Below are 57,671 nucleotides of genomic sequence, written 5' to 3' on the forward strand. Positions count from 1 at the left end.
TTTGTTTTTGATCTGGATCTGCTTGGACTGTACCTAGCAGATAGATACACTTCTTTGCATCATTTTCAATCAGAAAAATCGTTTGATCATTATGACTATACAGATACAGTGGATAATCAAGCTGTTCACGTTTCTCATTAAACCCAGCAATCGTTCGCAAATCATATAGAAACGAGTCGGGATAAGCATTAAACTCTCCGAAAACACGCTTCAATTTAAAGGAAGCATCATATTCACGAACCGGATAAGAAAGTACTTTCGATAGATAGTCCATCAACAGATCTAGTTCCATTGTCTTGCTTCCCCTTTGCTTAATCGATTACTAAAGAATGCTTCTCACTTTTTAAATGTCTAATCAAAAACAGACAAGCCATCACCACATAGATCACTCCACCAATTGTAAAAGAAAACGACGTTTGGTCATTTCCAAATAGTTCTCCCAACCATTGTAACACGTATGGAGAAATGAATGAGCCAAGATTACAAGCTACCATTGCTAAAGAGACAGCAAGATTGGTTGAATGCTCAGGTGCACCTGGTAGTAAGATGTCGTACATGTAAGGAACAAATAATCCAACAACTAGAAACGTAAAAATCAAAACGATCGTTAGGATCAACATATTCTGAGCATAAGGAATAAAGAAATACGTCCCTGCAACAAACAATAATGCTACGATGGGAGTATATGCTTTTAGCATGTTTCTGACTTGACTATATGCAAATCCCGTCAATGCTCCTACTAAACTCGCAATTGTTAGTGCTGTACCTAAAAAACCTTGATTGGCATAATTTTGTTCAACGATCAATGTACTCGTCTTTGTATAGATAGTCATAATCAAAATAAAAAAGACAAACATCATGGAGCAACAAAAAAAAACTAATTTATTAATCCTTTGCGTAATCACTTGAGAGGCTGCCTCATTTTGATTCAATAACGTATGCCGTGACCGATCTTGTGGAAGAAAGAAAAAAACAAATAGTAAAATCGGCAGAACTAAGAAATAGACACTATAAGCATAATGCCATGAAATATTGACCAAGATTCCTGCTAAAAAGGTGGCAAACTGGATCCCAAGGTTGAAAACGCTGTCTGGTAACCCAACATTTTTTGCTGTTCTTCTCCCGAAAAATATTCTCCAATAAGCCCAATAGCAAGAGAGTTGTAGATCCCTGTTCCAGCACCTAATACAAAACGAGAAAGATATATGATCGTAAAATTAGAAACAAATACGGGGATGATTCCTCCGACAAAAGCCAAAAGCAGCCCTAACAAGACGGTGTTCTTCTTTCCAATCGCTTTGATGATAAAAGTACTTAGTAAAATGAATACCATCATAGTAAACGAAGGAATTGTTACTAAAGATTCCACTGTGGCCGATTGAATATCCGGAAATTGATTTTTTATCATTGGTAAAGTAACTGCAATCGCACTGGCGGCACTAATCATCAAAGAGATACTGAGAATGGTTAATTTTAATAATCCACTTTTAGACTGCTTCATCTTTGTCACACCTTTCTTTCCTTTACTTTGAATTGATAAACAGAAATTGATGCTGCCTTACTAGTTACACTGATTTGATCGTCCTGACAATAGACATCTTGGATCTTTTTGGTCGTCACTGTTTCGGGCTTCCCAAACTCGTTGAAAGCGCACATCGTTTCTCCGGTGAGCTCTTCACCAGTAACGAACTCCACTGGCAAATCAAAAAATATCGTGACTGCTTCTTCTTCGTTATCAGAAGTATTAATAATGTTTAATGTAAGCAGATTTTCTTTGATCGAGGCAAAACTATATATTTTTTTCAATGTCGGTTCATCTGAACGGGTAAAGGTCGGAGCATCGTCTGAAAGTGCAACTACATTGCCGTTTTGATGATTTTGATAAAGTTTAAATACATAATAATTAGGTGTAAGAACAGTTTCTTCTCCTTTCGTAAGAAATAATGAGTTAAGAACATTTACTGATTGTGCGACACACGCCATTTTTACCTTATCCGCATTTCGATGGAAAATATCCAATGTTAATGCGGTTGTAATGGCATCTCTCATGGTACTTTGCTGCCATAAAATAGAAGGAGCATTAAAGTCAATATTGTGCCAGTTCCCCCATTCTCCCACAATTAAATCGACATTTATATCCGTTGCAAACGCCCCTTCTTCTTGAGGAATCTGCTTGATGCCGTCTTGAATCAATGCATACTGCTCTTTAATGACATCTTCTAATTCAAGTGCCCCATTAATGACTCGATACCATGCATCAATGCTAAAATCCGTGATAAGATCTTTCGAATCTTCTAAATTCCAATTATAAAAGTGCAAATCGTATCCATTGATTCTCGGTTTGCGGTATTTTCCAAGTTCATTAAAAAAGTCTTTTGTCCATTCAACACGTTCTTTCGGCTTATTTCCATCTGGACCCACGGCAATCATTTTCATTTCTTTACTTGTTTTCACCCACGGCAAACCGACACCAAAGCTAGGAATAGCACTGGTATGCTTGCGGTATTCATCCGCATAGGCTTGCGCAGTATAATTGCCTCCGCCAGCCCAACTTTCATTCCCAATCCCCCAATATTCGACATTATATGGTTCACTACGCCCATTAGCTGCACGTTCATTTGCCAAAGAGGTACCAGTTTCTCTATTTACATACTCAACCCACTCCCTTGTTTCTCGGGTCGATCCCGTCAACATATTGATATTAAACCATGGCTTCGCCCCCACTAACTCGCATAATTTCATAAATTCATGAGTCCCGAATTCGTTATTTTCCCTCGTCATTGTCCCAAAATTCTCATTAAAGTATGTTGGTCGTTCCTTCCTGGGCCCTATCCCATCTCGCCAATGATAGACATCCGCGAAACAGCCACCCGGCCACCTTAAAACAGGCGGCTTGATTACTTTAAGTGCATCAACAACATCTTTTCTTAAGCCATGATAATTGGGAATAGAAGAGTCTTCCCCTACCCAAATCCCGTCATAGATACCGCTCCCAAGAAACTCAATAAATTGTCCATGAAGCTCCGGCTGAACGACAGCACCTCGTTTTTGTGACTCAATAATTATTTTTACCAATAGAATCGCTCCTCTCTTGATAAGAAAAGCATAATTTTTTTGGTAACGCTTTTATATCAGAATATTTTCCTTCCTATCATAAAATTTAAAAAAGAAAAATGCTCTTCAAGCGATGCTTGAAAAGCATTTTTTTATTCCCCTTTTTCTACTGCCCATCGCAGGACGGTTTTGGCTTTATCTGGTGAAACTTTTCGCGGATCAGACAAATAGATTTCTCGATGCTGGAACGTGTCCATCGTTGGACGGATCACTAACTGTTCTTGTTTTAACAGCTCCTTCATTTTCGCAAAGGTTTCCGCTTCAGTGTCAAAAGAGCCTGTATGCATCGCTTGCAGGCACAATCCTTCTTCATAGCGCTCAAAGATGAGCTTTTCTAGATTTGGATTGTCTTTCTTCTCTTTGACGGCCAAGAGCTGTTCTTGAAACAGTGTTTCCGTGACTGGTTCTGGTTGGCGAATCATGATTTTGTAGATCAATTCTTCTTTGTTGACGGCACCGGCTGGCTTTGTCAGAGAGGTCCACACACCTTCTAAAGGAAAGACCGTGTATTCAAAGGGTTCATTGCCAAAAGCCCCTTTTTTTAACCCCATCCTGAGTGAATAAGAAATCGTATATAAAGCGGCGATCTCTTCGCTGAATTCAGGTCGATTCGGATTGCCGCTGCCGCTTAAACTGATAAATTGATACGTTGGCACCTCGATCACTGTTGGTTTTTTGGGAAGATAGAGCTCTTTTTCTAGTTTGCGCCATTCATACTTCATAAGGACCCTCCTCGATTTGCTTTTCTTTATTTTACCATGAAAAAGAAGGACCATTGTAAAAACAGTTATCCCTTCAACTGCAAAGGGACAACTGTTTTTTTCTTATAGGGATAATGTAGCTACTTGCTGTTTTCCCAACTGCTCGTCTTATGCGGCTTCTTGTTCTTCTTTCAGCAATTTTGTGTCATAAAACTTCGCAAATGGAAAATAGATCAAGAAAGAAACAACTGCACAAACAATGGCAACGACGCCTGCACGCCAGTCTCCACCGGTGCCAATAAAGCCACCAAGTCCAACGGGTGTTGGGAAAGGAATATTGGCGATCATGGGACGAATCAATTCCATCCTTGTGGCAAAATACGCGATCGTGGCGGATGCCATCGGTGCTAACAAGAAAGGAATTGCTAAATAAGGATTATAGATGATCGGCACGCCAAAAATGATCGGTTCATTGATATTGAAAATCGACGGGACGATGGCAGCTCTCCCTAATACTTTCATCTGTTTCGATTTAGCAATGTAGATCATAAATAAGGTAAAACCAAGGGTTGCTCCCGAACCACCTAATGTCACGTACCCGTTGGTAAATTGGCCTGCTAATGGGAAACTCGCCCCTTCAACATTGGCAGCTAAATTAGCTAACATGATCGGGGTGATCAGTGGACTAATGATATTGAATCCATGAATCCCTACCAACCACAAGGCATGCGCGAGGAAATAAATCACCATGATTCCCAACCAGCTATCCGTAAGGTGGGTAACAAACCCGAACGGAATTGCTACTAGTTGAAAAATATCCGTCCCTAAAACAACTAAAACACCATTGATGGTAAGAACCACGACTGCCACCACAAAGGCTGGTATCAGTGCCGTAAAACTACGAGCCACACCTTCAGGCACTTCTTCCGGCATTTTGATGACCCAGTTGTTTTTTACACAGAGACGATACAACTGAACAGCAACGACCGCCATCACGATCCCAGTGAAAATACCAACAGTTCCTAAACGTGCGACCCCATCGGCACCAATCAACCAACCATTGATCAGCCCTTCTTCCACATCATTCATCCGTGTCATTTTTCCGCCGTCAAAAACAAGCTGAGGAATCGACATCAATGTAGCAAAAACACCTAACAACGCCCCATTGATCGGCGTCAGGTCGAGATTCTCCTCGACTTGAATGATCTTGGAATACTCATAGCCCAGAACGATACAAAAATATAATGCCAATAACCCCATGGTCGTACTATTTGCTAACATATACAAATCACTGAAATTCAAAAAAGTCGCTTCAAAAAAGTTAGCTAAAAACGGAAACGTGATCGGTAAAATGTTGAATACTAAAAACATTGAGCCTACGATCGTAAAAGGAATCGACGCCATCCCTGCCGCCATGATGCTACGAACGATTTTGTATTGGGAAATCTTTCCCATCGGACCCATTACTGCTTTTTCCAAAAGTTGAAATAGTTTATTGTTCGATTCTGTCAAATCAATCACCCTTTCTTTCTATCTCTTCAAATTCGCGTATCCATTGCCAATGTCGGTCTTCATTGCGAAAAATTTTCTTCAGTTTTCTGATACCACTCCATGCAAAGACGCCACTTATCCAGAGAACTATGCGAACATACTCGGTACTTTGCGAGGTGAAATAGGGGAAAATAACTTCTGTCACTCCAAAAAAAGTCAATAAAAAAAGAATGGCCATTGTCCCCATTTGAAGGCGTAAATACCAAGTTGTAAAAAAGAGTTGCTTGGGAACGATAATTGCGTGGTGTCCATATAAGCGGATAAACTCACTGATCGCTCCCATTGAAAACAGCAACAGGCTCAGTGGAACCACACGCAGCCATTGCCCTGCCAAAGAAGCAGCCAACAGCCAATATAGGTTAAAAAAGAAAAAGAATGCGACTAAATACCGCAATAGCAACAGCCGTTGAAAATAGAGATTTTTCTTCGTCAGTTTTTGCGACGCATCTCTTTGAGCAACTTTTGCTTGCTTACTCGCCATCTGCATTCCTGCATTGGATCGCTTCTTCAAGGCTACTCATTTTTTGATAAATCCCTAGCATTTCTAGTGCTACTTCTCTGAGGGTCATGGTTGTCATCAAATGATCTTGTGCATGGATCAACAAGATATCGCAGGTAAATGAAGTCCCTGAAGCATATTCTTGCAGCATTTTTGACTGGATGCGGTGGGCTTTGACTAATGAATCACTGGCTGTGTCCAACAACTCTTGCGCTTCTTGACAACTGCTGATTCGCATCTGTTCAAAGGCTTGATGAATCATCGTGCGGGCATCACCGCTTGCTAAAATAAGTTCAAAGGATATTTCTTGAATTTTTTCACTATCCATAGCCTACCTCCATTTATTTCGCACTTTTCTCTAATGCAACACTTTCTTTGACTAGCTGTGCTAATTTCTCGATCCCGATCGGTATCGGAATATATGCTTGCGGGGGAATATTCACGATTGGTTTGCCGTATTTATCGGCGCTTTTCTTTAAATTGGCAAAATGCATTTTCGTTTGCGGGCTAACTAAATATAAATCATACTCATCCTTAGCGATCGTAGCGATCCCCTCTGAAGCAGAGATGGCATCGATCCTCACTGACCAGCCTTCTGTGGTTAAAAAGCTTGTTCCTTTTTTAGCGATCAACGATGAAGACATGCCTGCTGCACAAATTATCAATACTTTTTTCATTTCACTTCCTCCTTTTATGAAACGCTTCCATTTTGGTGTATCTATTCCTTTCTTCTACCCTCCTTCATGCTATAAAAAAATCCTTGAGAACGATTCACTATCTGCTGATTCTTACAGGTAGTAATCCTTCTTCACATAAATAGTATTACATATCGAGTACTTTGTAAATGTAATAAAACTCTATTAGTGATATAAAACATTAATTTCTTTCTGCTTCTATCGTGTCATAGTAGAATAATTTTGTGGAGGGGATTTCATGTTTAAAGATCGTTTAAGACAGTTGCGGAAAACGCGATCTGGTTTAACACAAGCAAAAATGGCAAAATATTTAGGAATCGCCAAAACAACCTATGCTTCGTATGAGCAAGGCAATCGGATGCCCGATATTGAGATCCAAAAAGAACTTGCTGATTACTTCAATGTCAGTCTCGATTATTTGCATGGACGTCCGAATGATTTGGAAGCCCTCTCTATGAAACAGATTCGTGTGGCTTCAAGAATCAATGAGGACTTTACTGAATATCAACTATCTGAAATCATTACCTTTATCGAATTCATAAAAAACCGCCCAGAGTAAACGGTACTATTCTGCCTTTTTTCTCTGGCTAACTTGTGGTGCTGCTTCATTACCTAAAAAAACTGCTGTCAATGTCTCATAAGGAAACATTGACAGCAGCTGAAGAGCCTCGGCTCTTTTTTTATTGTCTTACAGCCTCATTAGCGGCAAAGCGTTTTGAAAAATGTTGTTCTAATCGCTTTTGCCCGGCTTCAATCAAAATACACAACAGCCAATAGATGATGGCAACTAGCACATACATGGACATGTAATCAAAGGTTCGTCCGCCAACGATCTTAGCTTTTTGAAAAATATCAGGAATCGTGATCATTGCTGCCAAGGAGGTTCCTTTCAGCAAATCCATTGCCACATTACTCAATGCCGGTACAGAAATACGAAAGGCTTGTGGCAAAATAATCAGACGCATCGTTTTCGTAAAGGATAACCCTAACGCATAGGCAGCATCAAATTGCCCACGATCCACACCAGCAATTGATCCTCGGTAGATTTCCCCGATAAATGCGCTGCTGGTCAATGTAAAACAGATGATCGCAGCACTAAGCGCCGACAATTGATAAGGCAAGCCAAAATACAGTAGGAACAACAAGACCAACGCTGGGACGCCTCTTAAAAATGAGAGGTAGCCCCGCACGAACCCTCTAATGATGGGGTTTTCCAGCATCCCTAAGAAGGTGAGCATGATCCCTAATACGTTGCCTCCTAGAAACGAAACGACAGCAATGCCGACCGTATAGGACAAGCCCGACAGCAAATAGGGCAATGACTCCCACATCAACGGCAAATCAAGGGTTGGAATATACATTAGTCTGTTTCAACCGTTTGGATCGCTTGATCAGATTTTACTGAAATATCGGTTTGAAAATACGTTTCCGCAAGTTCTTTTAAACGGCCGTCTTCTTTCATTTCTGCTAAAACAGCATCCACTTTTTCCTGCAATGCCTGATGATCTTTCACAAATAAGAAGCCCGTTTCATTCGGATTAAAGTAGACATCTTCTAAAATTTTAACAGGGATATCTGGCAAAGCAGCGACTGCCATTTTTTGCAAATAGTAATCATTCAAGATCACATCCGTTCGACCATTCGCAACATCTGTCAAATACTGATCATTCGTTGCGTTATCGTAAGTCACTAATTCTGCCCCATAGGATTCGGCTAAGCGCATGTAACTGGTATTCGGTTCACCAGCAGCTTTTTTGCCATCCAAATCTTCTAAAGAAGCAATCCCAGAGTCATCACTTTTTCGCACGATCATACTATCGAACGAGTATTTGATAGGCGTTGAGAGACTGAATTTTTCCGCCCGTTCATCTGTCAAACCAAAATCGTTGGCAGCAAAATCGGCTTCTCCACGTGTTAAAGAAGAAACTTGTCCATCGACATTGTACTCTTTAAATGTGATCTCTACGCCTAATCGTTTGGCGACTTCTTTTGCCACATCGACATCATAGCCCACTAATTCATTTTCATCGTTATAGTAAGACGATGGATACAAGGTTCCCGAAGTAGCAACAACCAATGTTTTGGCTTCTTCCACCTTACTTAGACTCGTGTCTTCTTCCGTTGGTTTGCTGCAGGCACTTAACAAGACTCCCGCAAATAAACCTAAAAAGCCAACCATTGCAACGATTTTCCCTTTTCTAACTTGTTTCATAATATCCTCCTCTTAGTCTCCTTGTTTTGGCAACAGAAATCGTTGCTGTGTTTCAAATAAATAGCCGACTTGGAAAAGTAGATCTTCTCTGCCTTTAGACGCCATAAATTGGATCCCTAGCGGCAACCCTTCCTCACTGAGAGCAGTTGGCAAGCTGATGGCTGGCTGCCCCGTTAAATTGGCTAATTGAGTGTAAGGTGTCAGAGCATAGCTCTTGGCAAACATTTCTTCGATCAACTCACCCGCAGCACTTTTTCCAAGCGTCTCGATCTCATGCAGTCTTTGGCGTATGCTATCGCTTTGTAAGTCTTCCTCGATCAAAGGGGCTGGAAAAGCTGTCGTCGGTGTTAAAAAGAGATCATAGGTCGAAAAGACTTCTTCCATTTTTTCTGCCAGCTGATCCCACCACTGCAAGGCAAGAACGTAATCGGCGACCGGCAGTTTTTTGCCATATTGGTAAAGTGCCCAGGTCATCAATTCCATCTCTTCCCGTCTGACCGGTTCCTGACGAGCAGCATCGATCTCAGCAAACATCGCAGCTGTTTCGCCGCCATTCATGGCGTAATAAGTGGTCATCATTTGCTGACCATCCACTGGATAGCCCACTTCAATGACTTCGTGCCCCTGCTTTTCTAAAAATGCGGCTGCACTTCGGACTGCTTGGATGGCAGTTTCAGACACTTGTCCACCGGTCGGCGATGCGGTAGTAAAAGCAACCTTCAACCGCGGTTTTTGACTCGCTTGCTGATGATGCCATTCTACTTGCGGTGCCTGATAAGGGGCTGCCGGCTGTGACGTCCGCAACGCATAAAACAACTGTTCCGTATCACGCATAGAAAGCGTCAACGCAAAGTTGATGGAAGCGCCTTGCCAGCTGCGCCATTCACTAGGACCCACTGGCATCGTGCCACGGGTTGGCTTCAAACCGATCAATCCGCTAAAGGAAGCTGGAATGCGGATCGATCCGCCGCCATCACTGGCACCTGCAATCGGAAACATCCCCGAAGCCACTGCCGCTGCCGCACCACCACTGGAACCACCAGCTGAATAGGCAGGATTCCACGGATTACGTGTAGGTCCATACAATGTTGGATCAGTGATATTTTTGAATCCAAATTCTGGTGCATTGGTTTGCCCTAACGGCACAAAGCCCGCCTCTTCTAAACGAGAGACAAAATGAGCCGTGCGGCTGGCTCGTGCTTTTGCAAACAGTTTGGCTCCTGACGTTGCTGGCCACCCTGCTTTGGTTTGGCCGAGTATTTTTAACGGCATGGGTTGTCCACCAAAAACCGTTTTTTGAAGATGCTGCTCGTAATGCTGGATCGCTGCTTGCGGATCAAATGTTACAAGCGCATTCAAAAGCGAATTTTGTTGATTGACTTTTTCTTCGATCATCGCCACCCGCTCGGCAAAGCTGATTTGTCCTTGCCGCAATTGTTCCGCCCAATAGGTCGCATCTTGCATGCTTGTCCCTCCTTTTTCTCAATAACCTCAAACAATTATCTAAACTGTAACACATGGGAAATTCTTCTTTATATAGACTACAATATACCAAACACTAGGAAATCTTTCAACAAAAATAGAACAGTTTTTAAACCTGTATCATATCGTTATCAAACGTTCCCATCTTTTTACTACCAGTTGTCGACCAACGCTTCTTCTTAGCTGTCCCCATCATTACCTAACAAAAACGGCACATCGCCAAACGATGTGCCGTTTTGATTTACTTGTATTTTTCTTCCAGCTTGCTCATCCAAAGACCTAACCAAGCCCCCAAGACAAACAAGATAATTCCGATGACAGCCGTTACCCAAGTAAAGCCGCTATAGTTTGCCACCGGAGGAATCACGATCAATATCGTTGAGGCAATAACGATCCCTAAAATGAAGTGATAGACTTTTGAATGATAATGGGTCAATAGCCACTCCATCAATTTCGAAAACAGCAGCATCACTGCCAAGCCGCCAATGGCGATCGGTAGAAAGACCCCCATGATGTCAAAGCTCTTAAAGCCTTTCAACATCGGATCATAAAGTCCCAAAACGAGCAAAAGGTTTGAAGGACTCAAGCCAGGAACCAAAACACCTAACGCGATCAGACCGCCGGCGATCACAAAACCTATGAAATTGGCAGGGATCGTTCCTAAGATATCGCCCATAAAATAGAGGAACAAGAAGCCGATGACCATACTGCCGAAGAACCAAAGCAGGTCGCCGGTTGTCCGTTTGCTTTTCAAGGTCGATTCTTTAGCAAGTGCCGGTAACGTCCCAATAATTGCCCCCGCAAAGCCCCACAAAACGATGATTTGATAGTTTTGCAGCAGCCACTCTAATGGCTTTGATAAAAGCCCGATCCCTACGATTCCCCCGATCCCTACTGGCAGGAAAAAGAGGAGATTCTCTTTAAAATTCTTCGTCAGATGTGCCATAAAGCGCAGCATCCGCTCATAAATGCCTAAGATGGCTGCCAATACGCCACCTGAAACACCAGGCAAGATAAAGCCCAAGGCAATCACCACGCCTTTAAGAAAACGTGACAAAATACTTTCGTTTCTCTGTTTTTCCATTTACAATTGCTCTCCTTAGCGATGGTTTTCACCAATCGTTCTTTTTTCATCAATCCCTTTAACTATACTTGATTGCCAAAAAAATGGAAAGTAATTTCTAATTCCTCATACAAAGGCAGATTTCAAAGTTCTTTCAGCATCAAGAAATCCGTCTGCTCATCATCCCCCATAAAAAAGGAGTGACTGCCAACTCTTTCAAAGCCCATCGTATGATAAAAAGCCAACGCATTGTCGTTAAATTCCCAAACGCCTAACCAGATCGACTTTTTCTGCAGCTCTTTGGCGGTCTCTTGAGCAAACAGCAGCAGTGTTTTGCCATAGCCTCTGCGCTTATGTTCTTTTTTGATATAGATTCGTTCAATTTCCAACCCCTCTGGGGCAATCGCTTCCGTTTGCGCCTCACCCCAGTTAAGTTTGATATATCCTACGGTTTGATCATTTTCTTGTAAAAAATAAAACGCCGACTGCGGATTTTCTAACTCTCGGGTCAGTTTCGGCAGATTGTAGGCTTCTTCTAGATAGATACGAGTATTTTCCTCCGTATTGAAAGGAGCAAATGTATCGTAATAGGTGGATACGCTGATTTCTCCCAATTCTTCTAAATCTGCCAAAGTACATCGTTTGATAGCCATCAAAACGCCTCCTCATTTTTTCAAGCTATTCTATCACATCTCCATCATCCCTTGCAAAAGCAAAAAGGACGGACAGCTTTCCCCACTGTCCGTCCTTTCATAGACTTACTCTTTTACAACCAAGAGCCAGAAAACTGATGGATCACCATCGTACTCGGATCTTCCTCGACCTCACCAGTGATATAGCTTTTTGGTGAAAACGTCATTTGCGGGAAGATTTCTACACCCTTAACGGTTTGTCGTTGATTATTCAATTCTAATCCGTGGTTTTGCAACAGTTCCGTCACTCGGATCACATTGGTGACGACATCTTCCGTTTTTTCTGCCCGGACAAATTTTCGGTCATCGTAATCGTGGTACCATTCTTCCATAAAGGGATGATGCGGCACCGCTCCAATGATCCCCGTAGAAATCTTGGTTTCGATCTCAAAGCCCATAAATGCCTCCAGTGTCAAGAGCTCATCTAAAGGTTTGACCACCTCGATATCGGTATCCATATAAATACCGCCTTCTGTCACTAATGCATACAGACGAACCACATCTGACACAAAGGCCCATTCTTCTTGGTCATAAGCCTCTTTTAGATAAGGACCGAATTTTGAAAGGTCGATCGTCGATTCATCCCAACGTTTGATCTCATAATCCGGACAATATTTTTTCCAGGTATCCATGTATTTCTTTTCTTGTTCACCTAATGGATTGCCGCCAAACCAGCAATAATGAATAATTTTTGGAATCATCAATCTCTCTCCTTTAGTTTATTGGTCTCTTTTAAGTGTAGCTGATTTTGCAATTGTTTCAAAATCATATACACTTTTTTCAGCGAAAGCAGTTGCTCCTGCTCCTGGGCATGATCAGAAAAATCCATTAAAAAAAGCACCAGAATCAGCGATTCTAGCGCCTTTTTGAGGGATTACTTATAAATAGCGATTGTCCCGTAAAACGGCTTTTTTAATATCTGCCACCGTTTGCGTCCCCGCAAGCTGCATGACCATCTCCAATTCTTTTTTGAAGAAATCAAAGACTTGTTGAACACCGGTAGCACCACCTAGAGCCAACCCATAGATCACTGGGCGGCCGATCGCCACTAGATCTGCTCCGCAAGCAATCGCTTTAAAGACATGCTGTCCTCGCCGTACCCCGCTATCAAAGACGATCGGCGCCCGACCTGCCACTGCTTCAGCCACGATCTGTAAGGAATCAAAGGAAGCTGGACCACCATCCAATTGGCGTCCCCCGTGATTTGAGACCCAAATCCCTTGTGCACCTGCCCCTAAAGCTCGTTCCACATCTTCTTCTGATTGCACCCCTTTGACATAAACTGGTAAATCAGATTCTTTGGCGATAAAAGCGACATCCTGGGGACTTAATTTTTGTTTTGAGGAGCCGTAAACGGCATCCATCGTTTGTCCGATCCCTGATTGATAGGCCTGAACGATCGGCATTGCCAACGGAAAGGTGAAGCCATTGCGGCGATCCGTTTCTCGATTGCCCCCAACAGTTGCATCTGCGGTCAAAACGATCGCTTTGGCGCCATTGCGTTTTGCCATCGCCAAGATGTCTTTATTGATGCCATCGTCTTTACTCATATAGAATTGGAACCACTGCGGCGCTTCTTGGCCACCAGCTGCTCGGATTTCTTCCAACGTACAAGAGGCATACGAACTCGCCGTATAGATCGTGCCAAAACGTGAAACACCTTTGGCTGACGCTTGTTCTGCCGCAACATTTGCTAAGCCGTGGGCGGCAACAGGCGCCATAATGATTGGCGCTGACAACGTATCGCCGCCAAAGGACAACGTTGTGTCCGGTAATTCAATGTCCTTTAAGACATGAGGAATAATCAATTTGTGATTGAAGGCGCGTTCATTTTCTTGATAGGTAAAAATATCTCCCGCACCACTGCTGATATAGCCATACCCACCTTTAGGAATCACTTCCTCTGCCGCGATCTCCAAATCGCGCATATTGATAAAATCGATTGCTCCTTCTGCGGTACTTGCTTGATAAATTTTTTCCATGCCTTTCCCTACTCTCCAATAAGATAACGTTTACATTTTCATCCTACCCCTGATTGCAGGATCACGCAACTCATTCGCTCACTCCTACTCAACACGCTGCTTTTACTTTTCCACTCAAGACAGCCCTCCATTTGAGTGGGCTGAATTATTTTTATGTTCGTGAGAAATATTCTGCCAATAACAACGGCTGAATCGTTGGATATGTCCAGTTGGCAGGCGGCTCTGCCATTACATAGATTGCTTCGATCTCTGAGGTCAATTCATCCTGCAAGTCCGTGATCTGGGCTTCAAACACCAAGCCATAATCGGTCTCCCCGTTTTTTTCTACACCATAGATAAATAACGGTTCTAGGGTAAAGTGCTTGGCGCCTGTTTCTTCTTTTAATTCACGGGCAGCACACTCTGTGATGCTTTCTCCTAGTTCTCGCTTGCCTCCAGGGATCTCCAATGTGTCTCGTTCTTTGTGTTTGACATAGACGAACTTTTCTTGGTACTTGCTGATGATCACGGCAAAAACTAGCTGCTCTTCTGCGATCTTTTCAAGCTCGAATATCGTTACGTTACTCATTTTTCTCATTCCTTTCAAAAAAGCAGACATGCTTCTAAAATAAACAGTCGTTAAATCAAAAAAAGTGCTGATCCCTTATGGAAAGGGTCAGCACTTGCAACTTATTACTCTTCTTCTTCCGCCATGAATGTGTTGAAGACTTCTTCAATCATATCCCATTCTGCTTCTGTTTCGATCTGTTCTAATTCACCTTCAGAACCGTCTTCGTTTTCAATATAAGCGTACGCTTGTAATTCAACGTCTTCTTCTTCTGGTACGCCTGCTGGATAAAGCAAGACGTAGTTGCGGCCGAATTCTTCCGTACCGTCAACCGTTAATAGAATTTCGTATAAGGTTTCATTTCCTTGATCATCGATTAAAGTAATGTGTTCATGTCCTTCATGATCGTGATCGTGGTTATGATCGTGTGTATGTTCTGACATTTATTTTCCTCTTTTCTGTAAATTAAAACAGCTGTTTCCCAGCACCATCTAAATAATTCTGCAAAATCATGACTGCTGCTAATTTATCAATCACTTTTTTTCGTTTGGCACGCGATGTATTCGCCTGTTCTACCAGCATTCGTTCTGCTTGAACGGTCGTCAGACGTTCGTCTTGGTAAACGACCGGCAAACCGAATTGCTGTTCGATCGCTGCGCCGTAAGCCATAGAAGCTTCCGCTCTAGGTCCGATCGTATTATTCATATTTTTAGGTAGTCCTACCACAAAACGTGAGACTTCATATTCTTTCACCAATTCAGCAAGTCGATCATAACCGAAATTGCCTTCATCTTCATTGATGCGAATGATCTCGATCCCTTGTGCTGTCCAGCCCATTGGGTCACTGACCGCCACGCCGACTGTCCGCGAACCAACATCCAATCCCATGATTCTCATTATAGGTTGATCCCGTGATTGCCTAAATAATAACGGATCAGAACTTCCATGATCTCATCCCGTTCGTGACGACGAATCAAATTCCGGGCATCCCGATAACGAGGAATGTAAGCCGGGTCGCCAGAAAGGAGATAACCGACGATTTGATTGATCGGATTGTATCCTTTTTCCTCTAATGCTCGGTAGACGATAGCTAATGTTTCGCTGACTTCTTTTTTACGGCTATCATCAAAATCAAAGCGAACTGTTTCATCTGTAAAACCCATTTCACGACACCTCTCTTTTGTATAGATTTTAGCATATGTTCCTACTATATTGTACTAAACGTTTGATAAAACTACAAACATATGCTTAGATTTTCTCCATTATAACAAAGGTTTATGATGTTTTTATGAACTTTCTTAAAAAAAGCTAGAAAGCGCGATAGACATACTGGTTTTCTGGTGCTTCAATCGTCTTCTCTTGGTCTGCTACCACCATCGGCAAGTCCCGTTTGAAGGGTTGATAGTACTTCGATTGGATCGTCCCTTCCACGTGGAGCCACTGGTTATTTTCTGCCGTTGTTTGTTGCGGTAATTCCACTCGCAAACCAAAAACGCCTGAATCAGCCACACAATGGATAATGCCAAAACGAAACAAAAAGATTTCATTGGCATCATCTTGATCTGCATGGTACACAAATCCATCATAGGTGATTTTCTTGCCAATAAATTCGCTCGGGTACGTATAGATCAACTCCATGACTTCCAAGTAATTTTCTTCCGTTACCGCAATCGTCTCATCTTTGGCGTAACGTGCCAATGCTGCATCCATCTGAGTGTCATAATCTTCTTTGTTAAAATAAAGACTTGTATCGGGTTTCAGATATTGGGTCGTCATTTCTGGATCCCCCACAGATTCTTCACTTAGGGGGAAATTAAACCCTTTTGCTTCAACGATCGTCGTATCCAAGCTAACGGTGGGGAAAAAGAGACCCACGATGATCGGTAAGGCTAATAGAAAATACGCAATCACTCGTTGGTGTTTTTTCTCTAATCCATGCTGGTGCTCATCGTCATGATGATGCTCGGGCTCTTGTTTGACCCAAAAATACAGCTGGACCAAAGCCAATAATAAAGAAATGATCATGGATAAAATAGCGAGATAGCGATAATGAATGTTGATAAACTGATTAAGTTTGCCCGTCACTTGCAAATACATCATCAATTCAAAATAGCCTGATAAGATCAAAAAACGAATCATTCTTTACACCACCCATGCATAAATTGAAACGACGATTGCGACTAAACCAACTAAAGAAGCGATAAAACGCCCCGAAAAGTACCGCTTCATCATCAACAGGTTTTTAATATCTACCATTGGACCAAAAACCAGGAAACCGACGACTGGTCCCGTGCCGAATAAACTCAACAACGAAGAGCCGATAAAGGCATCTGCTTCGGAACATAAGGATAACGTTAATGCCAACAGCAGCATGACAAAGACCGCTAACAGCTTCGTGGAGCCTAATGTCAGCATCAAGCCAGTTGGCAGATAGGTCTGCATCGCTGAGGCGATCAACGCACCAATGATTAAATAACGCCCAGTATCGAAAAACTCATCCAAACTATGCTGCAACAAATGACGAATCTGCCGAAGGAGTGGATGGCTGGTCTTTTCCGTTTGATGGTGGGCGTGAGCATGCCCATGATGGTGTGGGTGAGCTGCCTGCTCATTCCCGCCACTTAATTGATTGGCAAGCCGTGTTTTTAAGACCTCTTGTTTGTTAAAATACGCCAGCCAGATCCCCACGACCATTGCGACCAATAAGCTGCCCAGTACACGCAAAAAGGCGAACTTCGCGGAATTTCCAAAGGCAATGAATGTAGAAAAAATCACGATTGGATTGATGATCGGTGCAGTCAGCATAAAGGCAAACGCCGTATACACTGGCACCTCTTTTTTTACGAACTGATTAACGATCGGTACGATCCCACATTCGCAGGAAGGAAAAAAGACCCCCAGACCACAACCAACTGTGATCGATGCCAATTTGTTTTTTGGTAAGAGTCTTGTGACTCTTTCTGGCGTCAAGAAGACTTGTAAGGCACCTGAGATCAAGCAGCCCAATAGGACAAACGGCAAGGCTTCAATGACGATAGATAAAAAAATAACACTCATTTGCAGGACAGAATTCGGTAATGCCTGAAACATAACTTTAACCTTCTTTATCAATAAATTCGAAACGCTGGAATTACTATACGTTTTTTCCTTTTTTTATACAACGTTTTTTTTAAAGCAGCCTATTTTTTTAATCGTTGCTTTAGATTTCCCTTATCTTTGAATCCTTCTTATTCACCTAAGCGATCAGCTGCTAGCAGATATTTTGACTTTTCCTCAAGAACAGCGTACATTTTCCATGGAGGAATGACTTATGCAAAAAAATCAACCGATCCAAGAGCAGCTCGCCCAACAACCGTTGGCACTACTCTATCTCTCTCAACCGAATTGCAGTATTTGTGTTGCAGACAAACCACGCATCCAAAAACTGGCACAAACCCAGCAACTCCCCCTATTTACCATCAACACGCTGGCAGAGCCAGAAGCAGCCAGTTTATTTTCGGTCTTGACGGTTCCCGTCGTCCTCTTGTTCGCGAATGGGAAAGAAGTGCATCGTGAAGCCCGCATCATCGATTTCACACGTTTGACTCAACAAATCTTGCGATATCAAGAAGCGCTCACAAGCGTTGAAGAGCAAGATTCCTACGAATCACTTTTTGACCAGTTAGACGAGTAAGATCAGTGGTGAAAAAGCAAAAAACAGCTGTCAGATCGTTGTATATACTACGATCTGGCAGCTGTTTTGTTGGTTCCTATTTATGTGATGCGATTATTCGCTTAGTGATGGTTCTTCTACTGGTTCTTCATGGGACAAGACGTTGCCTGAATGCAAGAAATAAATCAATGTTTGCAATTCATTGGTTAAGTCAACGTTTTGAATCAGCACGCCTTTTGGTGCAGTGATCCGTGCAGGTGTAAAGTTCAAGATTCCTTTAATGCCAGCTTTCACAAGCTCGTTCACTAAATCTTGTGAATGTTGTGCGGGAACCGTCAAAATAGCCACATCGATCTGCTGTATCTTCACTTGTTCCTTCATGTCATCCATTGGATAGACCGGCACACCATCTACGATTCGACCAACTAGATCTTCGTTGACATCAAATGCAGCACTGATCCGAATGCTGTTGCTTTGGTGAAATTTGTATTTCAACAAGGCGCTCCCCAAGTTTCCGACACCGACTAAAGCTACATTCGTCATGTGGTCTTCGTTCAATGTCTTCGCAAAGAACTGCATCAAGCTTTCAACGTCATAGCCATAGCCGCGTTTTCCTAATTCACCAAAGTAGGAAAAGTCGCGGCGGATCGTCGCACTATCAACTTGAACAGCTTCACTTAGTTCGGTCGAAGAAACTTTTAATTTGCCAGCTTGGTGCAAAATACGCAAGTAACGATAATATAAAGGCAATCGCTTCGCTGTTGCCTTTGGAATTTGATGATCTTTCAAAGAATACTCCCCCATTGTGAAAAATTCACTTGTGATGAAGCTATCATAACAAATACATTGTTCAAAAATCAATTTGAATGCTCATAATTTGAAATATAAATTTTATAATGGTAAAATCAAACTTTTTCCCAATCGCCGTTTCCCTTAAAATATGATAGACTTGTAGTATTGCAACCTTGATACAGACAAGTTTCTTAAAGATAGGAATGACATACACATGATTTTATTACAAGCCAACCAAATCGCCCGTCTTTTCGGAGCCGAGGTTTTATTTGAAAATATCCAATTAGAGATTGCCAGCAATTCCCGAATCGCGCTTGTTGGGCGCAACGGTGCTGGTAAATCAACGCTACTGAAAATTATTGCTGGACTCGAAAGTCCTGATAAAGGAACGATCGCTAAAAATAAGACCGCTACGATGGGCTACTTAGCTCAAGATACCGGACTTGATAGTCAAGCCACCGTTTGGGAAGAAATGCTAGGAGCTTTTGCAACGGTTCGGCAGATGGAGCAGCGCATGCGTACCTTAGAGATCGCCATCTCCGAAGCAGATCCTGCTGCTGACTCTGGCAATCTCCTGAAAGAATACGACCAATTGCAGCATGAATTTGCAGAAAAAAATGGCTATGGCTATGAAAATGAGATTCGCTCCGTCTTGCACGGTTTTCAGTTTGATCCTTCTTTTTACACGCAAGCAATCAATACCCTTTCTGGTGGTCAAAAAACCCGCTTGGCATTAGCAAAAATGCTGCTGCAAAAACCTGATATCTTGATCCTCGATGAACCGACCAACCATTTAGACATCGAAACGTTATCTTGGTTGGAAAACTATCTACAAGGATATGCCGGTGCATTGCTGATCGTTTCCCATGACCGTTACTTCTTAGACAAAGTCGTCAACGAAGTCTACGAACTGAGTCGCCAAAAAATGCGCCACTACAAAGGCAATTACAGCCGCTATTTGACCCTGAAAGCGGAGCAACTGCAAAGTGAATGGAAAGCCTTTGAAAAGCAGCAAGAAGAAATCAATAAACTGGAAGACTTTGTTGCCCGCAACCTTGTCCGTGCGTCTACCACCAAACGCGCGCAAAGCCGCCGTAAGCAATTAGAGAAAATGGATCGGCTGGATCGCCCGCAAGGAGATGAAAAATCCGCCCACTTCCTTTTTTCCATTGAAAAGCCTTCAGGAAATGTTGTGATGCAAGTAGAAAATGCCGCTATCGGTTATTCTGAAGAAGAAGTCTTATCGGCGCCCATCGACTTAGATGTTCGGCGCAAAGATGCGATCGCTTTAGTGGGACCGAATGGGATCGGCAAATCAACCTTACTGAAATCGCTGATTCATAAAATCCCCTTTATTCAAGGAAAGGTCCATTTTGGCGCCAATGTCTCAATCGGGTACTATGACCAAACTCAATCCGATCTGCATTCAACCAAAACGATCCTCCATGAGCTTTGGGATGACCACAGTACCACACCTGAAGTCGAGATTCGCAATATATTAGGCAGCTTCTTATTTTCGGGAGAAGATGTTGAAAAGCCGATCACGCTGTTAAGCGGTGGCGAAAAAGCCCGTGTCGCTTTGGCAAAATTAGCCATGGACCATGACAATTTCTTGATTTTGGATGAGCCAACCAACCATTTAGACATCGACAGCAAAGAAGTCTTAGAAAATGCGCTGATCGATTATGAAGGCACTTTGTTCTTCGTATCTCACGACCGCTACTTTATCAACAGAATCGCAACCAAGGTCGTGGAACTATCTGAAAACGGCAGCAAGCTCTATCTCGGCGATTACGATTATTATTTAGAAAAGAAACAAGAAGAAGCTGAGATCGCAGCGATGTTGGAAGCAAAAACAACCGAAACCACCCTCTCAGCGGGCAAGCAAAACTTTGTCCAAAGCAAGGAACAGCAAAAAGCCGTTAGAACCTTACAGCGAAAAGTCACCCAAATCGAAGAAGAACTTGCCGCAATAGAAGAAACGATCCAACAACTGGAACAAGACATGACCGCACCAGATGCGTTGAATGATCATGTCAAATTGACCGCGTTGAATCAAGCGTTAGAACAAGCCCGCACTGAACAAGAAGCTCTACTAGAAGCATGGGAAAATACCAGCTTAGAACTAGAAGCATTTGACAGTTGATCAAGGAATCGGTCTGTAGGCCGATGACAAGCGCCCCCTCCTTTGTTTTACTTAAAAGAACAGGATGAATACGTACGATTCGTAAAACAAGGAGGGAAAAATGCAAAAACAGACAGATGTTTATCGAAAGCGTCGGCCAATGGTTGTTTTGGCAGGATTGGTGTTGATTTGGATAGGGTTCAATCGAATCTCTCATCACGTGTTGTACGGAGAGTTGTCCGAACACGTGCACACCGTCGTTGCCTATGATGAGAGTTATGACGACGAATATGTTTATTCTCAGGCTATCTTTAGTGATGACATCAATGCTTATTTATGGGAAATGGACATCACGACACCGATTTTCTTGCAGACGAACGAAGATTGGGCCGATAGATCCTATGGCAATGACGGCAGCCAAACCTTAGCAGAAAACGGCTGTGCGATTGCTTCTCTTGCGATGGTTCAATCCTATCTTGAAGGCTATCCCATTTCGCCACTAGAAGTCCTTGATTGGGCAGGAGATCATTATTACGTTGACGGCCAAGGAACGGACTGGCGGATTTTTTCTGACTTTGCCGATGCAAACGGCTACAACTACTATGATCTTGGCACAGATCTAGCCAGTGTTGAAGCTTACTTGCAACAAAATCATCCCGTCATCGTTTCTGTGACTCCAGGGGAATTTACAGATGGCGGCCATATTATGGTCTTAGGTGGAATGATGGACGATCAAGTGTTTGTCTTAGATCCCAATGATGATCCAGAAAAATCCCATTACGCTATCTATTACACACTAGATGAAATCGCTAATCAAAGCTTACGCTTTTGGACCTTCAGCTGATTGATCAAAAAAAGTCCCCTTTCGGGGCTTTTTTCTTTGTCGTGGCGTAGGCAGCAACTGGATCTTACTTTTTTAATAAAAAAACCATTCTTTCTCCCCTTGGGAATCCGCTTTCTATTATAATGGAAGAAAGAAAGGTGTGAAGTCTATGAAAATCGGTATCCCAAAAGAAATCAAGAACAATGAAAATCGTGTGGCATTGCCGCCCTCGGGAGTCTATGAGTTAGTCCAAGACGGACACGAAGTCTTCGTTGAACAAGGCGCTGGTGCAGGATCAACCTTTTCTGATCAAGCGTATCAGGAAGTCGGTGCTACGATTGCTACCGCTGAAGAGGTTTGGGCCTCTGAATTGGTTATGAAAGTCAAAGAACCTTTACCAGAAGAATACCCCTTTTTGCATGAGGGACTGGTTTTATTCACCTATTTCCACGTAGCCGCCAATCAACAGCTTGCTCAAGCGTTGATCGACAGCAAAGTGATCGCTGTTGCTTATGAAAACGTCCAGCTGGCGAACGGCACCCTGCCTCTGCTATCGCCTATGAGTGAGATCGCTGGAAGAATGTCTGTTCAAATCGGCGCACAATTTCTCGAAAAAATATATGGCGGAAAAGGGATCCTGCTTTCAGGTGTTCCCGGTGTCCGTCAAGGTCGGGTAACGATCATTGGTGGTGGCGTTGCCGGTGAGAATGCCGCGAGAGTCGCTGTAGGTTTAGGCGCACAAGTGACGATTTTAGACGTTTCGATCCCACGCTTACAAGAGCTGGATCGACAGTTTTCTGGTCAAGTTCAAACCTTGTATTCCAATCGCTTGAATATCGAACGAACGATCCAATCCGCAGACTTGGTGGTAGGAGCCGTCTTATTGCCAGGACAAAAAGCTCCGTGCTTAGTGACCCGCGACATGGTGAAACAGATGCCTGAAAAATCCGTGATCGTCGATATTGCCATTGACCAAGGCGGAATTTTTGAGACCGAAGACAAAGTCACCACCCACGACGAGCCAACCTATATCCGGGAAGAAGTTATTCACTATGCAGTGGCGAATATGCCAGGTGCTGTGCCGCAAACGGCAACCATCGCATTGAGCATTGCCACCTTACCGTATGCCCAGCAGCTAGCCAATGATCCTTTAGCAGCGTTGCGAGAAAATCAGGCACTTGCCAAAGGGGTCATCGCCTATGAGGGCGCATTTACTTCAAAAGAAGCCGCTCACGATCTGTCATTGCCTTTTACCGATCTATCGGAATTGATTTGAGCCACTCCCCCACAATAAAAACAGCAGCCGCACAAGTAATTCGCGGCTGCTGTTTTGCTTTCTATGAGAATTTCCTTTTTTGGGTAGCATGGGCTTTGGAAGTATGCTATATTCATACTTAAAAAAATTCGACCTAGACAGGAGGAACACTGTGCTTACTCAACAACAAATCCAAGCATTTCCCAAAGTAGAACTTCACTGCCACCTCGACGGTTCCATTCGTCCAGAAACATTGATCGCCATCGCCAATCAGCAAGAACTACCGATCGAGCAAGACATAGAAGCTGTGAAAGCACAGATGCAAGCCCCCAAAGATTGTCATGACCTGAGGGATTATCTTCGCTGCTTTGATTTCGTTCGGCCGTATTTGCAAACACAAGAAGCGTTAGCAGCTGCCGCCTATGACGTGATGGAACAAGCCGCTCAAGATGGGGTCGCTTATATTGAGATCCGCTTTGCTCCCAGCTTATCGATGGACAAAGGACTCACTTGCAGCCAGACCATCCAAGCCGTGATCGAAGGCATCGCACGAGCAGAAGAACGCTACCCAATCAAAGGCAATGTTTTGGTCATTGGGATGCGTCAAGAAGACCTACCAGCTATTACGGCGATTTTTGATGAAGCGATCGCTCTTACCGATGAAAAAGTCGTCGGCATTGATCTGGCAGGTCCAGAAGAAGACGGGTACGTCCCTGATTTAGCTGCCAGCTATCAAGTGTTCCTCAAGAACCAAAGTGTCCAGCTGACCTTACATGCAGGCGAATGCGGCTGTGTGCAAAACATTTATCAAGCCATCGAAAGCGGTGCGCAGCGGATTGGCCACGGCATCGCCTTAAAAGGAGATCACACTGCCCAAGCGTTTGTTCGAGAACAAAATCGCTGTATCGAAGGCTGTCCTACCAGCAATGTTCATACGCGTGCGATTCCCACATACTCGGCATACCCATTAAGAGAATGGCTGGAGGCCAAGGTCCCTTTTTGTTTGAACACCGATAACCGAACGGTCTCAAACACGACATTGACCAATGAATACCTGCAAATGGCTCATCATTGCGACATGTCCGAATCAGAGATGCGCTTCTTAAACGAAACTGCCGCTCAGCATTCCTTTGCGGAAGCTGCCGACAAAGCGGTACTCTTGAAAAAAATTCAAGAATGGCAATTCTAATAAACATGGACGCTAGTGATCCCCACTGACGTCCATGTTTTATTTCCAAAACGTTCAACTTTCTTTCCTTCACGCAAAGAAGAGCCGATCGATCCGTGTTAACCCCAAGGCATCGATTTCTAAAAGAGCTCTTTCGTAAATTTCTGTATTCGTTAAAGCCGCACTCTCGTGGGCATCGATCCCAATAATACAAGAGCAGCCGACTTCCTTGGCGATCTTCCAAAATTCAGGATGCGGATAGCCACCGTTCGTATAGCCTGCCAAATTATACTCCAACGGCAGCTGATACTCTTTGGCTTTTTCACATAAGCGGTAGGCAACTTCTTCACAATGAGAATCGAAGGTTTTATAGCCCCGCATAAACACATCTGGATGTGCCATATAAGCAAAGATCTCTGATTCGATCCCTTGTAGGGAGACTCGAAGATAATCTTTGATCGCTTTTACCGAATCCCCAGGTGTATGGTCGTAATAGTGATTGCTTTCGATTTCAGGAAAGTGATTGCCAAAAATCAAATAGTCGATCGACAGCCTTTCTTTCTCTGCAACTAGCCAAGGGATCATTGTTTCAAAATATTCACACTCTAATCCTAATTTCACATCGATTTGTCCTTGGTACTTTTCCTGTAAGCTTTTCACCGATGAAACGTAATCTTCCAATTGCGCAACATCCATCCGCATGGGCGAGACATACCCATCCTCAAAGGGCCAGGGACAATGATCAGCGAAGCCGATTTCCTTAAAGCCAGCTTGGATGGCTTTGATCACATAGTCTTCATCAGAATCCTGTGCATGTTTGCATCGAGTTGTGTGGGTATGATAGTTTGCTTTCCACATGGTTAATCACTCCTTCTTATTACATTTAGGTTAATTTGTTTTTGTGATCGCATTTTAGGTACACTCTTCTTGAGGCGTTATCCTTCAAGCCGTTCGCTATTCTACAGAACCTTATGTAAGCGGAACCATTTTTTTCAAAAAATAGTACTAGCTATCAACACCTATCACTTAGCAACTTCCTCATTCTGGATTTATTCCAGTCCATTTCATTATAGAATTGCGGCTATCCCAAGACAATCAAAAGAAAGCTGCAATCGGTTGCTTCTTTTCCCATCACTTCCATTGAGTCGTTTCTCTTGGGACAAATGAATTTTTCAAGAGGACGTGTCTTGGTGCGGTTTTGTCTCCTTGTACCTCTTGAAAAAGTAGCTGGGTCGTCCAATCCACCATCTCCTCTAAAGGTCGTGCGATGGACGAAAGCAAAGGGCTAGTACAAAGACAAACATTGGTGTTTTCATAACCAATCACTTGAATCGCTTCACCAACCTTTTTATCCAGTGAATGAAGGGAACGTAAAGCACAGGCTGCAAAAAAATCGCTTGCCGCAAAAATGCCATCGATAGAAGGCCATTGACGAAAAAGTTGATCAAAGGATGTTTGCGTGACATTTACAAAATCGAGTATGACCTCGTGAACATGGATCTCTGGGTATTGGTCCATCACTTGATAAAAACCAGCTGATTTTTCTTGAACGGAATGTAATGTCTTTGGTCCATTAATGAAGAGGATCTCGCGACAACAATTTTGGCTTAAGATCTGTGCTGCCAACTGTCCACCTGAGGTATTATCCGCAGAAACGGAGGATACTTCATCGCTAAGGACTCTACCCACACTCACTAGAGGTAATTTGAGAACCTTTTGCAACAACGGACCTTGCGTACAAAGGTTGGTACATAAAATTACCCCATCAATATTATTTGCGAGAAACAAGTTCAAAAAATAGGTTTCTCTTTCAGGATTCCCTTGTGTGGTACCAATCATCAAACTATAGCCTTTCTCAATCAGTTGCGACTCGATTCGGGTAATAAATTGATTATAAAAATCATTTTTCAAATCATAAATCAGCAAGCCTATCATCTTTGAGGAATTGTAATAAAAGGACCGTGCTAATTCATTTGGTACATAATCAAGTGCTTGAATTGCTTCTAGCACAATCTGCTTTGTTTCTTCATTGACATATTTTCTGTTATTGATCACTCGTGAGACGGTGGTCACAGATACATTGGCAAGTTTTGCCACGTCTTGCATGTTTGCCATTGGTTCCTCCTTTCTCTCTTTTACATGTCTCGTAAATATTAAATCCTTTTCCATTTGATCCATTATCCGAATGCAACAATCCAAAACACTTCTTTTTATTCTATAATAACAAATTTTACCTCGCATTTTTTATTTTTATGAAAATAAAAAAGTTGTTTAGATGAAATTTCATCATAAACAACTTTTCTATGCTAGATAAAATTTGCATTCAATGCCAGCGTTTTTTAAGAAAACAAGAAAACTACTCCCGTGTTCTCTTACACAATCATCTACACAAACCCCCAACTAATTTTTTAAATCTAAGCCTTCAATCAACGCCACCGCACGTTCGATCCCAGCATCTTTTGTTTCTTCTAGCACCACGTAACAGTATGGCTTGTGTTTGATCAAAAGCTGTAAAATTTCTGGATACCGTATTTGTCCTTCGCCTAATGGGACAGGGATCACTTCTTCTCCCGAGAGTTGAAAATCCTTTAGGTGCAAGCAGACGATTTTCTCTCCGAAAAGAGTAAATGCTTCTTCTACCAATGCGACTTGATCAGCAGCCGTTTTTGCGGTGATCAAATTCGTTGGATCGTAAATGATCCCTAAATAATCAGAAGGAACACGTTCAATCAGCTCGGCGATGCGCTGATTCGAATACAGCGGATGATTCAGTCCGGCTTCGATCCCTACCATGATTTGATATTTTTCTCCCACTCGAACGAGTCGCTGGATCACATGGATCAAGTCTTCAAAAACCTCATCCGAAAAATTCTCTTCGCTATATCCCAGCGCGGCAATGACTGAGCCTGTTTCTGAAGCCACCATGCTGGCACCAAAATAACGGGCATGGAATAAATAGCGCTCAAATTTCTGTAAGATTTTTTCTCGTTCCTCTGGTTCGGGATGAATCAAGTTACTATAACAACTTAACAAAGCGATTTGAACGCCTTGTTCTTGGAATTCATTCTTGAAGAAGGTCCCCATACCTGGATTCATCTTTTCAGGAGCACTTAGATCTGGAAAAGACGCATTCAAGGCAAACTGAACGTTTTTTATTTTCTTTGCACCTACCGCTTGTGCTAACTGCTTTGGTGTATATTCTCCTGAGAGGTCATGCCCTCGGATGGCTAAATGAATCATCTGACTCCTCGCTTTCTACTGTTTTTTCCCATTCAATAATCAAATTTTCATAAGGTTCTAGCCTATGGTTACCCCGCGCCAGCGATTCACCTGATAAGCGTTCGAACCCGGGGAGATGTAAGGTAAAGTCAGCTGTCGTCAGCCCTAAGTTACTGATCCAGAGTTGGACATGGGTCACTGACTCTCGGCGATACTTCATCACACCTTCCGAACATTTGATTAACTGGCGCTCTGATTCATAAGGGAAAAGCTCTTTGCGACAAAACGACTGCCATATCAAACTGTCTGGTAAATTGCTAGGTAGCGCACCTAAATAGATGATCTCTCCTTGAGCCAGTTGTTTCTTAGCTAGTAGCGTTTGGTCATTCCCTCGTCCGATCGTTTCCCAATCTTCTGGGCAGTGAAAAACTGTGACCAAATGATCCAAAGGTTCTTTTAGGCCGTCATAGGCTAGCTGATAAGTCAGTCCTTTCACCGTAAACTGCTGGATTTGGTCAAACCCGAGCCATTCTCCTAAACGATCTAAGCCATTCGTCGCTGGCCACGCCAGCTCTTTGGTCCGATCCCCCGTCATCGGGCCTAAAATCAGCTTGCCTCCTGCTTCAGTAAAGGCGGCAAATTTTTTCAGCAAGGTAGGACTGATCCAACGAACAAATGGGGCAAGAACAACATCATACTCTTCTAACGGACTATTTTCTTGAATGATTTCTACACGAATCCCTTGGCGAATCAGACTGCCGTAAAATTCGGTAAACAGGCTGCGATAATCATAAACACCCCCATGATCGATCGTGTAAAAACGTTTCGAGTAATCCGAGTAGATAATGGCTATTTTTGCAGATACATACTTCGTTTCCGCTAAAAGTGGTGCGATCTGTTGTCTTAGTTCGCCAATCCGAACTACCTCTTCATACCCACGATCTGGCTCTCCCCAAGCAGTTAACACGGCACTATGGGGTTGCTCCACACCATAGCGATGTCCACGAAAATGCCAAAAGCAGAAGGATTTCAAATTACCAGCATAGCCAATGAACGCTTCACTTGTGACAAACCCATGAGGACGAGGTGCCGCATAATTTTCAATATGACCTGCATTGGCAGTACAAGTTTCTAACAATAACATTTCCTTGTTGCACGGTTTGACATTCCGCCAACGATCCAAGTTCATCGTATACGCTGGATAGTTGTCTGCCGGTGCATACGTATCAAAACCAGCAATATCTAAATCAGCAAATAGCTCATCATTTTGCAAGTTAAACCCAAAAGCGGAGTTATGGGTAATGGGTAACGCGGTCTCCATTCGGATAAAATGACAAAGATCATGCGCAAACTCATTCAACGTATCAGTGGTAAAGCGGCGAAAGGCATTCATCAAGGAAGAATTATGCAAAAATGGGGTTGTTAGCGGCAAGACGACATCCTCAAATGCGTCATACCACTCACTCCACACCTTCGTTCCCCAACACTCATTGAGGTTAGTCACGGATTGATAGCGGTCTTTTAAATACGTATGCCAACGCGTTTGACACGTCGTACAGTAACATAGATCGACATGACATTTAAACTCATTGTCCAATTGCAACATAACGACATTTTCATGTTTTTCGGCAATCTCAGCGATTTTTCTCGTCAAACGATAGGCATAACGGCGAAAGTCCTCGTTGTTAGTACAGACATGCTGTCTTGAGCCGTGATGCATCTTCGTTCCATCTTGGTTAGTGACCAATGCTTCTGGGTACTGTTTTGTAAACCAGCGGGGTGGGGTCGGAGTTGGAATACATAAGCAAACATCGATGCCATTTGCTTGGTACTGTTCTAGCGCACGTTCCAACAACGAAAAATCATATTCTCCAGGTTGAGGCTCCAAGTCGCGCCACATGAATTCCCCAATTCTAGCAAAATTCATGCCCAACGTTTTCATCGTGTGACTATCACTTTGCATGATTTCTTCCGACCAGACTTCTGGATACATGCAGGCGCCGTAATAAATATCAGGAAACAGTGGTTGCTCATGGAAAAACGCCTGTAGACGAATCGCTACATAGCGAGCGATCATATGCGCCCCGAGCTTTGAAAAGTGGGTATCATCTGCAAGACCTGAAGGATAATTGGGGTGCTCATTCGGTGCTAACCAAACAAAGAGTGCTTTGGAAGCTTCTAGTCCTAATGTGTCATAATAATGATAGGTATAGCGATTTAAATCAAACAAAACTACTTCTTCCGTTCGACTAAGTTCTCTTAAGACAGGTAAAAATGCTGACAACGTATGCGCCAGTCGTCCCTCTTCTCCTACCCGCCGTTCAACAGGTGTACACAGGATCGGGATTCCTGCTTTTTCTTTGATTTGACGGATCATGTCTGTCAAATGAGCAATGTACGCCTCCATCGTGACATGATTTTTCTCTTTTTGGTCATTATGTCCAAATTGCAGTAGGACGACTGTATTCGGTTCGACTTCTTGTAGGAGTTGCTCAAACAACCCTTCTTCGATAAACGAACGAGTCGTACTGCCGTTTTTTGCAAAATTGTTTACGTTTACTTCTGGGGGTAGATAGCTTGGTAAGGCTTGTCCCCAGCCCATCATTGGCTGTTGATCAAGGGGATAATCCGCCATGGTTGAATCTCCGCCTAGAACGATTTTCATTTCTTTTCTTCCTCCATCTATTTACTATCAGATTTCCAACAGCTTTGACAAGTCTGCTGGTTTTCTTGCTGAACTTAAGCTGTATTAGAAATCGCTTTCTTTTCTATTATACAAAACATTGGCTGACGAAAACATAGAAAAATCAGAGCAAAAGCTGCGAAAATACGAGCTTTTCCGCAGCAACCAACAGTGATCAGCTCTGACCTTTTCGATATTGTCCTGGGGTCATTCCCGTGCACTTTTTAAATAAACGATTGAAGTAGCTGGGATTATACCCAAGGTTTTCCGCGATTTCATTGATTTGGTGATCGGTTTCGAGCAGCTGCCGTTTTGCTTCTACTATGCGAACGTTGGTTAAATAATCAATAAAGTTGACCTGCTTGGCACGCTTGAACTCCTTACTCAAAAAGATTGGGTCTACTTCGAAACGATCCGCAACATATTCTAACGAAATTTGTTCATTGCGAAAATCAGATTGGATGTACTCCGCTACTTTTTGGATCATTTCACTATAAGAATTAGCGACATTTTCTTGCCAGAGGATGGAGACGGGCTTTAAGAAATGATGGTACAAAAAGGCTTGGATCTGATTGATGTCCAAAAGTCGTTCGATTCGTTCTAAAACAACCGTTTTCGATACATAATCCGTTCGTGAGACACCATTTTCATTTAAAAGGTAATCGACTTGATCGTACAGTCGATTGACCACATAGATCACCGCAGCCTGTTGATTGTTTTCTGCCACGACCTGTTCCAAAAACCGCTGGACACTTCGTTGCAATTCTTCATGATAGCCACTTTTCAGCGCTGTTAAAATCAAATTTTCTTGCGAAAGAGAATACTTCGGCAGCGGACGCATTTTCTCTCCTTGAAGCACTTGATTTTCGGGAATCAACCGTTGCAGATGGATTTGCTTTTTGAGACGTTGGGCAACTTCAGGCAACTTGCGAATCTCAGTTTCTTGTTGCGAACTAACGATGGTGACATAACGGCAGACGATCAAATTGATTTGCTTGGTGACCATCGTGAAGTAATCTGTCAGTTGCTGCTCTTGATTGACCACAAAAACCAAAATCCGCCCTTCATTTGACGAAACGATGGTTGATTCTGGGAAAAACATGGCTGTGACATCCGTTATAATGTTTTCTAGCGCAAACAAAATGTGGGTTTCATCTTGTGAATTTGCTTGATTGCTTAATAGATCATTGAGTTGGAAATAAAACAGGCGATACCCTTGGTCACTTAAGCGCCAGTTTTTTTGCTGCAGTAATTGTTGCGATTCTTCCTCTGACAAATAGCCATAATACCCTTCCATCAAATGTTGGATCACTTGCCGCTTCAGCGAATCTTGAAAGCGTTCCGCCTGATTTTGTAGCAATCCTTTTTCCCGACTTAATTGTTGCCAACGGTCCACCAAAAACTCCAGATCGTTTTCTTTTTTCCATTGGGTATTACCAAAGAGCTGATCCATCGTTTTTTCAAAAGGTTGGTATTGTTTTTTTGCCAAAAAGAGACTCATGACTGCCACACAAGCAATAAAAAGAATACTTACGACGATCAGCACTCTAGCCAAATGAGTGACTGGCTCGGTAATCAAAGCTAAGGGAACGACGGTATAAAACGTCCATATTTGGTTGAGTCGCGTACTGTTTACGGCGATCATGCTATAATCATTGCCATTGATCGATTCGACCCAGGTTCCTTGATGCTTCTCACTCAGCGGTTGGATAACATTCGCTAAGTTCTGATCGCCAATAAAACGAAAACTCTCATGATTAAAGGAAATCGCTGCGAGCCCATTTTCAATTTGAGTATCATAAAAATACTTTAACAATGATTGCTCGTCGATCGTTGCAACTAAAAAAATTTTAGGCTGATCTTCGCCTTGGCTATCAATGTTTTGTACAAAAATCAATTCATCCTCTTCTTCAATGATCTTCCACTGATACTGCCTACCATTATCGATCCGATAGCGTTCAAATGCTGTTTTGGTTTGCTCGAGCGTTAATTCATACGTGCCGCCACTTTCAATCCCAAAGGGCGCCTCTCCAAGCGAATAAATACCGATTCGATTGACATAATTGGAGCTATTGGTTAAGTAAAACAATTCTTCCGACAGCTGGATCAACGTCTGATAATTCGTCGTTTCCAATAAATCTTCTTGGTAGCGCCTTTGAAACGATTGCCCCCAAACGCTTAAAGTCACTTCCAGCTGCGAGAACTGTTGGTTGATGTTACTAACGATTCCTTCGACTTGGCGATTGTTTAGTTCTTGATACGATCGTTGTAATGGTCCGATCAAATAGGCATGCAAAAAGATTGCAACGGCTAATAGCGGTACGACGATCCATAGACTGGCTAGCTGCAGTTTTCGATGAAAACCGCCTGTTTTAAAGTACTTCATTCCCAAACACCCTTGTAATAGATTTTATGTAACAAATTGTCATGCGAAAAAACGCATGACAACCTATCCACAACTATTGAAGTGTATCATCCTTTGACGGATCCAATCAGCATTCCTTTGGCAAAATGTTTTTGCAAAAACGGATAGAAGATCAAAATTGGCAAAGTCGCCACAATGATGACTGCAAATTTGATTCCTTGTTCAGGCGGCACATAGTTGGGGTCCATACTTGCTAACGCATTGGCACCACTGGAGGCCATCGTGATCTGTCTTAACAATAACTGAATCGGCCATTTTGCTGAATCGTTGATATAGAGCAATCCACTCATGAAGTCGTTCCAGATACCAACGGCGTAAAAAAGGGTGAAGGTCGCGATCACTGGTTTTGATAAAGGCAAAATGATTTTCCATAAGATCCCTAGTTCCGTACAGCCATCCATCTTGGCGGATTCTTCCAACTCGATCGGCATTTCTTGGAAAAAGTTTTTGATGATCATTAAGTTGAACGGATTGATCGCGATTGGCAAAATCAATGCCCAATAAGAATTGATCAGTCCTAAATTTTTCACCACGATAAACGTTGGGATCATCCCACCTGAAAAGAGCATTGCAAAAATCACGAGATTCAACAAGGTGTTCCGTCCTTTTAGGTGCTTACGTGATAAAGGATAGGCAAAGGTGAAGGTACAGAAAAGCTGCACCAGCGTGCCAACGATGGTAACGCCGACCGTTACAAGCAAACTGCGGATAAAGGTGTTGGTTGAAAAAATAAAGCGATAGGAGTCGAGACTGATCTCATTTGGCCATAAGAAAAACGAACGTGTGGTCAATTCTAACTCCGTAGCAAATGAACCTGCGATCACATAAATAAAAGGAATCACCATGAATAACCCAATCAATGCCAAAAATAGCGCATTAAAAATGTCAAATATTTTCCCTGCCTTCGTATTGTGTAAAGTATCCATCTTTTTCCTCCTTAGTATAAGCCGCTTTCGCCAAAGCGTTTCGCTAATTTATTGGTACAAAGTACGAGGATGATCCCAACGATCGATTTAAATAATCCGACGGCTGTTGAGTAACTGTAAGCGCCATTGGTGATCCCCATCATATACACATACGTATCAAAAACATCTGCTACTGTTCGGTTCAACTGATTGGTCATCAAGAAAATCTGATCAAACCCAGTAGACAAAATCGACCCGATCCGCATGATCAGCATAATGATGATCGTCGAACGAATCGCAGGCAAAGTGATGTGCCACACACGACGGAAACGTCCTGCACCATCCATGATCGCGGCTTCGTATTGTTCCTGATCCACACCTGATAAGGCAGCTAAATAAATAATAGTCCCCCAACCGATCTCTTTCCAAATCGATTGCATTACGATCATGGGGCGGAACCATTGCGGGTCTGAGAGAAAGTCGATTTCAACGCCTGTCAACGAAGCGATAAATTGAGTGATTGCTCCATGATCGATGTTGAATAAGATATGCCAAAGACTAACGACGATCGTCCATGAAAGAAAATGTGGTACATAGACGAAGGTTTGAATGGTCCGCTGAAACAGCTTGTTGCGCAATTCATTCAGTAACAGTGCCAAAAAGATGGGTGCTGGAAACGAAAAGAAGATGTTTAAAAAGGCAATCATCAACGTGTTCCACAAGATCCGAAAGAAATCAGGATTATTGAAGAAATCCATAAAATTTTGTGTTCCAACCCATGGACTATCTGCGATTCCTAAAAAGGGCACATAATCTTTGAAAGCAATGATCAACCCATACATCGGTGCATAACGAAATACTGCAAAATAGATGATCCCGGGAATCGTCAAAATATAGAGCCATTTATTTTGTTTAAAATGGTTGAGAAAACTCCCCCATTGCTCTTTCGTTTTCGGCACTTTTTTTATTGTTGTTTCCATTCATTCTCCTCCTCTAACTCCGCTCCGATCAGTGCTAAACAACAAATCGTATTTAGACCCCACTGTGACAACACATTGGTCGATACCCACGGCATTTCTTTTATTTTTTTCCACGTTGTCGCTGCTTCAATGGTCGCTTCGATCGGCAATGGAACACCCGATTTGTCATTATCAAGCAATAACTGCCAAGCCCTTTGACTGATTGCTTGATCGTTACGCACTCGCCCAGCAAAGGCCATCATCGTCGACGCAAACATTGGCCAGGCAAAATGAGGTTCCGTCAGTACCCCGTTTGATTCTTCTGCTTTTCTCTCAGGACTCAAGCTATAAAACCAGCCAAACTCCCCTAACATCTCTGTCCACTCGGGGTCTTCCAGCACTTGAGCAAGTTCTAACCAAACTTGCGGCGCCCCAAAGGAGATGACCATGTGATAGCCGCCAAAATTCCCAGTTCCCATATAAGATAAGGTTTTGTCTTGTGGATCAAATAACACTGTGGGACCAGACAATAGACGCTGGGGCATGGCTTTGATGCAGGTGATGCCGGTGCGAATTTTTTCAAGGTAAACAGGATCATTCGTCCGTTCCCACTGGGTAAACCAGTTCGAGACTAGCGCAGCCCAATCTGGTCCGATGCGAATCGGTATCCGCTTCGTTTCTCGTTCATAAAACTCGCGCATCGGTGGTAACGCATCAAAAGCATAGGTTTCATTGTCTTTGACTTGTTCCATAATCTCCCCAATGCGTTCATCCGCTGTCAAATAGTAGTAGTAGCGATGGAGACCCGCCATTGAAATTCGAACTTCTTTTGCTTGGCAGCCCCAATGAATGACATTATGCCGTGACCCTAATCCTTTGTATTCACCAGCATGGTACTGATCGACTTCTGAAGTATGTCTCGTCATGCTTTCAGCCAGATAGTAAACGCTTGGATCACCAGTCCGTAAGAAATCTAGCCAAAGCCACATGTTAGGGACCAATTCAGTGTTTTGCCAAGCGTACCCACCAAGATCGTAGCGCCATTGGTGTCGAAACTGATCATAGGTATGCATGACATCACCATAGTTCCAATAGCCATACCAACTTCTTTGTTGGACTTCTGCTAAATAGAATTGACGCATCTCAGCCAATTGTTGCTCCAGCAGCTGTTTCGTTTTCGTTGATTCATCTGGTAAACTGATCCTGCCAAAAACCTTCGTCTCTTGATAACGCTCTGGCAATGAAACGATCTGGGCAGGTTCTTGGTTTTCTTGAGCTAAGCCCAGCAACACTTCTTCTGACGGGGCTTCTTCATATAGATCCAACCAACAACGCGTCGTATTTGCTACGCCAACTGCCGTCGAACGAATCTCTTCCATTCCTTCGTATCCGCTAAGCATATGATCCCGTTTGGAATAGTGCTGAAAATCCATTGGCTTGGCATTCGGTGACCACTGCCACATCGTGATTTGGGTTTCTTTTTGGGTGATGCCTGTCACCTCGATCGCAGATGGTGCTTTTTCCCAAAATTTCTCCATGCTGCAAGCAACGCCGCCGGTTTCTCCCCCAGCGTAAAAGGTACCTGAATAATGCTCGCCATCCCCAATGGGCAACCAACAGTACCCAGCTTCGGTCTGTTTTTCTAATTCAAATGACCGATGATTGATTTGATTGACCCGAAAATTGTCCCAAATAGCATTTTCCACCGCATGAGACAGCATCGGCTCGTCCGCTGAGGTCAATGAAACGAGCTGTCCACTGGCTTGTTGTTGATAGGGAATGTTTTGCTGATAGTGTCGCCGTGAAAGTAACAATTGTGCCGCTTCATGATACACAGCATCTGCAATAAATTTGACTTGTCGATTCCAATTTTCACCTGTCAACGCATAATCAAATGCTATCCCCATGCCTTCATAAGCAAGTGGTTTGATGATAATGACCGTATGAATGATTTCCAATTTGCTGATTTCGCGAAAGATGCGGAACCGTAAAATAAACTCTTGCACCACTTCTTGATTGATCTCAATGACGCCCGATACTTTGATAACGGCTTTTTCTGAACCATTTTCTTCCAACATCAAGTCCGTTACTTTGGACTGCACCTTTTTGTTTTGGTATTGCAGGATTGCGTGAAGATCTTGCAATTTTTTCTGCCCATTGACCGCTACCCAGTCCAATACATTTTTCCCTTCCCCATGTTTCGGGAAGAAGCCTTTGATCGTACCGTTGTCAAAATAAATACCGTTGTAAGCTTCCCTAGCAATCGCCTGTTTCTTCTGGACACGCTGTTTTCTTTGAAAAAGTAACTGCGTCGTTTCTGCCACCAGACCACTGTGTCCTGTCCATTTCACACTGCCATCTGGCCAGTAAGCCAGTACTTTCGTTTGCAGCGGCTCCTCCCCCAGCAAAAACAGTTCCTCACTTAGAACCTCAGGTTGTAAAGCTCCTTTTTCCCATGGATACCCAAAACTCAGCCCACGTTTTCCCTTAGGTTTATTTTTGAGCCATTTCAATGCCATGTTCGATTTCCTCCTCTTCCCTCTCTGCAGGTTGAACTGCATCGTTTTGTTGCTTTAGCTTTTGTTCATTTTCATCAAATAATTTCAAGTAAATCCCCATTGTGCCAATGATCCACATCCCAATACTTAAAAACGGAAGGAGACCGGGGAGAAAAAAGCTGATCGTACTACAAATCCCAAACCAAAGGACGCCTAAAAAGTTGCCAATAGGTTGAAAAAAAAGAAAGCGTAGCGAAGCGCCTAGGTACTTCTTCGTTGGGAGCACATAATATTCGTACATGCTAAGCAATGTATTGATCACAGCGATCGCGACGCATTGGCTAACGATCAATAGGATCAAGCCAGTTTGAGTCAATGCCGCTAAAAATCCTTGCCGGATCACCACCATGGGGCACAAATAAAAGAGAATGATCGGTAAGCCCAAGCGATTCGATCGCCAAAAGTTCCTGCGGTAATACCCAAAGAACGTTTGAAAAAAAGGCGGCGATTCCTGTTTAAGGGTTTTCTTTGCTACGTGGAATCCTGCTTGTACGCTAGGCGCCAGTCCAAAGATGATCCCACCTACTAGTGCACCTATAATAACGGTTACATTTATCAGCAAACAATAAAAGACAAAATCCGCTGCTTGATATGCTTTCTGCCAATTCATCACCGTTCCTCCTCTAAGGAATATACCTTTAAGTCTTTATAGCGGGCCTTCATTGGCGCCATTTGCCGAAATCCGATCGCTCCTTTGGTTAATACGGGACCAAACTGTTCCTCATCAAGGTACCTTAACACCAATAAGTCGTTGATCCAAAAGGAAATCGTTGCACCTACCTTATCGATTCTTAGGTGATAAAACCCTCGGGCATCTGCTACACTCGGAAGTGGATCTGCGCCTTGGGCGACCAGATGAAACCCATGACTTTTGCGCAAATTACACGTTTCAAACGCCCGTTCCTCCTCATACTTTCTTCGAAAATAAGAAAGGTGGTAAGCATTGATCCCTCCAGAATGATACTCAGGATATGCCCCGGTTCGTTTGGGTACTCCAGAATCGAAGATCGAGCCACCCTTGCGATTGGTTGCTGCAAAAAAGAGCATACATAAGCCTGGTTCAGCCAGTGGTTGAAACTGCCAGGTGATTCGTAGGTCCGCTGGAAATTGTTGAGGCAGCCATAAAACAAAATGTGGTTGTTTGTTTGATTCTTCAGAATAGGTATTCGTCAGAATCATCCCGTCTTGGAAAGTAATCTTGGGCTCTCCTTCAGCAATAAAGTGTTGAATATCTGCTGCTTGATTCAGCGGATTTTCATAGATCAATTTCGCTAACATTTCTTCTTCTCCTTTTATGCGTATATGAGCTACTTTTCTCTTTTCATAGTAAACTTGACCTACATTTCTAACAATTGACTTTTTTTGAATTCCTTGATATCAAGCGTTAGATTAGGGTTTCCACTTGTTTTTTTCCATTTTTTCTTTTCTGATTTCTCACTACCTGTCTCGTCTCACCTAAATAGTACTCCATTTTATTAGCTGAATAATTAGCTGAAAAAAATTATTGAAAAAGAAAAAGGTTGAGAGCAAGATCCACTCAACCTTCTTCGACTGTCGTTATTGTGCTTGATGAAGGGCATTCGTTTCTTCCATCAGCTGCGTGCCTCCTTGATTCTTCCAAAGTTCGATCGCAGCTTCCCACCCCGCTTCATCGATTTGTCCTGCAATAAATTGAACCCGCGCATCACTAATGATCTGATCAAGCTGTGCCCCTTTTGTTACATACGTATCTGTATTATAGGAGGCTGCTGGGTTAAAGACAGCGTGCTCTAAATCAGCTTCCATCAATGACAATCGTTTTTCATAGCTTTCAGTAGCCGCTTCTGTATCAGGCTTAGCAATATAGTACAGGGTATCTTCCGTTACATTCATCCCAATTTGCGAGTACCCTTTGACCGCATTGGCTAACGCTTCAGCTTCTGATCCTTCTAGTGCGACGGACATTCCATCCACTACTTCAAAATTGATTCTTTCGATTCCGTTGTTCAGCAACACCTGTGCTTCTTTATCATTTAATTTATCAAGGAACGTCAACACCTCTTTTAGATGTTCCTCTGTCTGGACACTCGACTTAGGAATCGCCAAGAAACCAGAATAGCCATCTGTCGGTAACGCATTCATCGTACCGCTATTATCTTTTAAATTCCCTGTAAAGACGACGAGGTCTTCTTCTCCAGCTTGCAATAATTTATTACTGATTTGTGCTGCTCGTGAATACGTATCAATAATGATCCCACCACGTCCATTGATAAACGGCTCATCCCATTTATCTGCTGCCATGGTTGCAAAATCACGATTGACATAGCCTTGTTCCACCATATCTTTAACAAATTGCATTGATTCTAGGTATTCTGGTTGCATAAAGGATGGCTCTAAAGTGCCGTCTATTTCTTTCCAAGCATTTCCTGCCCCAAACCAAGTAGCTAACACATCGTAAGGGCTATTTGAATTGATCGAGCCAGGCCATTGGGGAATAATCAAACCAAACGTATCATTTTCACCATTCCCATCGGGATCGTTCTCAGTAAATGCTTTGGCAACCTCATAGAGATCATCGATCGTTTCTGGTACATCTAAGTTTAAGTTTTCTAACCAATCTTTTCGGATGATCACCGCCGTCCGCATCGCATCACGTTTCCGATAAATTCCGTACACTTTGCCATTCACAGAAGAATTACGCAAAACATCCTCGTTAGATTGAGAGAGATTAGGATAATCAGCTAAATAGTCGGTCAAATCCCAAAAAGCGCCATTTTCTGCTGACTTGATAAATCCTCCTGATTTTCCTTGAATGACCATCACTTCTGGAATATCATCTGAAGCTAACGTAATATTCATTTTATCCTCGTAGGATGTATTGGGTGCCCAGGTAATATCAATGTTTTTGCCAGTGTACGCTTCTAATTGCTTCAAAATCTCGTTGTCACTTGCAGGTGGTTCAGTTTCAATGTACGGCGATAAAATCGAAATCGTATCATAATCTGTTGTGGAACCTGCTTCCTCCTTCCCACATGCCGACAAAAAGGCGACTGATAGTAACCCCAAACCAAGAATCGTACTTAATTTTTTCACTACTTTTCCTCCTTAGATTTTGTTGTTGAGCCCGATTGAATAAACCGCTTTCAATACCAAAAGCATAACGAAAAGCAGGATTTCCAGCAATTGACATTTTTTGTTAATCGTTGATATATGGCTGGGTAGGGGTTTGTTGACAACGATCTGCTGAGTCTTCCCTTTCCAAAAAAAGTAAGAACATCTGAAGCACTGGCTCTTGGCTTAAAATCTTCGCTCTCTTTTCTCTATCCGTCTCTAATTTCATGCTATGCTTCTAAATAGATGGACAGATCTTTCTTACTCAAGTAGCACATTCTCTTAAGAAGTTACTTGTGACCAAACCAATTAGGCTGTAAATTTTTCAAATTAAAAAAGACCAATTTCTTGGTCCTTTACAAACTGATTTCAATCTTATTTTTACTCTGATAGTGTTTGCCATTGATCAATACCGTAATGCCTACGCCCTTGCCAAAATGTTCTCCTGATCGATCATACCAGACAGAAATAAAATCACCTTTCATCGGCAAATCCTCAAAAGAAAAATACTCAAGCGTCGTATCCTTAATTGGATCGATCGTCAGTAGTCCCTCATCAGAAAGATGAATACCACAATATCCACGAATGAATAAATCACTGTAAGCAGAATGATTGTAATCTTTTCCACGTTCATAGCCACCTTTTCCTATGGGCCAGTTCTGGTCTTTTAAAATTTTTCTGGAAAGCCATTCTCCTGTATCTGGATCAATATTTTCATCAAGCCAATTGACTTTTGTCCCATCTGCTTTGTTTCGATAAAAACTATTCGCATAGGTCAGCAATTCTCGTGAAATGTCTGTTGCTTTAAGTGAACTATTTTTGTTTTGCCGTGAGGCTATCATTGCATCGATCGTTTGGGTTGTGGCAAACGGCCAAGATGGTCCATTCCAAAGGCACTCATGATTTTTCTCACTGGGTAAGTTATAACACAGATGATCTCTGGCTGCTGTAGTCAGACCATACTCACCGTGAAAACACATGGGATCACTCAAATAGCGCCAAGCCCTCGCATGAGTATCTTCGGCAATACCAAAGAGCCAAGGGAGATAGCCAATCAATTCTTTTACATTGTGTTGCTTTGGTATTTGTTTAAAATCAAATGTTGCAATTTGCGCATCTTTATCCTCTAAGGGAATCACTTTAAAAAATTCTTCTTCAGAATCCCATAAATACTTTATTATATTTTGTTTTAAAAGTGACGCTTTATTTCGATAGTCTTTAGCAAGTGAAGAATCACCTGCTTGCTCGGCAAAATAGGCAATTCCTAAGGCATTGGCATACATGTAACTATTTAATGTTGGCCTCAATCCGCTACCACTAATAGAACACTCCATGGCATCCCGGTCATCATTTGACCAAAACAAACCATAACGAGTCAGATGATGCGTTTCGATCTCTTGATAAAAGGTTACCAAATGAGGTAATAACTGAACACCATACTCAGCATCTGACCAAAGAATCGCATAATTTTTGATCGCATCAATGATCCAAGACGAATAGGCATACTGATTTCCACTGCCTTTAAACCAAAAATCAACATATTCGTGAATGAGTTCGCGACCACATTTTAACCAACGAGCTTCGGAAAGATGATGTCCAACAGCACAATTGATGGAATTGTATGGTCCTGACCAACGAACGGGTGGTAAAAACTCAGTGATGATCGTTCCCTCTGGTGCGGCTTTCAGATGCTTCCGAAATACCCACCATCGAAAATAATATGCTTCTTCAAATAATGGTTGATTACATGTAAATACTGGGACGTTTTGCATCATCCAGGTTTCTGCGTCAGCATTTGATATACATTGAGAATAAAGTTCTTCATCATTGTGATTAAATGTATCAATATATTTCTTTATAAGATTTTCCCTCATTGTGCCCCTCTCTTTTCCTACTTAGCGATGTACGTTCTCGTTGTCTCTCTACTACCGCTCATACACATCATTTTGATCCAAGGTCGGCGCTAACGCAGTGACGATCGTTTCCACCATCTTTAAGTTCTCAACTCCTGCAATCTTGCCGAACTCGTCGGCATGGATGGAAAGATTTTTTAATGTTAGATTGCGGATCGGTTCTGCTGGGCTGGCCTCGATGAAAAAAGCACGCACGCTTTGTTGTCCTGTTTTGGTAGCTTGCACGTTTTCAATAGTAATGTCGCAGACCTTTGCTGGACCTACTGGAATAGCTGGTTGTACCATCAATTTGTGCCAATAGTCGGGAATCTCTTCCTCATAATCAGCTGGCAGTTCTGGATAACTATAATCTGGGTACCAATTTGTTTGTAAGAGAAAAGGAAAGCCAACATCCTTCATCGTTAAATCCGAAGCAGTGACCTTGCGTATAAATCCACCTCGATTGTTGGCGGATTTGATCCGAAACCCTGCGCCAGTTTGCTCAAAGACGACTTTTTGGATGTTGATCTCTTCGATCCCACCCGAAGTTTCACTACCAATGGCAATTCCTGAACCATACCCTAACTGACAGTCTTTGATCGTGATTTTCCGACAGCTTCTTTGCTGGGCTAAGGCTTCTGCCCCACGTCCCGCCTTGATCGAGATATTGTCATCGTTGCAGGAAATGTAGGCATTTTGAATCGTGACTTCTTCACAGGAATCAATATCGATGCCATCAGTACTAGGCCCTTTTCCATTGTCTATCGTGATGCCGTCGATCAATATGTGGTGAGAATACGTGATTTGGGTATTCCAAAAACCCGACTGTACCGACGAAATATCTTTGATGATTACTTGCTGACTTTCATAAACAAGGATATTCCGTGGGCGCTTGCAATCATAATCTGCTGCCCAGCGTAAGCCTTTCTTTGCATAATCCGCCATCATCCCGCTGGCTTCATCTGTTCCCCAAAACGTTTGCCACCATGTTTCTCCACGACCATCAAGTTTTCCTTTTCCAGAGATCATGACATTTTCTGCGTGAAAAACATTGATCATCGCTGCAGGCCACTTCATATTGATCCCTGCGACCCGATTATCTACTTCGGGATAATCGGCCAGTTCTTGACTACCATACAGAATCGTATCCTCTGAGACAATCAAGTGCACATTGCTTTTTAAAAACAATGCGCCGATTTGATAGGCGCCGGGTGGTGTAATCACTGTTCCCTGCACAGTTGATGCTTGGTCAATTTCTCGTTGCAATAATTGCGTGATGTCTTCCATTCTTGCTTGCCTCCTACGTTTTTGTTTTAAGCTGTTGATAGGTTTGTCGATACCCATGATTGTAAAAATTGCGCATCGCCAACCTTTTTTCATCTATCATTTCGTTGGATAGAACTGAGTGCTTCTTACTGGCGCTGTCCATCAAGTAAAGCGTTCCTCTTGGCACATCTCGTTGTCTTTTCCCATGTGCTTTCTGGCGTCCTTTTTTCCTACATTCTTTACTATAGTCCCCTTAGCGGCAAAAGAAAGTTCTTTTTGATTTCTGGGGATCGTCTTTTTTTGCATCGTCCTTTCTTGTTAGAAAAATGCGCCTTTTTGTCTACAAAAGCAAAAAGGCGCAACCTGTCAAGGGAGGAAATAAGGTGCTTAACTAACTGTTTCTCATTGGGAGAACCAACGCAGATCATTTTCAAAAGCTTGTTCTACGTGAGTTTCTTTTGTCCCACCATGGATAGTTCGACTGTTTCTTGGCAACTTATTGCGTCACTTATGGCCGCTCGATCAATGATCGCTGCCTCTTTAAAGCTGACCTCCTGACACTGTTCAAAAATCATTTTCTTTTGCCCTTTAGCTGATTCAAAGGCAACTGACTCAAAAGCAACGCGTTGGATCGGTGAAACCTGCTGTGCTTGTTCATCGACAAACCCTTTTAGCTCGACCAAAGGGTTCTGCCCTACGATACGGGTATTCTTGACCAAAATATCCGAAATGATTGGTAACTGTTGGGCTGCCTGACCATCGGCATTGTAAGCGACAGGATGAGCCATGAAACGATCCAACAGGCAATCGATGATCGTCACTTGACGAATATAGCCACCACGATCATTCTGCGCTTTCAATTCTAGCCCATAAAGCGTATTGGTCAGTTGACAATCTCGAAAGGAGATATTTTCGACACCACCAGATTGCTCACTACCAATCGCGATGCCATGTCCCCCACGAATAGCCAAATCAAACAGCCGAATATTTTTCGCTGGTCTATTGATCTGATTTCCTTCTGGATTTTTGCCAGATTTGATTGCGATACAATCATCACCCGTATCAAAAATGGCGTCAAAAATCAGCAAGTTTTGCGAAGAATCTGGATCCCATCCATCGCCATTGTCGATGCCTTTGGACTGAATATTCACCCCATGGGTCACAACGGTGTCACAGTAGATCATATGGATAGTCCAGCATGGTGGATCAATCAACGTCAACTCTGTCAAATGGATGTTTTTGGCCTGCATCATACAGATCAAACGTCCCCTTACTCGTCTTCCAGGTTTTCCATCAGAAACATATTCTGGATACTGTTCACGGTCTGCATAAGAGTTTCGCATCGCCAGTCCTAATGGATTCCCGCCACCAATGATCGTCCCTTTGCCACAAAGACGGACATTTTCACAAACGATACGTCCTCGATCGCCCCGATCGATATACCCAATGTTGATCAATGAACGGAAGCAAAACAATTCCCAGCCTTCATAACGGCTTAATGGTAAGCCCTCTTGATTCACGCTTCCTAAATACTCGTGAGGGGCAACCCGATACGTTTCTATGTCGAGGCTTGCTTGCAATGTGCCATCTACCTGAAAAATCATATTGCTTTTTAGCTCCAACGCACCAGAAAGGATCACCGCCCCTGTTGGGATCCAGACAGTGCCATTGCTAGGGCAATCGTTGATCGCTTGCTGGAGAATGGCGGTACTATCTTCTTTGCCTGCGCTATCAGCATGGTAGGGTGCTTGCGTAACATCTAACACAACACTTTTTTTCTTTGTACGAAAGGTCGTCGTGACTGCGGTATTTGTAAGCAGGCACCCCTGATGATCGAGGCAGATGATCGTTACTTGATACGTTTGATCGGCAGATAAGTTTGTCAACGTCCAATGCGTCTTGTTTGTTGGTCTGGTTTGGATCAAATCGTTGTCTAAAAACAATTGATAACCAAAAATAGCTTGAGCGTGCAGCGGCTTCTCCCAAATAAGGGTCGCTTGATGAGCGCCGATCGTGCTTGGTACGACATGAAAATCAATTACTTGAAATGGTTCCATCGGTTTGTCCTTTCTTCAACGAATTCATTCAATAGAAAAAAGATATTCCAAAACAGCGAATATCTTTTTCCACAATTATTTAAGACCAGTCGTGCTGATGCCTTCAACAATGTATTTTTGAAAAATAAAGAAGATGATCAACACAGGCAGTAAGGAGACCACAGACATCGCGAACATCGCTCCCCAATTGGAAGTGCTGCTAGCATCTAGGAACTGCTTTAAGGCAATCGATACCGTGTAGTTTTGCGGACGTGTAAGGTACAGCATCGGTCCGATCAGTTCTTCCCATTTCCAATAGAAAGAGAAGATCGCAGCGTTTGCCAAGGAAGGCTTCATCAACGGTAGAATCACGCGGAAGAAAATACCGACCCGTCCACAGCCGTCCATTTTTGCTGCTTCATCTAAATCTGTCGGGATCGCAGAGACGAATTGAACCATCATGAAAATAAAGAAAGCTTGTCCGAAGTATGAAGGAACGGTTACCGGACGAATCGAGTTAAGCCAGCCTAATTGATTAAACCAAAGATACTGAGGCACCATGATGATCTCTTGCGGCAGCATCATCGTGACCAAGATACAAGCAAACCAAAAGCCTTTTCCTTTGAAAGGAATTCGACCAAATCCATAAGAAATGACAGCCGAAGAACAGACCGCCCCTACCATTGAAATCAACGCGATTTGCAACGAGTTGAAAATATAGCGAATGAAGGGAATCCCTGCGATCCCTTCAAACCCCTTGGTAAAATTTTCTAACGTCCAGTTTCGGGGGATCAACTCCGTTGCCGTTCGAAAAATGTCACTACTAGGTTTAAAGGCACTAAACAGCAGCCAGAAAATCGGATAAAGCATCAGTAATGCAGCAACTAAGATCACGGCATCAAAGAAATAATTTTGTTTTTGTTCACGCATCAATCAAACCTCCTCGTTTTCTTTAAACACCCAAAATTTCGATGTTGCGAACAACAGAATCGTAATCAACCCAACGATGACCAGTAAAATCCACGCTAAGGCTGAAGCATAGCCCATTTTGAAATCGGTAAAGGCTCGTTGATACATGTACAAGGAATAGACTAACGTGCCGTTACGGGGTGAACCCGTCCCATTCGAAATGATAAACGCAGGTGTAAACGTCAAAAAGGCCATGATCGTTTGATAGATCAGATTGAAAAAGATGATTGGCGTCAGGACTGGAACCGTGATATTGAAAAACTGTCTGATTTTTCCTGCCCCATCAATTTCTGCCGCTTCGTAATAATCTTTCGGAATATTTTTCAAACCGGATAAGAAAATCAACATCGACGAGCCAAATTGCCACGCTGCTAATAAAATCAAGGTCATCAACGCTAAGCCAGGACTTTTAAAGAAGTAGATCGGGTCTAAGCCGATCGCCGCTAGCACGCCATTGATCAACCCTGAATCGCCAAAAAGATTCCGCCACATGATCGAGACCGCCACGCTCCCACCTAAAATCGAAGGGATATAAAATAATACCCGATAAGCGCCGCTTAATTTCGATGGGCGGTTGATCAGCATCGCCACTGCTAATGCGACGATCAGCCGTAAAGGGACTGCCAACACAACATATTTCAGCGTAACAGTCAGTGACTGAACAAACTTGGGATCATTCGTAAAAATCGTCTTAAAGTTATTCCAGCCAACAAATTGCGCCTCTGTCAATAAATCATAGTCATGAAAAGACATAAAAAGAGAAATCCCCATCGGGACGATAATAAAAGCAAAAAAGCCAATGATGAAGGGTGAGATAAATAAGTAGCCTGTAACCATATTCTGTTTTGATTCTGGTAATCGATTAAACCAGCTTTTGAGTTTCCCAGGTTCTTTTGCCGTGGGTGATTTTGATTGTAGTTCCATAATTTTCACTTCCTACCTCCTATAGTTGATTACGCTTACAAGTTGATTTTAACGAAGTGCTTCTTAAGAATGAATAGAAAAAAAAGTACAGAAATGTGAAAAACTAGAGGACCTATTTTTTTCCCCCATTGTTTCTCCTAAAAAAACGCCTTTACTGAAAAAGTCAGTAAAGGCGCCGCAGCTATGCTTATTGATAGTTTTCTGCAAAAATTTCTTCGCAGCGTTGCGTAAAGGCATCATAAGTTTCTTCTGGTGTCATCGTGCCATAAGTGATCTCTGCGTACAGCTCTTTAAAGTACGTGTTGATTTCAGCAAACCCAATTGGTGGGATTGGGGATGGATCACCGACGATGTCTGCAATATCATCTAAGAAATCAGAGGACTCTTGTTCTTCTGGTGTCATGTCGGCATAAAGCAATTCTTTGATGGCATCATTGGAAGGAATCCCCCGCTCAGTACCGATGATCTTATTGGCTTCTTCACTATTTACTAAAAAGTCAACAAACTTCGCAGCTGCTTCTTTTGATTCAGAAGCATTCGCGATCGAATAAAAGAACCCTGGTCGATACGCCATCGCCCCGTTTTCTGAGTCGAATGGACGAGCCAAGTTGATTTCGACATCTTCTGCGGCGGAGGCCTTATAGGTCAAGTATTGATTGGACCAAGTCATCATATAGGCTGCTTTTCCTTGTGAAAACGGATATTGATCCATACTGTTGGCATTGCTAGTCACTTCTGCGGTTGGCATTGCTTTGGCTTGCGTAAGATCTGCGATAGCCCCCATAAATTCAATCCAGTTTTCTTTGGTAAAACCGATCTCTGGTTTGCCGTCTGCATCGTATTGGTATAGATCTTCGCCTTTAGTACGTAAAAAGTATTGCAAAATCGTACTGTTGTCATTGTTATCATTCCAACCATAATCACCGGTTGCTTCAGCGATCGCTGCCGTACTTTCTACAAGGTCATCGAAGGTATAATTGCTAAAGTCGATCCCAGTGCCCCCTTGTTCTACCAATGAGGGATTGTAGAGCATCGCCATCGTATTGACAGAAGTTGGTATGCCAAAAACTTTTCCATCTAACTCGCCAGTTGCTAAAATTGATTCTTTGATATCATCGGTTTGAATCTCATTGCCGATAAATTCCGACATATCTGCTAATTGATTTTTCGTTCCATATTGCGCAATGTACTGCACATCCATCTGGATCACATCAGGTAATTCTCCAGAAGCCGCTTTTGTTGCTAGTTTTTTCCAATGGTCATCCCAAGAACCATATTCATATTCAACTTTGATGTCAGGATTTTGTTTCTCAAATTCTTTGATCGATTCGATATACTTCTCGTGTCTGACTTCTGAGCCCCACCAGGTAAAGGAAATCGTCGTTTTCCCATCTGCATCAGCTTCTGAGCTTCCGCTACTATTGCCGTTGTTGCCACAAGCTGCTAAGGTCGCACCAAGAAACAACAAGCTCGCTGCTTTTAAAAAAGTTTTCTTCATTCTTCTACACTCCTTTTTGTTTGCGCTTACAAGGTGATTGTAATGGAAATCCTCGTTAATAAAAATGAAAAAACAAGAGCAAATATGTGAAAAACTAGACTGCCGTTTTTGCTGAAGGCTAAGCCTTCACCGGCAATAGCTAGAAAAAAATAGAAAAACAGATGAAAAATGTAAAAAAACAGACATGCTCTATTTTTTCCAATATACTATGCTATACTAGCGTTGAAAAGGCTTACTTTTCAAAAAACAAGGTAGGTGGAAACAATGAAAAAAATACAAACCGGACTGTTTCGTCTTTTTACGGTAACAGCTTATTTTGCTAAATTAAACCTTTTATGGCTTTTCTTTACCCTTTTAGGGTTGGGGATTTTTGGCTTCGGTCCTGCCACTGCTGTCACGATCAAATGTTTACATGATTTTCGTAAAACTGGCCATGACTATTCAGCTATTGCCTTCTGGCAAGCCTACAAGCAAGCCTTTCGCACCTTTTCCCTTTTTGGCATTGGACTATTAAGTACAGTACTTCTGTTGTTGTTTAACTTACGGATTACTCATTTTTTCCCGACTGAAATGGCTTGGCTGCGCCCTGTCTATTTACTTTTAACGATTCTCCTCCTTTACACTGCATTCATCAGCTTTATGACCTATGCCAAAGCCGAACAACACGCTTGGAAACAGACCTTGTACGTCAGTATCTTTCTAGTCTTTCGCTACCCACTGCAAGGCCTTGCCTTGTTGTTTACCTGGTATTTATTGTTTCTCTTATTGACTGCCAAAACCTCCTTGTTACTCGTCTTTGGACTGGTGATTTTCTTGTTTTTCGCTGAATTTTTTCATGGTCAGATGATTGAAAAAACCAAACAATTGCAAGCAAAGCGAGGCAGCGTCCATGAAGTCCCAGAAGCTGATCAATCACTTTAAAAAGCAGCCTTTTGAGCGACAGTTACATTTTGTCTTTTTTGCGACGGTGGCAATTATCGTCTCATTGGCTGTTCTCCTGACCTTAGTTTGGCGACAAGTCTACATGGCGCAGCTGAAAGAAGCCGCGTATAAAGATGCCTCGATCATTTCAACAAATATCGCCAAACGTTTAACTGCCGTCGAAACCCTCTCTTTTCGCATTATCGATAGTGCACCGATCCAAAACGGCCTACAAAGGATCTTGGCACAAGATTCCTTGCAATCCTTAGAGGCGATCGACCAAAAGAATGCCTTAAGTGCAGAAATCAACGCCCTCGTACGCAATGAATCAACGATTCAAAACGTCTATCTCTTTACCCCAACGAACGAAAACATGATCAACTTTCTAGCCGAGACCGACCATATCTTTAATGGCCAAACCATCAAAGATATGATCGAGACTTTGCCCGATAAGCCTGCCAAAGGGAGTTGGTTTTTTGCAAAGGACCTTTCTCAAGGTGTCTACCTGCGAAAAATCTATTCAACAGCCGATCTTTCTTTGACCTATATTGGTACGGTGATATTTCTAGTCAATACGTCCTTCTTTCGTAACGAGATCGAAAGTCTTCCCATTGTCTCTGAACAAAACCAATTTTTCATGGCGTATCAGAACCAATTTTATAGTACCGCAAATGACGAGCAAACCCTCGCTGCGGATCAAAATACCTTGCAGCAGAAAATGGGAACCTTCCAGCGATCGATCGGCTCCATGACGTTTGATAATCGCCAGTACTACTATGCAATGGATCGGAAGACGATGCCGAATATGACCTTCATTTATTTACTGCCTGAAAACCAAGTCTTAGCGGATCTTTATAAACTACAAGGCCTTTCCATCGCTGTGAGTTTGCCTTTTTTATGTTTGATTATTGTTGTGATTCGGAAAATAAGCAATCAGCTGACCCGTCCTTTAGCTGACTTGGCTTCGCAAATGGCCGTTCTGCGGAAAACGAAAAAACTGGCCTCTTTAAAGACCCTCGCTGTCCCAGAAAATAGTCAAGAAGAGATCATGGTCCTTTACGAAAGCTACAATACGATGATCGATGAATTAAATGCCTTGATCAAGGACAATTATGAAATGCGTATTTTGTCCCAAGAAATCGAATTTAAGGGATTGCAAGCGCAATTAGATCCACATTTTCTCTACAATACGTTAGACTCGATCAACTGGATCGCCATTGAAAATCAGCAGTGGCAGATCTCAGAGATGGTCACCTCCCTTGCCTATTTGTTTCGTAAAAAAATCGATACCAAGTCTAACTTCACGACGCTGCAAGATGAGTTAGATATCGTGCATGCCTATATCAATATTCAAAACGTTCGCTTCGGGAAACGGATCGAGTATATCGAAGTAATTTTGGTGAATGACCTGTCCTTTAAGATTCCTAAGTTACTAATTCAACCATTGATTGAAAATGTCTTTAAATACGCCGTCAATGATATGAAGGAAACGTGTCGACTCATCCTCACGATTGAACAACAAGCAACCTTTCTCCAAGTCAGTGTCTCTGACAATGGCCCTGGTTTTAAAGCCAACTTCTCGATTGAAAAAGAAGGCGGCATCGGATTGACCAATATTCAAAAACGATTGCAACTGCATTATGGTGATCAAGCGTCGTTAGCCATCGTCTCCTCGATTCCCTTCAAAAAGACGACGGTGCGCTTTGTGATCCCCTTAAAAGGAGTGAGTGAAACATGAAAAATATCCTCGTTGTTGACGATGAACCCTTGATAGCAAATGGTGTGGCTAACCTCGTTGCTTCTTTTGATTTCCCATTAGTGGTCAAAGGAATTTACACAGACAGTGAAGAAGCCTTGGCATTTTGTCAGCAAAACACCATCGACATCGTGATTACCGACATCAATATGCCTAAAGTCAATGGACTTGCCTTGATCAAAAAATTAAAAGCCATCAATCCTGCGATTCAAATCATTATTTTGACAGGCTTTGGCAGCTTCTCCTTTGCCAAAGAAGCGATGGCTTTAGGGGTCAAATTTTTCCTTGAAAAACCTGTTTTTCCGAGCAAGCTTTCAGAAGCGTTGGCTGAGACGATCGAACGCTCTGAACGTCGCCAAATGGAATCTACCCTCTATTTAAAACAACAAATTGAACAATATATCAATAGCTGCGGAGAAGAACCGCTGCCTGAATCGTTCGTTTTTCCATTTTGTATGTACTTATTTGATTCGAAATTCTATCACGCCATCGCTAAGCGGATCGAAAGCTATGAGAACCATCACGAGTTGGTGATCGGTCATCAAAACAAAGTTGGCTATATCTTGAACTTCAGTACGGAAAATACCTTTAATCTCTTTTTTAAAACGAAGGTACAGGCTGCGCATCTAGGAAAAGGGATCGCCATCAATTGCTGGGTCGAAACTCCCGAAAAATTTTTACTCAGTTATCATTTAGGCAAGCGGAACTTGGATAAGGAGTTTTATTTTGATACCTTTGAAGTCATCCAAGAAGCCCAAATCTCACAAGAAAATGTCTATGAAAATAGTCTCTACATGGAATACCGTGAAAAACTTTTGGCATTGATCGACAAAGGCGAACTGACTTTAGCCCAAGTTCTTACGGAAAACTTTTTTTCTACCTGTCGCATGGAGCTTTACCCTGTCCAACTATTGCGGCTGCAGGTCAACGATTTGTTATCGGCAATTTTTGAAAACCATCGCATCAAAAAAGACATTTACTTTGATGACTATTCCCCAAAGATCATGCTCTTGAATAATTGGCACGAACTCCAGTTTATGCTGCTTCACTGTATCGATTTGATGCGGGGCAGCTTAGATGATAGCGAGAACATGCAGCTGTCCCAAAAGGTCAACCTGATCATCGAAGAATATTATGACCATGAAGCATTGTCATTGAAATGGATCGCAGCCCATCTTTTGTACTTAAATCCTGAATACTTAGGAAAAACCTATTACAAAGAAACCGGGATTCGCTTCAATCAAAAATTAGCCGAATACCGCATCCAAAAAGCACAAGAACTGCTGAAGAAAAACTACAAAGTCTACGAAGTGGCAGCGATGACGGGCTTTAGCAATGCGCCCGAATATTTTGTTCAAACGTTCAAAAAGATTACTGGTATGACACCAAAGAAATTTTTGAAGCAACAAGAAAAAGCCCTTCTCTCTTAACGTTTCTTCTATAACGAAAGCATTGTTTTGCTATTTCAACAAAAGAGGTAGTCCGCTCACGAATGTGAGCGAGCTACCTCTTTGACTAACGAGTGATTGATGTCAAACAACTGATGCGACCGTGTTCGTTTTAAGGAATGAGCGTTTTGTCTAGCTTACAGCGTAAAGACTTCCTTTAACTCCTGTGTCACTGGCGAATCATCAGGATTTGTTTCCATGAGTTCTGCCATGTAATGCCACCATTTTTGGTTGATCTCGGTTGCCGCTAACTGCTGCCAGCGGGTTTCATCTTCAATCTCAAGGTAGCCAAACAACGCAAGGGTTTCTGGATCTAAGAAAATCTGGTAGCTTTTCGCCCCGTGTGCTATGAGCTGCTCTTTTAGTTCTGGCCATAGTTCGCGATGCCGTTTTTCATATTCTGCTTCATAACCAGGATGTAGCTTCATCCGAATCGCTTTTTTGATCATCTTTGTTTGCTCCTCTCTTTATTGCGTAAGGTGTTTAACTTAACAAAATGAAACCAATAGTTCAGTAAATGCTAAGACTGTCAGTGATTGCCCGTAAGGCATCGCCGTAATCGCAATGTTTTTGTAGTACGCCAAGTCTTCTCCCATTCCAGTGCCGATGGAAACATTTTGGACTTCTCCATCTTCTGCGACTTGTTCGATCAAACCGGCTAACGCTTTATAGGCAACATCTTCCCAAGCTTTGTCAATGTAACGCTTATGAACGGCTTTTAAAATCCCATAGGCAAAACCAGCCGTCGCGGAAGCCTCCACATACGAGCTAGGATCGTCTAACAAGGTGTGCCACAGGCCACTTTCATCTTGCATTTCTTGCAAGGCAGTTAGTTGGTCTAAGAGGGTATTGATCAAGAAGCTACGTAACGCATCTCCTTCTCGCAAGTCGAGAATTTCAATGATCTCAGGAATCGCAATGGTGATCCAGCAGTTGCCTCTTGCCCAAAGCGCTTGTGCATAATTGTGGCGTTCTTCAAAGGTCCAGCCGTGGAACCAAAGCCCAGTTTTTTTATCCACTAAGTATTTGATATGGATCATAAATTGTTGTTTTGCTTCTTCGATATAAGCCGGACGATTCAGCAACATGCCAATTTTCGCCAAAGGTAAAGCGGTCATCATCAAGGTATCGTCCCAAAGCTGGTTGCGATTTTCTGGTCCATAGGTCGCATGCTGCAGACCATTTTCATTGGTTCGCGGCATATCATGCATGACCCATTCCGCCCATTGTTCAAGGTAAGGCAAGTAACGAGAATCTTTGGTGTCTTCATAAAGATATGCCATTGCCAAAAGCGGCGCCATCGTGTTGACATTTTTAGGCGGCGCGCCTTCTAACATGCGCTGCTCAAACCATTCTCCCACAACTTGGAGCGCTTTAGGATTTTTGGTGATTTGGTAGTTTTTATAAATGCCGTATAGTCCCACCCCTTGCGGCCAGTTCCAAATCCCCCAGCTTTTATCATCAACGATCAAGCCGTCAAAGTCTAATAGAAATTCACCATTATCATCCTTGATCGTCGTTAAATTTTCGATCATGCGATCAATTTTTTCTTCTACAACACGTTTTTCCACAAACAACTGTTCTAAAATCACCATTGGGTTCATCCTCTCATTTCTCTTTGATAGATTGATCGTAACACGCTTACATTTACACAAAAATAGCAGTTATTGACACTTTACTATCTATTCTTGTATGATAAAATCAAACGGGCACGAAAGGAGCCATTCATGGAGAAGCAAAGTGCGGACACGATGATCAACGATCGCTTTGAGGCCTTTCATATCAAAGACATCGTAGAAGAAAACAATACCCTTTATCATTACCATAGTTTTTATGAGATTCACTGTACCTTAAAAGGATCAGCGGTCTTCTTTATCGATGGCGGAGAATTCCCTCTAGAACCTGGTACGATCATCTTGATTCCTCCAAATGTCTTGCATCGAATCGTTCATCAAACTTCTGATTTTTTCGAGCGAACCTACCTGTATATCAATCCTAGTTATCTCGCTGCCCTCTCCACTACCCAAACAGATCTCACTGCCTGTTTTCGTAGCAACGGCGGCATCAACAGTCGTATTTTATCGATCGATGCCGACCAACTAGACCAGCTGTTGCGTCCTTTGCGCAAAAAAACGGATAGCAATTATGGCACCGACTTACTTTATCAAAATCATTTGATCGCGTTTTTGATTTCCATCAATACGATTGCCTATCAGGAAAAAGAACCGCTGTTTTTATCCGACTCACTCTATAAAAATAAAGACATTTTGGCTGCCATTACCTATATCAATCAGCATTTGACCGCTGATCTCTCCTTAGAGACCGTCGCCAAAGCCCTTTTCATGAGTCCATACTCGCTTTCAAGGACTTTCAAAAAAGAAACTGGCGTCGCCTTTCATGCCTATGTCGTAAAGAAACGACTCTTAAAGAGCAAAGAAATTTTACGTAAAACCAGAAGCGCCACCGCCACCTTCGAAGCTTGCGGCTTCAACTCCTATACCCATTTTTTACGCTGCTTCAAACAAGAATTTCAACTGACACCAAAAGAATTTTTACAAGAAGAAGCCCAAAATCAGTTTGTTCGTTTTACGCATTTTGCAGGGAAAAAATAGCAAGCCGATGAAAAGCGTCCACCATTGGCTCGTGTAAAAAAAGAGTTCCTGCTTCCCTGTCCTGATGTTGCACGACACAATACAAAAAGAATGACACATTTTCTCGTGTCATTCTTTTTGTATATTATAAAACTTCCCCATTTGAAGCGATCACTTTTTTATACCACTCAAAGGATTTTTTCTTGGTTCGTTTCAAGGTGCCGTTGCCTTGATCGTCTCGATCCACATAGATAAAGCCGTAGCGTTTACTCATTTGACCGGTGCTGGCTGCTACAAGATCAATACAACCCCAAGTAGTATAGCCAAGTAGTTCCACGCCGTCGATCGTCACCGCATCTTTGAAGGCTTGAATATGTTTTTTAAAATAGTCGATCCGATAATCGTCTGCGACAAACCCATTCTCATCAGGGGTATCGATCGCCCCTAACCCATTTTCTACGATAAACAACGGTTTTTGATAGCGATCATACAATTGATTCAATGAATTTCTCAGTCCTAACGGATCAATCTGCCACCCCCACTCAGTCGATGATAGATGTGCATTTTTAATTGATGGAAAGAGGTTCCCTGTCGCTTGCGCATAGTCTTCTGGGTGGGCACTGACCGTTCGAGAACAGTAATAAGAAAAACTGACAAAATCAACAGGAGAAGCCGCTAAAATCGCCTCGTCCTCAGGTGTTATTTTGATTGTTAAGCCTTCTCGCTCAAATTTTTTCAAGGCATAATTGGGGTATTTGCCTCGGGCTTGCACATCGATAAAGAAATAGCCTTCGCGATCACGATTGATTGCTTCTTGGTAATCTTCAGGTCGGCAAGTATAAGGATAATGACTGCCACCAGCCAGCATACAACCAACTTGATTGGTCGGATCGATTTCATGAGCCTTTTGGGTTGCTAAGGCACTGGCGACTAACTGATGATGCGCTGCTTGGTATTTGATTTCTTGACGATTGTCCCCTTCTTTAAAGACGATCCCGCCACCTACAAAGGGCTGATGCAGCAAAATATTGATTTCATTGATCGTCAGCCAATATTTGACCAACCCGCGATAGCGTTGGAAGACGGTTTCCGCATAAGTCACATAGAAATCAATGAGTCGGCGATTTTTCCAGCCACCAAATTCCTTGATCAAATGCAGCGGAACATCGAAGTGGGCAATCGTGACTAATGGCTCGATTTGATGTTTTCTCAATTCTTTGAAGATTTTCTCATAAAAAAGCAGTCCTTCTTCGTTGGGCGCTTCGTCATTGCCATTTGGAAAAATCCGTGACCAAGAAAGTGACATCCGATACACGTTAAAACCCATTTCGGCAAAAAGGGCAATATCTTCCATATAATGGTGGTACATATCAATGGCCGTTTGGGCTGGATAAAAAGAATCTTCCTGCCATTCCAACATTTCCAGTTCACCAGCAGCGACCTTTGCGCGATCAGGACCAGTGGGTAAGAGGTCGACATTTGATAAGCCACGTCCTCCTGCTAATACACCTCCTTCTGCTTGATTGGCAGCCGTTGCACCACCCCATAAAAAATCATCTGATAATCCCATGTTATTTCCTCCTAAACTTTGACTACAAGTACTTCCTCTTCTTTAGCTACCAATCCTTCCTTCACAAGTTCGACTGCGGTATATTGTGGTGTATTGGTAACGATGATCGGTACTTGTGTGACATATCCTGCAGCTTTTATCTGCTGTACATCGAACGTCAGCAGTCGCTGCCCTTTTGTAACTTTTTGCTCTGCTTCTACTAACGCATCAAAATACTGACCATTTAGTTCCACTGTGTCTAAACCGACATGGATCAACAATTCAATTCCCGTGTCTGAAACCAAGCCAATCGCGTGTTTGGTAGGAAATACAGCAGCGACTTTTCCATCAAAAGGCGCAATGACTTCACCGATGGGTTCATCGACCGCAAATCCTTTTCCGAGTGCTTCAGAAGCAAATGCGTCATCTTTGACTTGATTCAGTGGCATCACGGTTCCTGGTACAGGATTGATCAATAGGGTATCTTCTAAGACTACTGCTTTCATATCTGGAACATCAATTGTCACTTTTGTTTCATATTTGAAACTTAAGATATAGGTAACGACCGCACTCACCACAGCTGCAATCACCAATGCGATAATGATATTCCAAAAATAGCGCATCGTATC

54 protein-coding genes (2 of these 54 only partly in view) are annotated in these 57,671 nt (G+C 42.7%); 10 read left to right on the forward strand and 44 right to left on the reverse strand.

Going from position 1 to position 57,671, the window contains the following annotated elements; all coding sequences use genetic code 11:
• From A5867_RS14315 to A5867_RS14355, 9 genes are all read right to left on the reverse strand, one after another.
• Positions 1-292, reverse strand: the 5' end (the start) of a protein-coding gene (locus A5867_RS14315) for a helix-turn-helix transcriptional regulator (RefSeq protein WP_087627867.1). Its footprint begins 863 nt before the window's first position; only the first 292 of its 1,155 coding nucleotides appear in the window; it begins with the start codon at positions 290-292; its stop codon lies beyond the left edge, outside the window.
• Between the two features lie 19 nt (positions 293-311).
• Positions 312-1,133, reverse strand: coding sequence for an MFS transporter (locus A5867_RS14320; RefSeq protein ID WP_349290012.1), 822 nt, complete (start codon positions 1,131-1,133; stop codon positions 312-314).
• Positions 1,049-1,501, reverse strand: coding sequence for an MFS transporter (locus A5867_RS14325; RefSeq protein WP_087627869.1), 453 nt, complete (start codon positions 1,499-1,501; stop codon positions 1,049-1,051). The genes A5867_RS14320 and A5867_RS14325 overlap by 85 nt, the downstream gene beginning before the upstream one ends.
• A gap of 5 nt (positions 1,502-1,506) precedes the next feature.
• Positions 1,507-3,075 (reverse strand): alpha-L-arabinofuranosidase C-terminal domain-containing protein, encoded by a 1,569-nt coding sequence (locus tag A5867_RS14330; RefSeq protein ID WP_087627870.1) that lies wholly within the window; start codon positions 3,073-3,075, stop codon positions 1,507-1,509.
• A 131-nt stretch (positions 3,076-3,206) separates the two neighbouring features.
• Entirely contained in the window at positions 3,207-3,836 is a 630-nt protein-coding gene (locus A5867_RS14335; RefSeq protein ID WP_087627871.1) for a GyrI-like domain-containing protein, read from the reverse strand.
• A 147-nt stretch (positions 3,837-3,983) separates the two neighbouring features.
• Positions 3,984-5,336: a PTS cellobiose transporter subunit IIC gene (celB, locus tag A5867_RS14340; RefSeq protein ID WP_087627872.1), complete on the reverse strand. Its 1,353-nt coding sequence runs from the start codon at positions 5,334-5,336 to the stop codon at positions 3,984-3,986.
• Positions 5,329-5,847 carry a hypothetical protein gene (locus A5867_RS14345; protein ID WP_087627873.1) on the reverse strand — a complete coding sequence of 173 codons (519 nt, stop codon included), beginning with the start codon at positions 5,845-5,847 and terminating at the stop codon, positions 5,329-5,331. Before A5867_RS14345 ends, celB begins: the two co-directional genes overlap by 8 nt.
• Positions 5,837-6,193, reverse strand: coding sequence for a PTS lactose/cellobiose transporter subunit IIA (locus tag A5867_RS14350; protein ID WP_087627874.1), 357 nt, complete (start codon positions 6,191-6,193; stop codon positions 5,837-5,839). The genes A5867_RS14345 and A5867_RS14350 overlap by 11 nt, the downstream gene beginning before the upstream one ends.
• Before the next feature lie 13 nt (positions 6,194-6,206).
• On the reverse strand, positions 6,207-6,542 hold the full coding sequence (locus A5867_RS14355) for a PTS cellobiose transporter subunit IIB (protein WP_005228578.1): 336 nt from the start codon (positions 6,540-6,542) through the stop codon (positions 6,207-6,209).
• 256 nt (positions 6,543-6,798) lie between these two features.
• Here A5867_RS14355 and A5867_RS14360 point away from each other — a divergent pair, with 256 nt between their 5' ends.
• Positions 6,799-7,119, forward strand: coding sequence for a helix-turn-helix transcriptional regulator (locus tag A5867_RS14360; RefSeq protein WP_005228576.1), 321 nt, complete (start codon positions 6,799-6,801; stop codon positions 7,117-7,119).
• A gap of 121 nt (positions 7,120-7,240) precedes the next feature.
• On the opposite strand, the gene A5867_RS14365 is transcribed toward A5867_RS14360, so the two are convergent.
• From A5867_RS14365 to A5867_RS14425, 13 genes are all read right to left on the reverse strand, one after another.
• On the reverse strand, positions 7,241-7,921 hold the full coding sequence (locus A5867_RS14365; RefSeq protein WP_005228575.1) for an amino acid ABC transporter permease: 681 nt from the start codon (positions 7,919-7,921) through the stop codon (positions 7,241-7,243).
• A complete protein-coding gene (locus A5867_RS14370; RefSeq protein ID WP_015510211.1) occupies positions 7,921-8,772 on the reverse strand; it encodes a transporter substrate-binding domain-containing protein in 852 nt (283 codons plus the stop codon). Before A5867_RS14370 ends, A5867_RS14365 begins: the two co-directional genes overlap by 1 nt.
• A 12-nt stretch (positions 8,773-8,784) precedes the next feature.
• Positions 8,785-10,236, reverse strand: a complete 1,452-nt coding sequence (locus tag A5867_RS14375) for an amidase (protein ID WP_087627875.1) — start codon at positions 10,234-10,236, stop codon at positions 8,785-8,787.
• 259 nt (positions 10,237-10,495) lie between these two features.
• Positions 10,496-11,338, reverse strand: a complete 843-nt coding sequence (locus A5867_RS14380; protein ID WP_015510213.1) for a DUF368 domain-containing protein — start codon at positions 11,336-11,338, stop codon at positions 10,496-10,498.
• Between the two features lie 122 nt (positions 11,339-11,460).
• Positions 11,461-11,970 carry a GNAT family N-acetyltransferase gene (locus tag A5867_RS14385; protein WP_015510214.1) on the reverse strand — a complete coding sequence of 170 codons (510 nt, stop codon included), beginning with the start codon at positions 11,968-11,970 and terminating at the stop codon, positions 11,461-11,463.
• A 113-nt stretch (positions 11,971-12,083) separates the two neighbouring features.
• The gene (locus A5867_RS14390; RefSeq protein WP_010749841.1) at positions 12,084-12,710 is read right to left on the reverse strand and encodes a glycosyltransferase; all 627 of its coding nucleotides are present in this window, start codon (positions 12,708-12,710) and stop codon (positions 12,084-12,086) included.
• A gap of 177 nt (positions 12,711-12,887) precedes the next feature.
• The gene (locus A5867_RS14395) at positions 12,888-13,991 is read right to left on the reverse strand and encodes an alpha-hydroxy-acid oxidizing protein (RefSeq protein ID WP_010749842.1); all 1,104 of its coding nucleotides are present in this window, start codon (positions 13,989-13,991) and stop codon (positions 12,888-12,890) included.
• A 151-nt stretch (positions 13,992-14,142) separates the two neighbouring features.
• A complete protein-coding gene (locus A5867_RS14400) occupies positions 14,143-14,559 on the reverse strand; it encodes an NUDIX domain-containing protein (protein ID WP_086337969.1) in 417 nt (138 codons plus the stop codon).
• Positions 14,560-14,663: 104 nt separating this feature from the next.
• Complete coding sequence (locus tag A5867_RS14405; RefSeq protein ID WP_005228559.1) at positions 14,664-14,981, reverse strand: DUF1292 domain-containing protein; 318 nt, start codon at positions 14,979-14,981, stop codon at positions 14,664-14,666.
• 22 nt (positions 14,982-15,003) lie between these two features.
• Positions 15,004-15,435: a Holliday junction resolvase RuvX gene (gene ruvX / locus A5867_RS14410; RefSeq protein WP_005234242.1), complete on the reverse strand. Its 432-nt coding sequence runs from the start codon at positions 15,433-15,435 to the stop codon at positions 15,004-15,006.
• Positions 15,435-15,701, reverse strand: coding sequence for an IreB family regulatory phosphoprotein (locus A5867_RS14415; protein WP_005228556.1), 267 nt, complete (start codon positions 15,699-15,701; stop codon positions 15,435-15,437). Before A5867_RS14415 ends, ruvX begins: the two co-directional genes overlap by 1 nt.
• A gap of 145 nt (positions 15,702-15,846) precedes the next feature.
• Positions 15,847-16,677 carry a TIGR03943 family protein gene (locus tag A5867_RS14420; protein ID WP_087627877.1) on the reverse strand — a complete coding sequence of 277 codons (831 nt, stop codon included), beginning with the start codon at positions 16,675-16,677 and terminating at the stop codon, positions 15,847-15,849.
• A 3-nt stretch (positions 16,678-16,680) separates the two neighbouring features.
• Positions 16,681-17,628, reverse strand: a complete 948-nt coding sequence (locus tag A5867_RS14425) for a permease (RefSeq protein ID WP_087627878.1) — start codon at positions 17,626-17,628, stop codon at positions 16,681-16,683.
• Between the two features lie 220 nt (positions 17,629-17,848).
• Between A5867_RS14425 and A5867_RS14435 the strand changes: the two genes are divergently transcribed.
• Positions 17,849-18,211: a thioredoxin family protein gene (locus tag A5867_RS14435; protein WP_015510225.1), complete on the forward strand. Its 363-nt coding sequence runs from the start codon at positions 17,849-17,851 to the stop codon at positions 18,209-18,211.
• A gap of 93 nt (positions 18,212-18,304) precedes the next feature.
• Here A5867_RS14435 and A5867_RS14440 read toward each other — a convergent pair whose 3' ends face one another.
• Positions 18,305-18,979, reverse strand: a complete 675-nt coding sequence (locus A5867_RS14440) for a redox-sensing transcriptional repressor Rex (RefSeq protein WP_005228549.1) — start codon at positions 18,977-18,979, stop codon at positions 18,305-18,307.
• 217 nt (positions 18,980-19,196) lie between these two features.
• Between A5867_RS14440 and A5867_RS14445 the strand changes: the two genes are divergently transcribed.
• The 4 genes from A5867_RS14445 to add all read left to right on the forward strand — a co-directional run bounded on the left by A5867_RS14445 (position 19,197) and on the right by add (position 24,374).
• Complete coding sequence (locus A5867_RS14445) at positions 19,197-21,128, forward strand: ABC-F family ATP-binding cassette domain-containing protein (protein WP_087627879.1); 1,932 nt, start codon at positions 19,197-19,199, stop codon at positions 21,126-21,128.
• A 100-nt stretch (positions 21,129-21,228) separates the two neighbouring features.
• Complete coding sequence (locus A5867_RS14450; RefSeq protein ID WP_016608824.1) at positions 21,229-21,951, forward strand: C39 family peptidase; 723 nt, start codon at positions 21,229-21,231, stop codon at positions 21,949-21,951.
• A 148-nt stretch (positions 21,952-22,099) separates the two neighbouring features.
• Positions 22,100-23,206, forward strand: a complete 1,107-nt coding sequence (gene ald / locus A5867_RS14455) for an alanine dehydrogenase (protein ID WP_015510228.1) — start codon at positions 22,100-22,102, stop codon at positions 23,204-23,206.
• A 151-nt stretch (positions 23,207-23,357) separates the two neighbouring features.
• Complete coding sequence (gene add / locus A5867_RS14460) at positions 23,358-24,374, forward strand: adenosine deaminase (RefSeq protein WP_087627880.1); 1,017 nt, start codon at positions 23,358-23,360, stop codon at positions 24,372-24,374.
• A gap of 69 nt (positions 24,375-24,443) precedes the next feature.
• Here add and A5867_RS14465 read toward each other — a convergent pair whose 3' ends face one another.
• The 17 genes from A5867_RS14465 to A5867_RS14550 all read right to left on the reverse strand — a co-directional run bounded on the left by A5867_RS14465 (position 24,444) and on the right by A5867_RS14550 (position 48,777).
• Positions 24,444-25,211, reverse strand: coding sequence for a histidinol-phosphatase (locus A5867_RS14465; RefSeq protein WP_087627881.1), 768 nt, complete (start codon positions 25,209-25,211; stop codon positions 24,444-24,446).
• 273 nt (positions 25,212-25,484) lie between these two features.
• Positions 25,485-26,468: a LacI family DNA-binding transcriptional regulator gene (locus A5867_RS14470; RefSeq protein WP_010749857.1), complete on the reverse strand. Its 984-nt coding sequence runs from the start codon at positions 26,466-26,468 to the stop codon at positions 25,485-25,487.
• 285 nt (positions 26,469-26,753) lie between these two features.
• Complete coding sequence (locus A5867_RS14475) at positions 26,754-27,593, reverse strand: sugar phosphate isomerase/epimerase family protein (RefSeq protein ID WP_087627882.1); 840 nt, start codon at positions 27,591-27,593, stop codon at positions 26,754-26,756.
• Positions 27,565-30,237, reverse strand: a complete 2,673-nt coding sequence (locus tag A5867_RS14480) for a beta-galactosidase (RefSeq protein WP_087627883.1) — start codon at positions 30,235-30,237, stop codon at positions 27,565-27,567. The genes A5867_RS14475 and A5867_RS14480 overlap by 29 nt, the downstream gene beginning before the upstream one ends.
• A 193-nt stretch (positions 30,238-30,430) precedes the next feature.
• Entirely contained in the window at positions 30,431-32,641 is a 2,211-nt protein-coding gene (locus A5867_RS14485; RefSeq protein WP_087627884.1) for a helix-turn-helix transcriptional regulator, read from the reverse strand.
• Positions 32,642-32,727: 86 nt separating this feature from the next.
• Positions 32,728-33,606 (reverse strand): carbohydrate ABC transporter permease, encoded by an 879-nt coding sequence (locus A5867_RS14490; protein ID WP_005234200.1) that lies wholly within the window; start codon positions 33,604-33,606, stop codon positions 32,728-32,730.
• 11 nt (positions 33,607-33,617) lie between these two features.
• Positions 33,618-34,565, reverse strand: coding sequence for a sugar ABC transporter permease (locus A5867_RS14495; RefSeq protein WP_005234199.1), 948 nt, complete (start codon positions 34,563-34,565; stop codon positions 33,618-33,620).
• Positions 34,550-37,063 carry a hypothetical protein gene (locus A5867_RS14500; protein WP_087627885.1) on the reverse strand — a complete coding sequence of 838 codons (2,514 nt, stop codon included), beginning with the start codon at positions 37,061-37,063 and terminating at the stop codon, positions 34,550-34,552. The genes A5867_RS14495 and A5867_RS14500 overlap by 16 nt, the downstream gene beginning before the upstream one ends.
• Positions 37,038-37,712: a DUF624 domain-containing protein gene (locus A5867_RS14505; RefSeq protein WP_087627886.1), complete on the reverse strand. Its 675-nt coding sequence runs from the start codon at positions 37,710-37,712 to the stop codon at positions 37,038-37,040. Before A5867_RS14505 ends, A5867_RS14500 begins: the two co-directional genes overlap by 26 nt.
• Positions 37,712-38,380 (reverse strand): DUF1961 family protein, encoded by a 669-nt coding sequence (locus A5867_RS14510; RefSeq protein WP_087627887.1) that lies wholly within the window; start codon positions 38,378-38,380, stop codon positions 37,712-37,714. Before A5867_RS14510 ends, A5867_RS14505 begins: the two co-directional genes overlap by 1 nt.
• Positions 38,381-38,659: 279 nt before the next feature.
• Positions 38,660-40,174 carry an extracellular solute-binding protein gene (locus tag A5867_RS14515; RefSeq protein ID WP_087627888.1) on the reverse strand — a complete coding sequence of 505 codons (1,515 nt, stop codon included), beginning with the start codon at positions 40,172-40,174 and terminating at the stop codon, positions 38,660-38,662.
• 374 nt (positions 40,175-40,548) lie between these two features.
• On the reverse strand, positions 40,549-42,066 hold the full coding sequence (locus tag A5867_RS14520; protein WP_087627889.1) for a trehalase family glycosidase: 1,518 nt from the start codon (positions 42,064-42,066) through the stop codon (positions 40,549-40,551).
• A gap of 51 nt (positions 42,067-42,117) precedes the next feature.
• Entirely contained in the window at positions 42,118-43,371 is a 1,254-nt protein-coding gene (locus tag A5867_RS14525) for a glycosyl hydrolase family 28 protein (protein ID WP_074933346.1), read from the reverse strand.
• A gap of 422 nt (positions 43,372-43,793) precedes the next feature.
• A complete protein-coding gene (locus tag A5867_RS14535) occupies positions 43,794-45,407 on the reverse strand; it encodes a glycosyl hydrolase family 28 protein (protein ID WP_016608841.1) in 1,614 nt (537 codons plus the stop codon).
• Between the two features lie 75 nt (positions 45,408-45,482).
• A complete protein-coding gene (locus A5867_RS14540; protein WP_016608842.1) occupies positions 45,483-46,316 on the reverse strand; it encodes a carbohydrate ABC transporter permease in 834 nt (277 codons plus the stop codon).
• A 3-nt stretch (positions 46,317-46,319) separates the two neighbouring features.
• Positions 46,320-47,279: a sugar ABC transporter permease gene (locus tag A5867_RS14545; RefSeq protein ID WP_016608843.1), complete on the reverse strand. Its 960-nt coding sequence runs from the start codon at positions 47,277-47,279 to the stop codon at positions 46,320-46,322.
• Between the two features lie 187 nt (positions 47,280-47,466).
• Complete coding sequence (locus tag A5867_RS14550) at positions 47,467-48,777, reverse strand: sugar ABC transporter substrate-binding protein (RefSeq protein ID WP_086337950.1); 1,311 nt, start codon at positions 48,775-48,777, stop codon at positions 47,467-47,469.
• A 264-nt stretch (positions 48,778-49,041) separates the two neighbouring features.
• Here A5867_RS14550 and A5867_RS14555 point away from each other — a divergent pair, with 264 nt between their 5' ends.
• Genes A5867_RS14555 through A5867_RS14565 form a run of 3 tightly spaced genes read left to right on the forward strand, consistent with a single transcriptional unit; the run spans position 49,042 to position 52,884 of the window.
• Complete coding sequence (locus A5867_RS14555) at positions 49,042-49,698, forward strand: DUF624 domain-containing protein (protein ID WP_087627890.1); 657 nt, start codon at positions 49,042-49,044, stop codon at positions 49,696-49,698.
• Positions 49,667-51,436, forward strand: coding sequence for a histidine kinase (locus A5867_RS14560; RefSeq protein ID WP_087627891.1), 1,770 nt, complete (start codon positions 49,667-49,669; stop codon positions 51,434-51,436). The genes A5867_RS14555 and A5867_RS14560 overlap by 32 nt, the downstream gene beginning before the upstream one ends.
• The gene (locus A5867_RS14565; protein ID WP_005234181.1) at positions 51,433-52,884 is read left to right on the forward strand and encodes a response regulator; all 1,452 of its coding nucleotides are present in this window, start codon (positions 51,433-51,435) and stop codon (positions 52,882-52,884) included. Before A5867_RS14560 ends, A5867_RS14565 begins: the two co-directional genes overlap by 4 nt.
• 155 nt (positions 52,885-53,039) lie before the next feature.
• Here A5867_RS14565 and rhaM read toward each other — a convergent pair whose 3' ends face one another.
• Together rhaM and A5867_RS14575 are read right to left on the reverse strand one after the other, a co-directional pair.
• Positions 53,040-53,351, reverse strand: coding sequence for an L-rhamnose mutarotase (gene rhaM / locus A5867_RS14570; protein ID WP_060791390.1), 312 nt, complete (start codon positions 53,349-53,351; stop codon positions 53,040-53,042).
• A 39-nt stretch (positions 53,352-53,390) separates the two neighbouring features.
• Positions 53,391-54,497 carry a glycoside hydrolase family 88 protein gene (locus tag A5867_RS14575; RefSeq protein WP_087627892.1) on the reverse strand — a complete coding sequence of 369 codons (1,107 nt, stop codon included), beginning with the start codon at positions 54,495-54,497 and terminating at the stop codon, positions 53,391-53,393.
• A gap of 132 nt (positions 54,498-54,629) precedes the next feature.
• Between A5867_RS14575 and A5867_RS14580 the strand changes: the two genes are divergently transcribed.
• Entirely contained in the window at positions 54,630-55,514 is an 885-nt protein-coding gene (locus A5867_RS14580; RefSeq protein WP_008380738.1) for an AraC family transcriptional regulator, read from the forward strand.
• Between the two features lie 124 nt (positions 55,515-55,638).
• On the opposite strand, the gene A5867_RS14585 is transcribed toward A5867_RS14580, so the two are convergent.
• Complete coding sequence (locus tag A5867_RS14585) at positions 55,639-57,063, reverse strand: 6-phospho-beta-glucosidase (RefSeq protein ID WP_087627893.1); 1,425 nt, start codon at positions 57,061-57,063, stop codon at positions 55,639-55,641.
• Positions 57,064-57,074: 11 nt separating this feature from the next.
• Positions 57,075-57,671: the end of a beta-glucoside-specific PTS transporter subunit IIABC gene (locus A5867_RS14590; protein ID WP_087627894.1), read on the reverse strand. The gene runs 1,260 nt beyond the window's last position; the window shows 597 of its 1,857 coding nt (coding positions 1,261-1,857); the start codon falls outside the window, past its right edge — the gene reads right to left on this strand; it ends in the stop codon at positions 57,075-57,077.

The organism is Enterococcus sp. 6D12_DIV0197, assembly GCF_002174385.1.
In the GTDB taxonomy this organism is placed as follows: Bacteria; Bacillota; Bacilli; order Lactobacillales; family Enterococcaceae; genus Enterococcus_D; species Enterococcus_D casseliflavus.

Coding starts and splice junctions, on each gene's coding strand:
- A5867_RS14325 (WP_087627869.1), bottom strand. CDS start 1,501: ATGAAGCAGTCTAAAAGTGGATTATTAAAATTAACCATTCTCAGTATC.
- A5867_RS14335 (WP_087627871.1), bottom strand. CDS start 3,836: ATGAAGTATGAATGGCGCAAACTAGAAAAAGAGCTCTATCTTCCCAAA.
- A5867_RS14345 (WP_087627873.1), bottom strand. CDS start 5,847: ATGGCGAGTAAGCAAGCAAAAGTTGCTCAAAGAGATGCGTCGCAAAAA.
- A5867_RS14350 (WP_087627874.1), bottom strand. CDS start 6,193: ATGGATAGTGAAAAAATTCAAGAAATATCCTTTGAACTTATTTTAGCA.
- A5867_RS14355 (WP_005228578.1), bottom strand. CDS start 6,542: ATGAAAAAAGTATTGATAATTTGTGCAGCAGGCATGTCTTCATCGTTG.
- A5867_RS14360 (WP_005228576.1), top strand. CDS start 6,799: ATGTTTAAAGATCGTTTAAGACAGTTGCGGAAAACGCGATCTGGTTTA.
- A5867_RS14365 (WP_005228575.1), bottom strand. CDS start 7,921: ATGTATATTCCAACCCTTGATTTGCCGTTGATGTGGGAGTCATTGCCC.
- A5867_RS14370 (WP_015510211.1), bottom strand. CDS start 8,772: ATGAAACAAGTTAGAAAAGGGAAAATCGTTGCAATGGTTGGCTTTTTA.
- A5867_RS14375 (WP_087627875.1), bottom strand. CDS start 10,236: ATGCAAGATGCGACCTATTGGGCGGAACAATTGCGGCAAGGACAAATC.
- A5867_RS14380 (WP_015510213.1), bottom strand. CDS start 11,338: ATGGAAAAACAGAGAAACGAAAGTATTTTGTCACGTTTTCTTAAAGGC.
- A5867_RS14385 (WP_015510214.1), bottom strand. CDS start 11,970: ATGGCTATCAAACGATGTACTTTGGCAGATTTAGAAGAATTGGGAGAA.
- A5867_RS14390 (WP_010749841.1), bottom strand. CDS start 12,710: ATGATTCCAAAAATTATTCATTATTGCTGGTTTGGCGGCAATCCATTA.
- A5867_RS14395 (WP_010749842.1), bottom strand. CDS start 13,991: ATGGAAAAAATTTATCAAGCAAGTACCGCAGAAGGAGCAATCGATTTT.
- A5867_RS14400 (WP_086337969.1), bottom strand. CDS start 14,559: ATGAGTAACGTAACGATATTCGAGCTTGAAAAGATCGCAGAAGAGCAG.
- A5867_RS14405 (WP_005228559.1), bottom strand. CDS start 14,981: ATGTCAGAACATACACACGATCATAACCACGATCACGATCATGAAGGA.
- ruvX (WP_005234242.1), bottom strand. CDS start 15,435: ATGAGAATCATGGGATTGGATGTTGGTTCGCGGACAGTCGGCGTGGCG.
- A5867_RS14415 (WP_005228556.1), bottom strand. CDS start 15,701: ATGGGTTTTACAGATGAAACAGTTCGCTTTGATTTTGATGATAGCCGT.
- A5867_RS14420 (WP_087627877.1), bottom strand. CDS start 16,677: ATGATTCGTTTTTTGATCTTATCAGGCTATTTTGAATTGATGATGTAT.
- A5867_RS14425 (WP_087627878.1), bottom strand. CDS start 17,628: ATGTTTCAGGCATTACCGAATTCTGTCCTGCAAATGAGTGTTATTTTT.
- A5867_RS14435 (WP_015510225.1), top strand. CDS start 17,849: ATGCAAAAAAATCAACCGATCCAAGAGCAGCTCGCCCAACAACCGTTG.
- A5867_RS14445 (WP_087627879.1), top strand. CDS start 19,197: ATGATTTTATTACAAGCCAACCAAATCGCCCGTCTTTTCGGAGCCGAG.
- A5867_RS14450 (WP_016608824.1), top strand. CDS start 21,229: ATGCAAAAACAGACAGATGTTTATCGAAAGCGTCGGCCAATGGTTGTT.
- ald (WP_015510228.1), top strand. CDS start 22,100: ATGAAAATCGGTATCCCAAAAGAAATCAAGAACAATGAAAATCGTGTG.
- A5867_RS14465 (WP_087627881.1), bottom strand. CDS start 25,211: ATGTGGAAAGCAAACTATCATACCCACACAACTCGATGCAAACATGCA.
- A5867_RS14470 (WP_010749857.1), bottom strand. CDS start 26,468: ATGGCAAACATGCAAGACGTGGCAAAACTTGCCAATGTATCTGTGACC.
- A5867_RS14475 (WP_087627882.1), bottom strand. CDS start 27,593: ATGATTCATTTAGCCATCCGAGGGCATGACCTCTCAGGAGAATATACA.
- A5867_RS14480 (WP_087627883.1), bottom strand. CDS start 30,237: ATGAAAATCGTTCTAGGCGGAGATTCAACCATGGCGGATTATCCCCTT.
- A5867_RS14485 (WP_087627884.1), bottom strand. CDS start 32,641: ATGAAGTACTTTAAAACAGGCGGTTTTCATCGAAAACTGCAGCTAGCC.
- A5867_RS14490 (WP_005234200.1), bottom strand. CDS start 33,606: ATGGATACTTTACACAATACGAAGGCAGGGAAAATATTTGACATTTTT.
- A5867_RS14495 (WP_005234199.1), bottom strand. CDS start 34,565: ATGGAAACAACAATAAAAAAAGTGCCGAAAACGAAAGAGCAATGGGGG.
- A5867_RS14500 (WP_087627885.1), bottom strand. CDS start 37,063: ATGGCATTGAAATGGCTCAAAAATAAACCTAAGGGAAAACGTGGGCTG.
- A5867_RS14505 (WP_087627886.1), bottom strand. CDS start 37,712: ATGAATTGGCAGAAAGCATATCAAGCAGCGGATTTTGTCTTTTATTGT.
- A5867_RS14510 (WP_087627887.1), bottom strand. CDS start 38,380: ATGTTAGCGAAATTGATCTATGAAAATCCGCTGAATCAAGCAGCAGAT.
- A5867_RS14520 (WP_087627889.1), bottom strand. CDS start 42,066: ATGAGGGAAAATCTTATAAAGAAATATATTGATACATTTAATCACAAT.
- A5867_RS14525 (WP_074933346.1), bottom strand. CDS start 43,371: ATGGAAGACATCACGCAATTATTGCAACGAGAAATTGACCAAGCATCA.
- A5867_RS14535 (WP_016608841.1), bottom strand. CDS start 45,407: ATGGAACCATTTCAAGTAATTGATTTTCATGTCGTACCAAGCACGATC.
- A5867_RS14540 (WP_016608842.1), bottom strand. CDS start 46,316: ATGCGTGAACAAAAACAAAATTATTTCTTTGATGCCGTGATCTTAGTT.
- A5867_RS14545 (WP_016608843.1), bottom strand. CDS start 47,279: ATGGAACTACAATCAAAATCACCCACGGCAAAAGAACCTGGGAAACTC.
- A5867_RS14550 (WP_086337950.1), bottom strand. CDS start 48,777: ATGAAGAAAACTTTTTTAAAAGCAGCGAGCTTGTTGTTTCTTGGTGCG.
- A5867_RS14555 (WP_087627890.1), top strand. CDS start 49,042: ATGAAAAAAATACAAACCGGACTGTTTCGTCTTTTTACGGTAACAGCT.
- A5867_RS14560 (WP_087627891.1), top strand. CDS start 49,667: ATGAAGTCCCAGAAGCTGATCAATCACTTTAAAAAGCAGCCTTTTGAG.
- A5867_RS14565 (WP_005234181.1), top strand. CDS start 51,433: ATGAAAAATATCCTCGTTGTTGACGATGAACCCTTGATAGCAAATGGT.
- rhaM (WP_060791390.1), bottom strand. CDS start 53,351: ATGATCAAAAAAGCGATTCGGATGAAGCTACATCCTGGTTATGAAGCA.
- A5867_RS14575 (WP_087627892.1), bottom strand. CDS start 54,497: ATGGTGATTTTAGAACAGTTGTTTGTGGAAAAACGTGTTGTAGAAGAA.
- A5867_RS14580 (WP_008380738.1), top strand. CDS start 54,630: ATGGAGAAGCAAAGTGCGGACACGATGATCAACGATCGCTTTGAGGCC.
- A5867_RS14585 (WP_087627893.1), bottom strand. CDS start 57,063: ATGGGATTATCAGATGATTTTTTATGGGGTGGTGCAACGGCTGCCAAT.